This window comes from Enterovibrio qingdaonensis, assembly GCF_028683135.1.
Classification (GTDB): domain Bacteria; phylum Pseudomonadota; class Gammaproteobacteria; order Enterobacterales; family Vibrionaceae; genus Enterovibrio; species Enterovibrio qingdaonensis.
In genome coordinates this window covers 173,015-230,685 of the sequence record NZ_JAJUBB010000006.1, presented here as the reverse complement: position 1 = coordinate 230,685, position 57,671 = coordinate 173,015, and the positions used below count along the sequence as shown (strand labels likewise).

The 57,671-nt window shown below is 48.0% G+C and carries 47 protein-coding genes, 1 tRNA gene and 2 pseudogenes (2 of these 50 running past the window's edge); 24 read left to right on the top strand and 26 right to left on the bottom strand.

Going from position 1 to position 57,671, the window contains the following annotated elements; all coding sequences use genetic code 11:
- On the top strand, nt 1-601 hold the 3' portion of the coding sequence (gene tolC / locus LRP49_RS10875) for an outer membrane channel protein TolC (protein WP_274142160.1). It extends 722 nt beyond the left edge of the window; the window shows 601 of its 1,323 coding nt (coding positions 723-1,323); its start codon lies off the left edge, out of view; it ends in the stop codon at nt 599-601.
- Between the two features lie 79 nt (nt 602-680).
- On the opposite strand, the gene hldE is transcribed toward tolC, so the two are convergent.
- Nucleotides 681-2,114 carry a bifunctional D-glycero-beta-D-manno-heptose-7-phosphate kinase/D-glycero-beta-D-manno-heptose 1-phosphate adenylyltransferase HldE gene (hldE, locus tag LRP49_RS10870; protein WP_274142159.1) on the bottom strand — a complete coding sequence of 478 codons (1,434 nt, stop codon included), beginning with the start codon at nt 2,112-2,114 and terminating at the stop codon, nt 681-683.
- A 303-nt stretch (nt 2,115-2,417) separates the two neighbouring features.
- Here hldE and lpxL point away from each other — a divergent pair, with 303 nt between their 5' ends.
- A complete protein-coding gene (gene lpxL, locus LRP49_RS10865; RefSeq protein WP_274142158.1) occupies nt 2,418-3,347 on the top strand; it encodes an LpxL/LpxP family Kdo(2)-lipid IV(A) lauroyl/palmitoleoyl acyltransferase in 930 nt (309 codons plus the stop codon).
- A 59-nt stretch (nt 3,348-3,406) separates the two neighbouring features.
- Here lpxL and glnE read toward each other — a convergent pair whose 3' ends face one another.
- From glnE to LRP49_RS10850, 3 genes are all read right to left on the bottom strand, one after another.
- Nucleotides 3,407-6,298: a bifunctional [glutamate--ammonia ligase]-adenylyl-L-tyrosine phosphorylase/[glutamate--ammonia-ligase] adenylyltransferase gene (glnE, locus tag LRP49_RS10860; protein WP_274142157.1), complete on the bottom strand. Its 2,892-nt coding sequence runs from the start codon at nt 6,296-6,298 to the stop codon at nt 3,407-3,409.
- 92 nt (nt 6,299-6,390) lie between these two features.
- Complete coding sequence (locus tag LRP49_RS10855; protein WP_274142156.1) at nt 6,391-7,989, bottom strand: methyl-accepting chemotaxis protein; 1,599 nt, start codon at nt 7,987-7,989, stop codon at nt 6,391-6,393.
- A 450-nt stretch (nt 7,990-8,439) separates the two neighbouring features.
- Nucleotides 8,440-9,975 (bottom strand): CYTH and CHAD domain-containing protein, encoded by a 1,536-nt coding sequence (locus LRP49_RS10850; protein ID WP_274142155.1) that lies wholly within the window; start codon nt 9,973-9,975, stop codon nt 8,440-8,442.
- A gap of 181 nt (nt 9,976-10,156) precedes the next feature.
- Here LRP49_RS10850 and LRP49_RS10845 point away from each other — a divergent pair, with 181 nt between their 5' ends.
- The 3 genes from LRP49_RS10845 to LRP49_RS10835 all read left to right on the top strand — a co-directional run bounded on the left by LRP49_RS10845 (nt 10,157) and on the right by LRP49_RS10835 (nt 12,928).
- Nucleotides 10,157-10,837 (top strand): TIGR00153 family protein, encoded by a 681-nt coding sequence (locus tag LRP49_RS10845; RefSeq protein ID WP_274142154.1) that lies wholly within the window; start codon nt 10,157-10,159, stop codon nt 10,835-10,837.
- Nucleotides 10,838-10,895: 58 nt separating this feature from the next.
- Nucleotides 10,896-12,161, top strand: coding sequence for an inorganic phosphate transporter (locus tag LRP49_RS10840; protein ID WP_274142152.1), 1,266 nt, complete (start codon nt 10,896-10,898; stop codon nt 12,159-12,161).
- Between the two features lie 152 nt (nt 12,162-12,313).
- Nucleotides 12,314-12,928, top strand: coding sequence for a TIGR04211 family SH3 domain-containing protein (locus LRP49_RS10835; RefSeq protein ID WP_274142151.1), 615 nt, complete (start codon nt 12,314-12,316; stop codon nt 12,926-12,928).
- 86 nt (nt 12,929-13,014) lie between these two features.
- On the opposite strand, the gene LRP49_RS10830 is transcribed toward LRP49_RS10835, so the two are convergent.
- The gene (locus LRP49_RS10830; protein WP_274142150.1) at nt 13,015-15,306 is read right to left on the bottom strand and encodes an AAA family ATPase; all 2,292 of its coding nucleotides are present in this window, start codon (nt 15,304-15,306) and stop codon (nt 13,015-13,017) included.
- A gap of 205 nt (nt 15,307-15,511) precedes the next feature.
- Between LRP49_RS10830 and LRP49_RS10825 the strand changes: the two genes are divergently transcribed.
- Complete coding sequence (locus tag LRP49_RS10825; protein ID WP_274142148.1) at nt 15,512-16,753, top strand: multifunctional CCA addition/repair protein; 1,242 nt, start codon at nt 15,512-15,514, stop codon at nt 16,751-16,753.
- A gap of 70 nt (nt 16,754-16,823) precedes the next feature.
- Here the strand turns inward: LRP49_RS10825 and LRP49_RS10820 are convergent, their stop codons facing one another.
- The 3 genes from LRP49_RS10820 to folB are packed head-to-tail and all read right to left on the bottom strand — an operon-like array spanning nt 16,824 to nt 18,491.
- Nucleotides 16,824-17,627, bottom strand: a complete 804-nt coding sequence (locus LRP49_RS10820) for an undecaprenyl-diphosphate phosphatase (RefSeq protein ID WP_274142147.1) — start codon at nt 17,625-17,627, stop codon at nt 16,824-16,826.
- 22 nt (nt 17,628-17,649) lie between these two features.
- A complete protein-coding gene (gene folK, locus LRP49_RS10815) occupies nt 17,650-18,135 on the bottom strand; it encodes a 2-amino-4-hydroxy-6-hydroxymethyldihydropteridine diphosphokinase (RefSeq protein ID WP_274142146.1) in 486 nt (161 codons plus the stop codon).
- On the bottom strand, nt 18,132-18,491 hold the full coding sequence (gene folB, locus LRP49_RS10810) for a dihydroneopterin aldolase (protein WP_274142145.1): 360 nt from the start codon (nt 18,489-18,491) through the stop codon (nt 18,132-18,134). The genes folK and folB overlap by 4 nt, the downstream gene beginning before the upstream one ends.
- A gap of 179 nt (nt 18,492-18,670) precedes the next feature.
- Here folB and plsY point away from each other — a divergent pair, with 179 nt between their 5' ends.
- Complete coding sequence (gene plsY / locus LRP49_RS10805; RefSeq protein ID WP_274142144.1) at nt 18,671-19,321, top strand: glycerol-3-phosphate 1-O-acyltransferase PlsY; 651 nt, start codon at nt 18,671-18,673, stop codon at nt 19,319-19,321.
- A 120-nt stretch (nt 19,322-19,441) separates the two neighbouring features.
- Here plsY and tsaD read toward each other — a convergent pair whose 3' ends face one another.
- The gene (tsaD, locus tag LRP49_RS10800) at nt 19,442-20,461 is read right to left on the bottom strand and encodes a tRNA (adenosine(37)-N6)-threonylcarbamoyltransferase complex transferase subunit TsaD (RefSeq protein ID WP_274142143.1); all 1,020 of its coding nucleotides are present in this window, start codon (nt 20,459-20,461) and stop codon (nt 19,442-19,444) included.
- Between the two features lie 195 nt (nt 20,462-20,656).
- Between tsaD and rpsU the strand changes: the two genes are divergently transcribed.
- The 8 genes and pseudogenes from rpsU (at nt 20,657) to LRP49_RS10760 (ending at nt 28,168) form a co-directional block, all read left to right on the top strand.
- Nucleotides 20,657-20,872 carry a 30S ribosomal protein S21 gene (gene rpsU / locus LRP49_RS10795; protein ID WP_002537656.1) on the top strand — a complete coding sequence of 72 codons (216 nt, stop codon included), beginning with the start codon at nt 20,657-20,659 and terminating at the stop codon, nt 20,870-20,872.
- Nucleotides 20,873-20,896: 24 nt separating this feature from the next.
- Nucleotides 20,897-21,340, top strand: coding sequence for a GatB/YqeY domain-containing protein (locus LRP49_RS10790; RefSeq protein ID WP_274142142.1), 444 nt, complete (start codon nt 20,897-20,899; stop codon nt 21,338-21,340).
- A 123-nt stretch (nt 21,341-21,463) separates the two neighbouring features.
- Nucleotides 21,464-23,215: a DNA primase gene (gene dnaG / locus LRP49_RS10785; RefSeq protein WP_274142141.1), complete on the top strand. Its 1,752-nt coding sequence runs from the start codon at nt 21,464-21,466 to the stop codon at nt 23,213-23,215.
- A gap of 81 nt (nt 23,216-23,296) precedes the next feature.
- Nucleotides 23,297-25,150: pseudogene (gene rpoD / locus LRP49_RS10780) on the top strand (RNA polymerase sigma factor RpoD); the annotation flags it as partial.
- 142 nt (nt 25,151-25,292) lie between these two features.
- A tRNA-Ile gene (locus tag LRP49_RS10775) sits at nt 25,293-25,368 on the top strand.
- Between the two features lie 234 nt (nt 25,369-25,602).
- Nucleotides 25,603-26,082, top strand: coding sequence for an SLATT domain-containing protein (locus tag LRP49_RS10770; protein WP_274142139.1), 480 nt, complete (start codon nt 25,603-25,605; stop codon nt 26,080-26,082).
- A gap of 2 nt (nt 26,083-26,084) precedes the next feature.
- Complete coding sequence (locus tag LRP49_RS10765) at nt 26,085-27,185, top strand: nucleoid-associated protein (protein WP_274142138.1); 1,101 nt, start codon at nt 26,085-26,087, stop codon at nt 27,183-27,185.
- Entirely contained in the window at nt 27,182-28,168 is a 987-nt protein-coding gene (locus tag LRP49_RS10760) for a GTP pyrophosphokinase (protein WP_274142137.1), read from the top strand. Before LRP49_RS10765 ends, LRP49_RS10760 begins: the two co-directional genes overlap by 4 nt.
- Nucleotides 28,169-28,225: 57 nt before the next feature.
- On the opposite strand, the pseudogene LRP49_RS10755 reads toward LRP49_RS10760, so the two are convergent.
- The 3 genes and pseudogenes from LRP49_RS10755 to LRP49_RS10745 all read right to left on the bottom strand — a co-directional run.
- Nucleotides 28,226-29,200: pseudogene (locus LRP49_RS10755) on the bottom strand (replication endonuclease); the annotation flags it as partial.
- Nucleotides 29,201-29,689: 489 nt separating this feature from the next.
- Complete coding sequence (locus LRP49_RS10750; RefSeq protein WP_274142136.1) at nt 29,690-30,652, bottom strand: transposase; 963 nt, start codon at nt 30,650-30,652, stop codon at nt 29,690-29,692.
- 265 nt (nt 30,653-30,917) lie between these two features.
- Nucleotides 30,918-31,643 (bottom strand): hypothetical protein, encoded by a 726-nt coding sequence (locus LRP49_RS10745; RefSeq protein ID WP_274142135.1) that lies wholly within the window; start codon nt 31,641-31,643, stop codon nt 30,918-30,920.
- A 413-nt stretch (nt 31,644-32,056) separates the two neighbouring features.
- Between LRP49_RS10745 and LRP49_RS10740 the strand changes: the two genes are divergently transcribed.
- The 4 genes from LRP49_RS10740 to LRP49_RS10725 all read left to right on the top strand — a co-directional run bounded on the left by LRP49_RS10740 (nt 32,057) and on the right by LRP49_RS10725 (nt 34,097).
- On the top strand, nt 32,057-32,569 hold the full coding sequence (locus LRP49_RS10740; protein ID WP_274142134.1) for a DUF2589 domain-containing protein: 513 nt from the start codon (nt 32,057-32,059) through the stop codon (nt 32,567-32,569).
- 48 nt (nt 32,570-32,617) lie between these two features.
- On the top strand, nt 32,618-33,310 hold the full coding sequence (locus tag LRP49_RS10735; RefSeq protein ID WP_274142133.1) for a DUF2589 domain-containing protein: 693 nt from the start codon (nt 32,618-32,620) through the stop codon (nt 33,308-33,310).
- Nucleotides 33,311-33,427: 117 nt separating this feature from the next.
- Nucleotides 33,428-33,652, top strand: coding sequence for a hypothetical protein (locus LRP49_RS10730; protein WP_274142132.1), 225 nt, complete (start codon nt 33,428-33,430; stop codon nt 33,650-33,652).
- Nucleotide 33,653: 1 nt separating this feature from the next.
- Nucleotides 33,654-34,097 carry a hypothetical protein gene (locus LRP49_RS10725; RefSeq protein ID WP_274142131.1) on the top strand — a complete coding sequence of 148 codons (444 nt, stop codon included), beginning with the start codon at nt 33,654-33,656 and terminating at the stop codon, nt 34,095-34,097.
- 119 nt (nt 34,098-34,216) lie between these two features.
- On the opposite strand, the gene LRP49_RS10720 is transcribed toward LRP49_RS10725, so the two are convergent.
- The 3 genes from LRP49_RS10720 to LRP49_RS10710 all read right to left on the bottom strand — a co-directional run bounded on the left by LRP49_RS10720 (nt 34,217) and on the right by LRP49_RS10710 (nt 37,255).
- Nucleotides 34,217-35,395, bottom strand: a complete 1,179-nt coding sequence (locus LRP49_RS10720) for a hypothetical protein (protein ID WP_274142130.1) — start codon at nt 35,393-35,395, stop codon at nt 34,217-34,219.
- A 30-nt stretch (nt 35,396-35,425) separates the two neighbouring features.
- Entirely contained in the window at nt 35,426-36,328 is a 903-nt protein-coding gene (locus tag LRP49_RS10715; RefSeq protein ID WP_274142128.1) for a hypothetical protein, read from the bottom strand.
- 72 nt (nt 36,329-36,400) lie between these two features.
- Nucleotides 36,401-37,255: a hypothetical protein gene (locus tag LRP49_RS10710; protein WP_274142126.1), complete on the bottom strand. Its 855-nt coding sequence runs from the start codon at nt 37,253-37,255 to the stop codon at nt 36,401-36,403.
- Between the two features lie 371 nt (nt 37,256-37,626).
- Between LRP49_RS10710 and LRP49_RS10705 the strand changes: the two genes are divergently transcribed.
- A complete protein-coding gene (locus LRP49_RS10705; protein WP_274142124.1) occupies nt 37,627-38,547 on the top strand; it encodes a LysR family transcriptional regulator in 921 nt (306 codons plus the stop codon).
- Nucleotides 38,548-38,616: 69 nt separating this feature from the next.
- Here LRP49_RS10705 and LRP49_RS10700 read toward each other — a convergent pair whose 3' ends face one another.
- Nucleotides 38,617-38,919 (bottom strand): hypothetical protein, encoded by a 303-nt coding sequence (locus LRP49_RS10700; protein WP_274142122.1) that lies wholly within the window; start codon nt 38,917-38,919, stop codon nt 38,617-38,619.
- Between the two features lie 310 nt (nt 38,920-39,229).
- Between LRP49_RS10700 and LRP49_RS10695 the strand changes: the two genes are divergently transcribed.
- Both LRP49_RS10695 and LRP49_RS10690 read left to right on the top strand, forming a co-directional pair.
- Nucleotides 39,230-40,255 (top strand): DUF6929 family protein, encoded by a 1,026-nt coding sequence (locus tag LRP49_RS10695; RefSeq protein WP_274142120.1) that lies wholly within the window; start codon nt 39,230-39,232, stop codon nt 40,253-40,255.
- 238 nt (nt 40,256-40,493) lie between these two features.
- Nucleotides 40,494-40,847: a hypothetical protein gene (locus LRP49_RS10690; protein ID WP_274142119.1), complete on the top strand. Its 354-nt coding sequence runs from the start codon at nt 40,494-40,496 to the stop codon at nt 40,845-40,847.
- A gap of 36 nt (nt 40,848-40,883) precedes the next feature.
- Here LRP49_RS10690 and LRP49_RS10685 read toward each other — a convergent pair whose 3' ends face one another.
- Nucleotides 40,884-42,506, bottom strand: coding sequence for an acyl-CoA synthetase (locus LRP49_RS10685; protein ID WP_274142118.1), 1,623 nt, complete (start codon nt 42,504-42,506; stop codon nt 40,884-40,886).
- A gap of 9 nt (nt 42,507-42,515) precedes the next feature.
- Nucleotides 42,516-43,310, bottom strand: a complete 795-nt coding sequence (locus tag LRP49_RS10680) for an enoyl-CoA hydratase (protein ID WP_274142117.1) — start codon at nt 43,308-43,310, stop codon at nt 42,516-42,518.
- A gap of 755 nt (nt 43,311-44,065) precedes the next feature.
- Between LRP49_RS10680 and LRP49_RS10675 the strand changes: the two genes are divergently transcribed.
- The gene (locus LRP49_RS10675; protein ID WP_274142116.1) at nt 44,066-44,977 is read left to right on the top strand and encodes a GGDEF domain-containing protein; all 912 of its coding nucleotides are present in this window, start codon (nt 44,066-44,068) and stop codon (nt 44,975-44,977) included.
- On the opposite strand, the gene LRP49_RS10670 is transcribed toward LRP49_RS10675, so the two are convergent.
- A complete protein-coding gene (locus LRP49_RS10670; RefSeq protein WP_274142115.1) occupies nt 44,974-46,410 on the bottom strand; it encodes a transporter substrate-binding domain-containing diguanylate cyclase in 1,437 nt (478 codons plus the stop codon). The genes LRP49_RS10675 and LRP49_RS10670 overlap by 4 nt on opposite strands.
- A 636-nt stretch (nt 46,411-47,046) precedes the next feature.
- On the opposite strand from LRP49_RS10670, the gene pykF reads away from it, so the two are divergent.
- Nucleotides 47,047-48,459, top strand: a complete 1,413-nt coding sequence (gene pykF / locus LRP49_RS10665) for a pyruvate kinase PykF (RefSeq protein WP_274142114.1) — start codon at nt 47,047-47,049, stop codon at nt 48,457-48,459.
- Nucleotides 48,460-48,840: 381 nt separating this feature from the next.
- Here the strand turns inward: pykF and ilvN are convergent, their stop codons facing one another.
- From ilvN to LRP49_RS10630, 7 genes are all read right to left on the bottom strand, one after another.
- Entirely contained in the window at nt 48,841-49,338 is a 498-nt protein-coding gene (gene ilvN / locus LRP49_RS10660; RefSeq protein WP_274142113.1) for an acetolactate synthase small subunit, read from the bottom strand.
- Nucleotides 49,338-51,056, bottom strand: a complete 1,719-nt coding sequence (locus tag LRP49_RS10655) for an acetolactate synthase 3 large subunit (protein WP_274142112.1) — start codon at nt 51,054-51,056, stop codon at nt 49,338-49,340. Before LRP49_RS10655 ends, ilvN begins: the two co-directional genes overlap by 1 nt.
- Before the next feature lie 545 nt (nt 51,057-51,601).
- Nucleotides 51,602-53,398 (bottom strand): AMP-dependent synthetase/ligase, encoded by a 1,797-nt coding sequence (locus LRP49_RS10650; protein WP_274142111.1) that lies wholly within the window; start codon nt 53,396-53,398, stop codon nt 51,602-51,604.
- Between the two features lie 293 nt (nt 53,399-53,691).
- Nucleotides 53,692-54,639: a transcriptional regulator LeuO gene (gene leuO, locus LRP49_RS10645; RefSeq protein WP_274142110.1), complete on the bottom strand. Its 948-nt coding sequence runs from the start codon at nt 54,637-54,639 to the stop codon at nt 53,692-53,694.
- A 367-nt stretch (nt 54,640-55,006) separates the two neighbouring features.
- Nucleotides 55,007-56,134 (bottom strand): MJ1255/VC2487 family glycosyltransferase, encoded by a 1,128-nt coding sequence (locus LRP49_RS10640; protein ID WP_274142109.1) that lies wholly within the window; start codon nt 56,132-56,134, stop codon nt 55,007-55,009.
- 46 nt (nt 56,135-56,180) lie between these two features.
- Nucleotides 56,181-56,687, bottom strand: a complete 507-nt coding sequence (locus LRP49_RS10635; protein ID WP_274142108.1) for a phosphatase PAP2 family protein — start codon at nt 56,685-56,687, stop codon at nt 56,181-56,183.
- A gap of 109 nt (nt 56,688-56,796) precedes the next feature.
- Nucleotides 56,797-57,671, bottom strand: partial view of an efflux RND transporter permease subunit gene (locus LRP49_RS10630; protein WP_274142107.1) — the final stretch only. It continues 2,233 nt past the right edge of the window; the window shows 875 of its 3,108 coding nt (coding positions 2,234-3,108); its start codon lies off the right edge, out of view; it ends in the stop codon at nt 56,797-56,799.

Below are 57,671 nucleotides of genomic sequence, written 5' to 3'. Positions count from 1 at the left end.
AGCAGAACAAGAAAACTTGTCACTGCTGGCACAGCGTATCACGCGTGATGCGGCGAAAGAGCGCATCTCGCTAGCTGAAGCTGGCCACTTGCCATCACTGACGCTGAATGCAGGTTATGGCTACTCGGATCAGGACAACAAAACCCTGTCTCGTGACGCCAGCAACAACCAGTTTACCGCAGGCATTAACTTCTCAATGCCTCTGTACTCAGGCGGCAGTGTGGATGCAGGCGTAAAACAAGCGCAATTCAACTATGTGGCAGCGTCTGAGCAATTGGAAGGTACTTACCGCACTACCGTGAAAGACGTACGTGCGTTCTACAACAACATCAACGCGAGCATTGGTGCACTGAAAGCGTACGAGCAAACCGTGGTTTCTCAGCGTTCTGCACTGGAAGCAACCGAAGCTGGCTTTGAAGTAGGTACCCGTACCATTGTTGACGTACTGGATGCGACACGCAGCCTGTATGACGCGAACCGTAATCTGTCAGATGCACGTTACGACTACATCCTTAGCGTTCTGCAACTGCGTCAAGCTGTAGGTTCGCTAAGCGAGCAAGATCTGGTTGATATCAACAACGGTCTGGTTGAGCCTAAGTAATCACAGATACGTGACATTACTTTAGATAGAAAAAAGGCACCGAATGGTGCCTTTTTTATGTCTGTTCGCGAATGCGCTATCAGTTGTTGTGTCCGCTCAGGATCGAATTAATGATCTCTGTCGTTGAACAACCGTCTTCGAAGTTCAAAACCAGCACTTCACCGCCAGCCACAATCACTTCTTGACCACCAGCAATCTCTTCTGGCTTGTAGTCTCCGCCTTTCACCAGCAAGCTTGGCAGCACTTCACCGATCAAACGTTGTGGTGTTTCTTCGTTAAAAGGCACAACCCAATCCACGGCACCCAAACCTGCCAATACCGCCATACGGCGATCGGTTGGGTTCACAGGACGACCCGGGCCTTTCAGACCACGTACGGACTCATCAGTGTTTACTGCAACAATCAGGCGGTCACCTAGTTTCGCCGCTTCGTTTAGGTAAGCAACGTGGCCCGCATGCAGGATATCGAAACAACCGTTGGTCATGACGACTTTTTCGCCACGCGCTTTTGCCATTTGTACCGACGCTTTCAATTGCTCTTCGGTCACCACACCAAAGCCTGATTGGTGGCTACCGTGAACTGCTTCGGTCAATTCGATGGTCGACAAGGTCGAGGTACCCAGCTTACCAACAACCACACCAGCAGCCGCATTTGCCAGAGCACATGCGTCTTCGATTGGTTTACCCGCAGCAAGAGATGCAGCAAGCACGGAAATCACCGTATCGCCCGCACCCGTTACGTCATACACTTCTTTCGCCAATGTCGGCAGGTTCAGTGGCTCTTGGCCCGCACGCAGCAAGGTCATGCCATTTTCGCTTCGCGTCACCAGCATGGCATCAAACTCAAACTTCTCAATCAGAGCCAGACCACGTTCAACGATATCTTCTTCGGTATGGCATGCGCCAACTACCGCTTCAAACTCGCTCATGTTTGGTGTCAGTAGCGTAGCACCGCGGTAACGTTCAAAGTCAGTGCCTTTTGGATCCACCAGCGTTGCAACGCCTGCTTGGCGTGCCAGTTTGATCATTGGCTGAACGTTTACCAGCGCACCTTTCGCGTAATCAGACAAGATCATCGCTTTGGTGTTTGGCAGTGCTGCTTCAATGCGATCCAGCATCGGCTGGGGATCAACGTTGTGGAAGCCTTCTTCAAAGTCCAAACGGATCAATTGCTGATTGCGGCTCATGACGCGTAGCTTGGTGATGGTCGGAAAATCTGCCAGACCGACAAAATCACAATCCACTTTCAATGAACACAGCTTGTCATTCAGAACATTTGCTTGCTCATCCTGACCTACCAAACCGATAAGTCTTGCCTTACCGCCCAATGCTGCAATGTTCATTGCAACGTTAGCGGCACCGCCTGGACGCTCTTCTGTTTGATTGATTTGTACCACTGGAACCGGTGCTTCTGGTGAAATGCGACCTGTTGGGCCATACCAGTAGCGGTCAAGCATTACATCACCAACAACCAGAACATTCGCTAGCTGATAGTCAGGCAAAGTCAGTTTCATTGTATTCTCCAAGCGTAAGGGCCTTTTCACCCTTGCTGTGTCGTTTGCTTTTATCTGTTAAGCGTTCGGCAAGCGCGTGCAGCATTTGATCATCAGGTAGCTGCACTGCCTACAAAATAATGTTCGCGATATTACCATAAAGACTTTAAAGCGACAGCCGAACAGGTTGGCTCCTGAACCATTCCTGTCTAACAATTAACTTTAGGGGCCCTTGCTGGACTGAAATATGCACGGCGGATAGATTTCGGTATACAATGCCCACCTCGATTGACTTGCTTTATTGTTAGGAAATACCTCACTGTCATGAGTAAAAAATCTGACGTGCCAACGTTTAAATGGTCCTTCCTACATCCGAAGTATCTTCATACTTGGATTGGCGTTGGCTTAATGTTCCTATTAAGTTGGTTGCCGTATCGCACGCAACGCTTTTTAGGTAGAAAGTTGGGACTTCTCATTATGAAGTTCTTCAAAAGCCGCAAAAAAATTGCCAAGCGAAACCTCGAACTGTGCTTCCCAGAAATGACGGGAGCAGAACGTGAAACGCTGTTGCGCGAAAACTTCGAGCACATGGGTCTGGCGTTTTTTGAAACCTGTATGGCGTGGTTTTGGCCGGCATGGCGTGTGAAAAAACACGTGAAATATGTCGGTTTCGAGCAAATCGAAAAGCTTAAAGCCGAAGGCAGGGGCGTACTGGTTACCGCCGTTCACTCATTCAATCTAGAGTTAGGCTGCCGCGCATTCGGACTTCATACAACGGGTTATGGCGTTTATCGTCCTAATACCAACCCTGTTTATGATTGGTTCCAATATCGTGGGCGCGGTCGAGAGAACTCGCTGATCGAGCGACGTGACGTAAAACAAATGATCAAACGTCTGCGAAACGGGGATTTTGTCTGGTATGCACCGGATCATGACTACGGTCGTCACCGTTATGCATGGGCACCGTTCTTTGCGGTAGAGAAAGCTTGTACCACAACCGGTACTCACCTTCTTGCCAGCGCAAGCAAGTGTCTCGTCAGCTCCGCAACCTTCACGCGAGACCGAGACGGAACAGGCTACACGCTGACCTTTGATACGCCGATGGACGCTTTTCCGTATGATGATGCAGAAGCATCGGCTATCTACACCAACAAGTTTGTTGAGCGTTCAATCATGCGCGCACCTGAACAGTACATGTGGTTGCACCGTCGATTTAAAAGTCGCCCAGAAGGCGAGCCATCATTGTATGACTGATATAAAAAAGGCGCATCATGCGCCTTTTTTAATACCCCTTCGAAGCCTATCTTACCGACTTACTCTGGGCTCTTTTCATCGACCGTTTCATCATCGACTAGTGCTGTTGTCATCCACATTGCCCACGCGTCTTTCACGATTTCCCGCTCTGCAATGAATTTACCATCGTCCACTTCTACGGAGGCATCCAGCAAGTTTAGGCGGTGAATTTCGTCGCGCATCAGAACATAGGCATCACGCAGCGCAAGTGCCTGAGACGTATCGACAATACCCGCTTGTGCCATGTCTTCCAGAATGCGTGCATTGTCACTCCAGCGCGTCAGTGCAGGCTCTTCATGGCTGTTTGCCAACACCAAATATTGCGTGATGAATTCAATATCAGTGATGCCACCGGGATCTTGCTTGATATGAAATTTATCCGCCTGTTTGCTTCCCAAGTGCTCACGCATTTTTACGCGCATATCCGCCACATCTTTACGCAATGCATCGTTATCACGCACTTTGGCCAGCACAGACTTACGCACCTTAGCGAAACCTTTTTGTAAGGCAAGATCGCCATAGATCATTCGCGTACGCACCAGAGCCTGATGCTCCCATGTCCACGCTTCCTTGTTCTGATAATCTTCAAATGATTCAACCGTCGTAACAAGCATGCCTGACGCGCCCGATGGACGCAGTCGGGTATCTATCTCATACAAAACGCCCGATGCTGTGCGGGTCGAGAATAAATGCACGATACGCTGCGCAAGACGCAGATAGAATTGGCGGCCATCGATTTCTTTCGAGCCATCGGTATAAACATTTTCAGGGCAGTCATGCAAGAAAACCACATCGAGGTCTGAGCCATAGCCCAGCTCAATGCCACCCACCTTGCCGTAACCGACAACTGCAAACCCGCGACCATCACGACCAGCAAGATGCGTGGGCTGACCATACTTCGATACCATCTGGTACCACGCCTGATTCACCACCGCACCCACAATGGCTTCTGCCAGATACGTCAGGTGGTCACTGACTTTCATGACAGGCAAGATACCCGCGATATCTGCAGCCGCAATGCGAAGCAACTGCGTCTGTTTGTATTGCCTGATCATCTCCATTTGCTGCTCCATATCCTCTTCAGGGATACGGGCAAGAAACTCAAACAACTCATTACCGTATTCTTCAAACGGCGTCGGGTTATAAAGATGCTGAAGATCCAAAAGCTCATCGAGCAAGATTGGGTAGCTGGCAAGCTGATCCGCAACCATCGGGCTTGCACTGCACAAACGCACAAGCTGGACAATGGCAGCATGGTGCTCATCAAGCAGTTCCAAGTAGGTCGTCCGCGTGGCGATACGCATCAAAAGCTTAATGATTCTCGCCAACACAACTGTGCCGTCTTCTCGGCACAAAATATGGCTTAAAAGCACAGGCATCAGTCGATTGATCACCTCACGACCACGTGGGCCCAAGGTTCGCTTCGCCAGCTCTTCTTTGAATCGGAGCAATGCCATTGCATTGTCCGCCGCATCCGGTGCCGCCATGTCTGTCAGGATCTTTTCGACTAACTCGGGATCGCGTCCTCCATCCCAGATCACACGAAAATCAGGCGAGATCTGCTCATCCTCCCCTTCTTCTTCGTCACCGATCAAATCATCGAATATCGCGTGAACACCCGCCATGTGGTGACTGAGACTGGCCGTCAAAGCGTCCCAGTTCTCTTCGCCCATCGCCACCGCCAGGCGAGCTTGATCTCTTGGCGTATCAGGCAGTGTTTGCGTCTGCTTATCGTCAATCGCTTGCAGCAAGTTCTCAAGGCGGCGCAAGAAGCGGTATGACGCTTCCAAGGTATCCACGTCTGCTTCAGGTAACAGTGCCAATTCTCGAATCGCGCCTAGCGTGATAAACAAGCCACGCTTACGCAAAATCGGATCGCGTCCGCCACGTATAAGCTGGAAAGATTGCGCGATAAATTCGATTTCGCGAATGCCGCCAGCACCAATTTTAATGTTGTTATTCACGCCACGGCGACGCGCTTCACTGCGGATAAGGGCTTTCATACGACGCAGTGATTGAATCGCACTGAAGTCGATGTAGCGGCGAAAAACAAAGGGCCGAAGGAGTTGGCGCAAGGTCTGATAACAGGCAAATTGCTCCTTGCCCATCACCCTTGCTTTGATCATGGCGTAACGTTCCCAATCACGCCCCTGTTCTTGGTAATAATCTTCCAATGCAGCAAAGCTCATGACGAGCGGGCCGCTATCACCAAATGGACGTAATCGCATATCAACCCGATAGCAAAAACCATCAAAGGTTTGCTGGTCGAGTGCTTTGATCAGGCGTTGCCCTAACCGAGTAAAGAACTGCGCATTAGCAATGCTGCGGCGTGCACCTTGAGTCTCCCCATTTTCTGGGTAGGTAAAAATCAAATCGATGTCTGACGAGAAGTTCAGCTCACCACCACCGAGTTTCCCCATCCCCAAAATAAGCATCGGTTGCGGATTCCCCTCCGCATCATACGGCGTTCCCCACTCTTCGCAGCACTTAGCATACAACCAACCGTACGCTTCCATAATCATGGCTTCGGCGAGCTTGGAGATATGAGAAAGGCTCTCGTCTAAAGAAAGGGAGTTGTTAAAGTCATGCCACGCCAACCACGTCATTTCGCGGCGGCGGAAACGGCGCAGCTCACGCATCACACTGTTTTCATCTAGCTGAGCATCGAGAATCGCTTTCAGCTTTTTACGGTAGTGGGGCGCGCGGAGCTGGGGCAATTGACGTTCCAGCATCCAAGGTAATAAGGTTTCATCATGAATAAACGACTCGGCAATAAAGTCGCTCAATCCCAAGGTTCGTAACAAACGTTCCCTGTCCTCACCTTGCCAACTCTCTACGTTTTGAGGCTGCTTTTCTGACAGTTGTTCCAATCTGCGCGCAACGCACGCTTCCAATTCCGTTGGCAACACCATGTACTCCGTTCCCTATTACCTTTGCTTAGTGGATTAAAATAACATAAAAAAAGCCCACGCATGCGGTGGGCTTCTTGACTGAAGTGTCGCTGTTAAACTGCAAACTCTTTAATTTTCAGATCAAGCTCCGCAGCGTTGTTTTGCATGCTGCCAGATGTCTCAGCAAGCTCAGTGACCACCATGACCGAAGCCTGAACAATCTCGCGCACATTGGTGAGATTGGCATTCATCTCATCCGCCACAGACGCTTGTTGTTCAGCCGCCGAGGCAATGTGGAAGTTCATGTCGTTGATTTGATCAATCTGCTCGACAATCAGGTTCAGCTCATCACCAGCCTTGCTGACCGACTCGACACTTTCTACCGCTTCAATGACGCTTTGCTCCATTAAGCCAACCGCTTGCTGCGCAGAAGACTGAAGCTGGGTGATCATGTCCTGAATTTCCACTGTCGCTTTTTGGGTGTTTTGTGCCAGATTGCGGACTTCATCTGCAACCACAGCAAAACCCCGCCCCGCTTCACCTGCACGCGCAGCCTCAATGGCGGCATTCAATGCTAGCAAGTTGGTTTGCTCAGAGATCCCTTGGATCGTCACCACCACAGAACTTATCTTATCCACGCGCTCTTCAACTTGATTGACCACACCCGCCGAATCGCGAATATCCTGAGACAGTTTGTTGATCGTACCAATGGTGTTAGCCACGTACTGTTGACCCGCTATCGCTTGAGTACGAGAGCTTTCCGTCGCTTGCGAAGCCGCGCGCGCATGGCCTGCCACTTCTTGTACTGTCGATGACATCTCACTCATGGCTGACGCCAGATGGTCAATCTCGTCGAACTGCTCTTTCGCAGACTCGCGCGTTTCATCCATGCTGATCGTCATCACCTCAGCAATCTCTGAAAGCTCTTCCGAAGAACTGCGCTGCGCCTTGATCACACCCACCAACTGAACACGTGTTTTCTCAAGCTCAGAGGCGATTTCACCAAACTCATCACGGCAATCCATCAAAATTGGCACACTCAGGTTCTTGCCAGCCATATTGCGAATTCCATCAATCAAGCAATTGATCTGACGCAGCATCATGCTAGATGCCCCTAGCAGGATCACCATAAAGGCCGCGATCATAACCAACGTCTGCCAAATGACCTGCTTGAGATACGCTTGATAGTAATGGCTTGCTGCCGAATCCGGCTGTGATGCAATACTTACCCAATCCGTGCCAGCGACAGGCACCACAATACCGTGACGATCTTCTGACTGAAGGTGGTAGATAAACTCCCCTCGCTCGCTGCGAAGTTGGTCAGACAGCACCTTACCATTTTCCAATGGCAAGCTAAGTTCATCAAACGATGTGATACGCGGATGCCCCAACACATCACCACTGACTGTGTTAACGACAAACACATAGTCATCGTCTGCACTGGTGGCATTTTCTGCGTTAAGAACCTGCGATAGAAGAGCTTGGCCTTCTGGCTGCGCGAGTAATGTTAGGCTTAATTCAGCACTGCGAATCGCGAGACTGCGGCTGTTGGATTCAGTCACTTGGGTCACTGAATCACGGAAGGTATTGGCATCCCACAGTTGTTTCGCACTGAGCAGGAGGGTGCTAAACACCATCAGCAAAACAAGTTTCGGTACCAGTTTGATGTTGCAGATAGCCTTTTCCCAAGGCTTGAATATCATCTGTGACATTCTTGATAATCTCCATGATATTGGTACAACTCCCGCCTAAACGCCGGGTACGCAAGCAATAAAGATGTACATTTACGTATCGGCAAATCGACCCAAAATTTGAACAGGTACTCGCGAATAACGCCAAAAGTGAGAGTCAGATCGGATGTGCGGATGCGTTGTTATTTATCTTTCACGCGTCGAGGATAACTCCGTCATTCTCGACTATTAGAAATTGCCTTATTTATATCTCATTCGCTGTAAAAGAAATCGACGTTTGTATGGGTTTTATGCTGCTAGCATTGCGCCTTTTTTTAATAATTGTTATCACAATCACTAATCGATAAAAAAGTGTCGACGCAAATAGACAGTCGGAATGAGGAAGGTGAAGAGATAAGGGGAAGAGAAAAGAACGCAGTAAAACGAAGAGATAAAAAAAGCACCTTGCGGTGCTTTTTAGAATTCGGAACGTTATTCGTAGTAGATATCCCAGTAAGGATCGAGCCCCACCCCTATCTGACGACTTTGCATCATGGCATGGAGCAAAGACTCTTCCTTTCGACGCAGCCACTTTTCGATCTGCGCGCGATCTTCTTCATCGATATCTTCATCATCGACGAGGGCGCGAACTGGCTCAAGTAAGATAAAGTCTTCGATACCCTGCAGCAGATCTAACCAAGGAAGACGGAATGTTTCCCGCTCTTCAACATCATACAAGGATGCGACACAGCAACCCGAAAGCAGGTTTCGTGTTAGACGCGGCAATTGATCCAGATAACCGAAACGATCCAGCTCATTGCTCAACGCAAACACACTTAACAGTTCTTCCCACGATTGTGCCAGCGAACGGTTCGCAAAGGTACGAATTGGCTCTGCCAGTTTTTCACGGGATTTATCATCCAAGAATGGCTGCCAACCGCGCGTCAGGATCCAACGACTCAGATCAAGCAGCAGATTGCAGTAACGCGAAGAGTGCAGCAGTTCCAACACTTCACTGCGCTCTGGCAACGCGTCATAACGTGCTTCCAGTTTTTGACGAAGTAACTTCTGCGCATTGAGCTTACGCAAGAAATACCCTTTGTCTTCACAGAGACGTTCGATAGATCGAGACTCGTAGATCCAGCTCAGTTCACCTTCCAGCCACTGCAACTCTTGGCGCAGTAGCGCACTGGCGCGACGTGGGATCAACCCACCGTAGAGTGACAAGGCTTGGCGGATCAGTGCAACAGCATTACAAATTTCGAAAATGGCTTCCTGTTCAGGACGCTCAACGTAAATCTGCTCGTGGTAGTGCCAGTGCTCAAGCGCATGCTCCAACACCTTCACAAACGTCTGCTCTGCAGACAATTGACTAGCGATAGGGGCGATGCTTAACGCTTTAACCGCATCCCCCTGATAATCCGTCGACAAACGATAGCCTCGTGCAGCTTTGCTGAGGTTACCCAAACGCAGCCCACCATTTTCTGCCAGCTCACGTGCCAGCACAAACAGCGCATCGGTCTGTCCCGACTTCAGTTCTATTTCAACTTCGCAAATCGGGTCGTATCCACCGGCTTCAGTGGTCACTTCACCACTGTCAAACGCCAGCTCAACCTGACTACTATCCGGCATCGCAAGCAGCCATTGTTGACGTTCAAAATCTGTAGAGAACAAAGGATTAAGCTGAGTGCTTAATGCATCAACATCTAATCCTGCAGGCCATGCATCGGCCGGGATGAGTGAAAGATCAGGAACGGGAGAGTCAAGCTCGGCATTGTACTCAGGTCGCTGATGAAGACCTGCCACCACGCGCCCGGCTGTCTTCAATGTTTGAACATAAACGTCATCGTAACGTCTCACACGAAGACCGATATCATACTGACGTAAAAGAAAGTCCGAGGTGTCGTAGTAGATATTGCCCAACTGCTTTTGGCGTTGTTGCAATACTTTCAGATCAGTGATTTTGTCTCGAATTTGGCGTGAAAAATCTGAAGAGACAAAAAATTTTAACTCTATCTCAGTTTCCATAAAGGGGCCCATAATCAATAGCACGACAAGGATATGGGGAATTGCTTAGACGAGCAAGCGTCTTTCATTGATCTGAAACGGTATCATTGCAAATGTGATTGCGTTAACATTCGCCGCTTGTACACCATCGTGTAAAATTTAGCCTACTCTTCGGGGGACGGCTTTTCAGGTAGATACGGCTATGCCAGTAAATACAATTGTTGGGCTATTTGCAAAGAGCCCTCTAAAACCTTTGCAAAGACATGTGAGTCGCGTAAACGACTGTTGCGCGCTGTTGGTTCCCTTCTTCGAAGCTTGTGAAAAAGGGGATTGGGAGCGTGCGGAAGAATTGCGCCATGAGATCTCAACGCTAGAGAAAGAAGCGGATACGCTGAAACGCGAAATTCGCCTCAAACTCCCACGCGGTCTCTTCCTTCCAGTCGATCGCACTGACATGCTCGACCTCCTCACACAACAAGACAAACTTGCCAACCTGGCAAAAGACATTGCTGGCCGCGTCATTGGCCGCAAACTCCAAGTTCCCGCCCTCCTATACGTCGATTTCGTTGCCTATGTGCTGCGTTGCCTTGATGCTGCTGATCAAGCACGACGTGTCATCAGTGAATTGGATGAACTGTTAGAAACTGGCTTTAAAGGACGAGAAGTCACGCTGGTTGAAGAAATGATCCACCAGCTGGATACCATTGAAGACGATACTGATTCAATGCAAATCCAATTGCGTCAGAAACTCATGTCTATCGAAGACCAATACAGTCCGGTCGATGTGATGTTCCTGTACAAAATCCTGGAATGGGTCGGCGCAATCGCTGATCAGGCACAACGTGTTGGTTCTCGACTAGAACTAATGCTGTCTCGTTCTTAGTGTTTAAGCACGAATAATTAATGTGCTACGGCTCTAACAAAACAAACAAGGTAACACAATGGAAATCCTAGCGAATTACGGCACCATTATTATTCTGGTGGCGGCTGCTTTTGGTTTCATGATGGCTATTGGTATTGGCGCAAATGACGTTGCCAATGCGATGGGCACGTCCGTAGGGTCAAAAGCCCTGACCGTTAAACAAGCAATCATCATTGCGATGATTTTTGAATTTGCCGGTGCCTATTTGGCCGGCGGTGAAGTGACAGACACCATTCGAAAAGGTGTGATTGAAACGTCACTCTATGCCCATCAACCAGAAATTCTGGTCTACGGCATGATGTCAGCACTGCTGGCTGCGGGTTCATGGTTATTGTTGGCCTCTTTCATGGGTTGGCCGGTATCTACCACGCACTCCATCATCGGTGCGATCATCGGTTTTGCTTGTGTATCCGTCGGTACTGAAGCGGTTGACTGGAGCTCTGTTCAGGGCATCGTGGGTAGTTGGATTGTCACGCCTTTGATTTCAGGTATTTTCGCCTACGTTATCTTCGTGAGTGCCCAGCGACTCATCTTTGATACCGACAAGCCATTGGTTAACGCCAAACGTTTTGTCCCTGTTTACATGTTCCTAACTGCAATGATTATCGCGATGGTAACCATTAAGAAGGGCTTGAAACACGTGGGCCTACACCTGACAACAGGTGAAGCATTCATGGTATCTGTCGTTATTTCTGCTCTGGTTATGGCATTCGGTTATGTCTATATCAGCCGCAAGTACAAAGACGATACTGCCAGTGAAAACGGCTACCAAGGTGTTGAGCGTGTATTCAGCTTGCTGATGGTTGTCACCGCCTGTGCGATGGCATTTGCACACGGCTCTAACGACGTTGCGAATGCGATTGGTCCATTGTCAGCGATTGTTTCAACCGTTGAGCACATGGGTGCCGTTGCAGAGAAGAGCACCATTGCTTGGTGGATCTTGCCACTGGGTGGTATCGGTATCGTTGTTGGTCTGGCGACACTGGGTCACAAAGTAATGGCTACCGTTGGTACCGGTATTACCGAGCTAACACCTAGCCGTGGTTTTGCTGCGCAGTTGGCGACCGCTTCTACCGTTGTACTGGCATCAGGTACTGGCCTGCCAATCTCAACCACACAAACGCTTGTTGGTGCGGTTCTGGGTGTAGGTTTTGCTCGTGGTATCGGCGCACTTAACCTTGGTGTGGTGCGTAACATTGTGGCCTCTTGGGTGGTCACGCTACCTGCGGGTGCATTGCTAGCAGTCATCTTCTTCTACGTGATGAAAGCGGTATTCGGGGCGTAAGAAAGGCATTTCCGTCACGTTTTCGTGCAGTGATGTCAGCCTTTGGTCAAAAAAGGGAGGTTTTGCCTCCCTTTTGTTGTACCTGAACCCCAAAATTTTTTAGTATTTGTTACCTAAAAAAATATTCTCACGACCAACCAAAGGAATAATCCGTGAAGCGACTTTTTTCTGCCCTAGCTGTTTTGATGGTGCTTGCTGCACCTGCTGCGAATGCGCAGGACAATTACATCTCTGATGAGCTTTTCACTTACATGCATTCAGGTCCGGGCACCCAATTCCGCATTATTGGTAGTGTCGATGCGGGCGCAAAAGTGACAGTGGTAGATAGCAACAAGAATGCTGGATATACCCAAGTCCTTGATGAGCGCGGCCGCAAAGGTTGGGTTGAAACCAAATTCGTGACTAACCAGCCAGGTCTGAAAACGCGTGTACCAGCACTGGAAGAAGAGCTGAAACAAGTGAAGACTGCGCTGTCTAGCGCGCAAGGCGATGCCGAAGCACAAACCAAAGGTTTGATTGAGTCTTTGGATCAGCGCAATGCACAGGTAAAAGAGCTGGAATCACACACCAGTGAATTGAACCAGAAGCTGATCGACGCGCAAGCTGAGATCCGTGAGCTACGTGCACGTATCGACACTCAAAAAGATGACCTGCTGATGCGTTACTTCATGTACGGCGGCATGGTTGCCGGTGGCGGTCTGCTGTTTGGTCTGGTCCTGCCGCACCTTATTCCACGCCGTAAAAAGCGCAATAATGGTTGGGCGTAAGCGTTAAGCTTGCAATAAGAAAGCCGCGATAGCGGCTTTCTTTTTATCTGTTATCTCTTTTCTCTTACCTGTCATCTGGTAATCGACTACCAGGTTGTCAGCGCAGGGATGGCAATCAGTGCATTTTCAAACTGCACCACCACTTGCTGCGGTTCAATGCCCCGAAGCAGCACCCCATCCGCAACAAACTCCCCTTCTCGCGCATCCACGCCATTCACCTTCACCCAACGAGAGTTCTCGTTTGATGCATAGATGTGTGTTTGGAAGTCCAGCTTCGGTAATCGATTCAGCATGTCTGACGGAATATCGGCTATCGCTACCACATTCGCTACCACATTCGCTCCCGATTGCGCTCGCTCCATTTTTGCATCCAACGAACGAGACTTATCGGCATTCATGGCAGATTCGACTTTCATTGCCAGCTCTGGAGACAACACAGACAAGTCCAAATCGTCGAGTGTCAGTTCTTCCAATCCCTCAGAACGACTTTTCGCCTGCTCCGTATTTGGCGTTGCCCCTGCTGACAAAGTAACAACCTCTGCTGCTGGCTCTGGCCTTATAACGACATCTTCTGCGACGATATCTTCGGCAACATCGTCAAATATTACGGCAGGAAGTGGCTTCAATGCCAAGGTGAACATATCCGTGTCGGGCAAAGGTACAATGCTCCCTTGGCGAATCCGTGCACGCTCCGCCGCCGTCGCCTCAATGCTGTTTGCTAGCAATGGGCCGGGCATCTCTAACACGGAGTCCAACACCATAAAGGTAATTGGTCCTGGAATACCGTCCGCATCTAAGCCATTGGCACGTTGAAATTCACGTACCTTCGAACGTTGCGATGCTCCAAAGCGATTCGACACTGGATCCGTACTACCCAGCACCAGATTCAAACGCTGATCTAACCAACGTACTCGCTCACCGCGTTGGCCGGATTTGATGGCCGCACTGTTACCCAATGGTGGTCGCCATAGGATCAAGGCTTCACCACTCCAGTGCTGCTTCAAGAAGGTGTCACTCACCAATACACGCTGATCGCCAGACAGCAATTCAACTTGTCCGTTACCCTTCCCTGTCATCAAGGTAAACCAGCTCTTCCCTTCTGGGCCATTCATGGCCAAGACCGCCGGGCGGTTAATGGTAATCAATTGGTCATAGGGTAACTTGCTTTTGTAGCAAGCAAGATCACCACGCACTTGTGTCGAACAGCTTGCTGCAAGCACATCTGCATCAAAGCCCCAAAGCTTGTAAAGCGATTGCATGGCCGAGCCGGCACTGAGACTTGCATTGACTAAAGAGGAGAATGACACTGTCTCAGGCAACTGAGGGGCAGCAACAGTGAGAGTTGGTGCAGGCTGCGCTGTATCAGGTTCAACCGCAACCGTTGGCTGTGCAGGCGGTGCGATCACCTCTACCACTGTCTGAGGCTGAGGCGTGGGTGTTTGTACAATAAGCTCAGGCTCTTTGTCGCTCAATCCAATACGAATGGCGACAGCAAGCAGGGCTGCCCCCCCAATCGCACCAACGTAATAAGGCCAATAACGCCCGCCGCTGGCTTGAGGTTTTGCCATATCCTGCCACTCGAGTGCCTCTTTACACGCCTGAGTCGCAGTCTTTGACGACACGGTTTGCTTGGAAGCGCGATAAGCAAGCTTAAGCGACTGATCGCAGACAAGGTTGATCAAACGCGGAACACCGCCCGTTTCACGTGCAATCACTTTGATTGCGCCATCATCGAACAGCTTGTCTAATCTTCCCGCACAACTGAGTCGGTGCAGAATGTATTGGCGCACTTCTTCGGTGACCAAAGGCATCAAGTGGTAACGACCCGTAATACGCTGGGCTAACTGACGAAGTTGGGGCTGGCGTAGCAATTGTTGCAGCTCAGGCTGACCGATAAGGATAACTTTGAGCAGCTTTCGATTAGCCGTTTCGATATTCGTAAGCAGGCGTAACTGCTCCAGCACATCAGGCATAAGATGCTGCGCTTCATCCACAAGCAGTACCGTCTGAATGCCGCCGACATCATTGAAGTAAAGCCGCTCTGTTATCGCATCATTCAGCACTTTAAAGCCATCTTCTGGCTGGTACGAAATGCACAACTCATCACACAGCGTCTGCATTAACTCAAGTACGGAAAGGCTCGGGTTTAAAATCGTCGCCACTTGGCTACGGGTAGGCAGCCTTTCACGCAACGCTTTCATGGTCGTGGTTTTGCCTGTCCCGACTTCTCCGGTAAGAAGTGCCAGACCACCACCGTCTTCAATGCCTGATAATACGTGGCTCAATGCTTCTTTGTGCCGCTCACTCAAAAAGTAGAACTTGGGGTTTGGCACAATCGCAAACGGTGATTCTGTTAGCCTGAAGAAGTCTTGATACATGGGGAGTTCTCTAAGTCCTTAATCCCTGATCGCCGATCCGTCACCGTATCTTGGCGATAATTGCTTGTAAAGCTGTGACACCCACTTCGGGTGTAGGTTCGCACCATTGGGGCAGTGATGCTAAGCCCCTGATACCTGAATTCTGCATATTCTGAGTATTTGGGTATATCATACTTCCATTATCGTTCATCTATTGGATTGAATTGTGAATAGTTATCTTGTTGGCGGTGCAGTCAGGGACAAATTGCTCGGACTGGACGTAAAAGACAGAGACTGGGTCGTGGTCGGCGCGGATATCGATGGCATGCTAGCGGCGGGTTATCAGCAAGTGGGGTCAGATTTTCCGGTCTTCTTGCACCCGAAAACCCATGAAGAATATGCCCTTGCCCGCACCGAACGTAAGTCAGGTAAAGGCTACACAGGGTTTGTGTGCGACTTCACCCCAGATGTGACACTGGAAGAAGATCTGCAAAGACGGGATCTAACCGTCAATGCCATCGCTGAAGCCAAAGACGGTATTCTGATTGACCCTTACCACGGTCAAGCTGACCTCAAAAATCGCCTCCTTCGCCATGTGTCTCCCGCGTTTGTCGAAGACCCTTTGCGTGTGTTGCGGGTTGCCCGATTTGCTGCGCGCTTCGCCCATCTAGGATTTACGGTCGCACCAGAAACACTCACCCTAATGCGAGAGATTGCAGAAAGCGGCGAACTGGCTTCGCTCACTGCTGAGCGTGTCTGGAAAGAGTGGGAAAAATCGCTCACCTATCAACACCCTGAGGTGTTCCTTCAGGTGTTGAGAGACTGCGGCGCACTGGCAGTTGTACTGCCTGAGATTGACTGTCTGTTCGGTGTGCCGCAACCCGAGCAATGGCATCCGGAAATTGATACTGGCATTCACACCCTGATGGTCGCCAAGCAAGCAACAGCACTGACTGATGACCCTGTTATCCGTTTCGCCGCGCAAGTGCACGATTTAGGCAAAGGCCTCACGCCAGAATCAGAATGGCCGAGCCACAAGCTGCACACCAAGCTAGGGTTAAAGCCCATCAAAGCTCTGTGCGAGCGCATTCGTGTGCCGAATGCTTACCGTGATGCCGCGTTGTTGGTTTGTGCTGAGCACACCAACGTGCACAACGCAGGCGAACTAAAAGCTGCCACCTTTGTGAAGATGTTTGACCGCAATGATTGCTGGCGAAAGCCTGAAAAAGTGCCGCAACTGGCCCTTGCCAGTCAGGCTGACCACCAAGGGCGCACAGGGTTTGAAGCGCGTGAATACCCGCAGGCGCAGTGGCTTCTAGGGGCGTTTGATGCGGCAAACCGTGTCGATGTGAAACCCATTGTCGCAGAAGGCTTCAAAGGCCCTGCAATACGAGACGAGTTAACCAACCGACGTATTGAAGCAGTAAAAGCCTTTCTCGCTATCGAAAGGCCCCACAAACCTGAGTAAACAAATTCCAGACGAAAAAAAACGCTGCCCATTCGGCAGCGTTTTTTGTTTTGTCTGAGCGATTCACCGCTTAGCGCGTGGCAAGGAACGCCGCCAAACCGACACCCAGCAAAATGCGATAAATGACAAACGGCTTCATTCCCATGGTCGTGACAAGCTTCAGGAACCAGTGAATACAGATATATGCACTAATAAAAGAAACCACCACACCTGTCAGGATAGGTCCCCACATCACTGGTGCATCACTTTGTACCAGACCAAGGCCAAGGTAAGAACCTGCCAGCACAATGATAGGAATCGACATCAGGAATGAAAAGCGCGCAGCAGCCTCTCGGGTGTAACCCAAGTAAAGTGCCATGGTCATGGTCGCACCGGAACGAGACGTACCCGGGATCATTGCCAGTGCCTGTGCAATACCAATCCACAGTGCCATTTTTGGCGTGGTCTTGTATTCATCAATCTCGCACTTGGCGTTCACATCCACCCACCACAGCAACAGACCGAAGATGATACAGGTCGCCGCAATCACCCACGCCGAGCGCAGATAGATTTCGATGATGTCCTTCATGAACAGGCCGAAAATACAGGCAGGAATGGTTGCCAGCGCAATCATCCATGCCAAGGTAGCATCTGCAGATCGTTCGCCTTTGAAAATCGAGCGAAAGAATGCGCCAAGTAATTGCGTCACTTCCTTACGGAAATAGAGCACAACCGCTAACAAGGTGCCCACATGCACCGCCACATCAAATGCGAGTCCCTGATCTTGCCAACCGAGGATTTCAGACGGGAGGATGAGGTGTGCAGAGCTGGAAACAGGTAAAAATTCCGTTAATCCCTGAATCAAAGCCAGCGCAAAGGCTTCAAACATACTCATTGTTGTTATTCACTTATAAAGGTTAAAAAGAGAAGTCTGTGACGGGCCATAGAGGTTGTTCTTCACTGAACGCCTCCCAAGCCTGCTTGTAGGTTTGGGTGTCACCCGGAATACATTGCTCAGGGCAAAGCTCCGCCAACGGCCACAAAGTAAACGCGAATTTATACACGTCTTTACGTGGCAAGGTTGGTCCTTCCGACTGACTTAATTCACCGTAGGTCAGTAAATCGATATCCAAGGTACGGTCGCGAAACTTAATTGCATCACGCTCTCGTCCCCATCGAGATTCGATTTGGCGTAACGCATCCATGATGCCTTTCAAACTGAGGTCAGTATGAAGTTCTACCACCAAATTATAAAAATTTGGCCCTTCAAACCCAACCGGTTCAGCTTCAAAAATGCGTGAGATACGACAATTTTGATCAAGCTCTTTTAACGCCGCAATCCCTTCGCGGATGTGGTGTTCACGTTCGATATTCGACCCTACACTCACCAGAACTTGTGTCACCGTGTACCTCGCTCAATCACAACACCGACGGTACGTGCATGCGGCACGGCACCGGGCTTGCTCACTTTCACGCGTACCCATGGCACGGAAAACTGACTTTGGATCAACGTCGCAATGTCTTCTGCAACGCGCTCAACCAACAAGAATCGACCGTTTTCGACCAAATCGATGATTGCACCACTGACGGCGGAATAATCCAACGCGAACGCGACATCATCACTTGCGGCTGCAGGCTTGTTGTCATGCGCCATTTCGATATCAAACACTAGCTTTTGTTTGATCTGCTGCTCCCAGTCATACACACCGATGGTCGTGATCACTTCGAGCTGTTCAATAAATACTAAATCCATGTTCACTCAAAAAATTCAGAGGTCGGATACCCATTAAGCGCAAAAGCACGTAACATCGTTGAACTAACGCATTAATTTTGCGTTAAAGAAACAAAGTATCCCTTATAAATTGAAGACTTTGTGTCTGGTGCGCGAACTATAGCAAGTTCTCGTCGCCCTAGCGAATGTTCACATTGGATGACTAAATGACTGCACTTGGAATGCTGATGATTGTAATTGCCTACCTTCTGGGCTCGATCTCCAGTGCTGTCCTTATTTGTCGAATTTACGGCCTGCCCGATCCGCGAGAGCAAGGTTCAGGTAACCCGGGAGCCACTAACGTTTTTCGTCTCGGTGGACGACTGGCCGCTGCCTTAGTCCTGCTTTGCGATGTCCTTAAAGGCACCATTCCCGTGTGGGCCAGCTACTTGCTTGGCATTAACCCCTTCCTGCTTGGGCTTATCGGCATCGCCGCCTGTTTGGGGCATATTTACCCTATCTTCTTTCATTTCCGTGGCGGTAAAGGCGTCGCAACCGCACTCGGTGCCATTGCCCCTATCGGTTTAGACCTGATGGGAATGATGTTAGGCACGTGGCTGTTGGCATTGTTAGTCACAGGCTACTCGTCTGTCGGGGCCATTCTTGCCGCATTGTTTGCGCCGCTTTTTACTTGGTTTGTTAAGCCACAGTTCACTATGCCCGTCGCCATGCTGTCGTGTCTTATCATTTTCCGACATCAAGACAACATTAAAAGACTCATCAACGGCACTGAGCAAAAGATTTGGAACAAGAAGAAAAAGCGCGACGACCGAGAACAAAGAGAAAAAAGAGAAAAAAGAGAAGAGCAGGAAAGCTAACGCGGTATCGAAAAGCGTAATGCCCCCAGATGATCCCCGTAGCCGCATTGAAAAGATGGGTATCCAAAAACACAAAAAGAGGCGAAATCGCCTCTTTTCTCTTTCGTAAGACTGCTTACGTTATTCCGTGATAGGTTTTAACGTATCAATCGGCCAGCGTGGGAACGCTTTTACGCCCAAATCATTGTGCTCGCCATTCTTCAAACGCTGCATGCCTGCATAAGCAATCATGGCACCGTTATCCGTACAGAACTCAGTACGCGGGTAGTACACTTCTCCACCCATTGATTTGGCCAGCTCTTCCAACTTGGCACGTAAATGACGGTTAGCACTCACGCCACCAGCAATCACGATGCGCTTCATGTGGCTTTGCTTCAACGCACGCTTACACTTGATCACCAAGGTATCAACCACAGCATCTTCAAATGCACGGGCAATATCCGCACGAGTTTGGTCGTCATTACCGTTCGCTGCAATGGTGTTTGCCGTGAACGTCTTCAGGCCAGAAAAGCTCATATCCAACCCCGGTACCGTGGTCATTGGACGCGGGAAGGTAAAGCGGCTGCTGTCACCTTTTTCTGCCAATTTCGACAACAAGGGACCGCCCGGGTAATCCAAGCCCATCAACTTCGCTGTTTTATCAAACGCTTCGCCAGCGGCGTCATCAATGGACTCACCCAGAATTTTGTATTCACCAATGCCTTTTACTTCAACCAGCATGGTGTGACCGCCCGATACCAATACCGCGATAAACGGGAACGGTGGTGGGTTGTCTTCCAGCATTGGGGCCAGCAAGTGGCCTTCCATATGGTGAACCGCCACGGCAGGCAAGTTCCACGCATACGCCAAGCTGCGACCAATGGTTGCACCAACGAGCAGCGCACCGACCAGACCCGGGCCCGCCGTGTATGCCACGCCGTCTAAATCAGCCGGTGTCAGGTTCGCTTCTGCCAACGTCGCTTTGATCAGCGGGATGGTCTTTTTCACGTGATCGCGAGATGCCAGCTCTGGAACCACGCCACCGTAGTCAGCATGCAGCTTTACCTGGCTATATAGCTGATGAGCCAGTAGCCCTTTTTCATCATCATAAATCGCAACGCCGGTCTCGTCGCACGATGTTTCGATGCCCAGAATTCGCATAACACCTCAGCTCATTTCGTTACTATTCGTACTGTCTTTTCAAAAACAGGCGGCAATCTTACATGGGCACGATCAAATTCACCAGTTATGCTTTACAAGTACCCATGTATCGGATTAGAATTCCGCACCATTTTTAATCAAAGCTGGTCATTTTGTCACCAGCGTTAACTAGATAACCCCTGAGGTGAAAGGCACATGCCAGTAGTTAAAGTACGTGAAAACGAACCATTCGACGTAGCACTGCGTCGCTTCAAGCGCTCTTGTGAAAAAGCAGGTATCCTTTCTGAAGTTCGCCGTCGTGAGCACTTCGAAAAGCCGACTACCGTTCGCAAACGCGCTAAAGCAGCTGCAGTTAAACGCCACCTGAAAAAGCTGGCTCGCGAAAACGCACGTCGCGTTCGCCTGTACTAATTACGATTAATACAGGATTGTGATATGGAATTGATTGCTCGTATCAAGAGTGAACAAATTGCCGCGATGAAGGCCAAAGACAAACCTCGTCTTGGCACCATTCGTTTGATCATGGCTGCAATTAAACAGCAGGAAGTTGACGGTCAGAAAACTCTGAACGATGACGAAGTGCTGGCAGTGATGACCAAGATGGTGAAACAACGTCGCGATTCCGTTTCACAATATCAGTCAGCAGGCCGTGATGATCTGGCTGACGTGGAATTGGCTGAAATTTCCGTTTTGGAAGAGTTCATGCCACAGCCACTCAGCGATGAAGAAGTTGATGCTCTGGTTAAAGAAGCCATCGCAACTTCAGGCGCAAGCTCCATGCAAGACATGGGGAAAATCATGGCCATCCTGAAACCACAGGTTCAGGGTCGCGCTGACATGGGTAAAATTAGCCAACTCGTTAAAGCGAATCTGGCATAACTTTTATCCAACCTGCAAACAAGCCGTGCTATCCATTTTTGGAGTGCGCGGCTTGTTCGTATTCGCTTAGTAGCAAATACTGAGTAACATCTCACCCAATAATCACCGAATATTTATAGGTTTATGGCAGGAAAAATCCCACGCGCATTTATTGACGATCTTCTGGCCCGACTGGACATAGTTGAGCTGATCGACGCGAGGGTAAAACTGAAAAAGCAAGGCAAAAACTACGGTGCTTGCTGCCCTTTCCATAACGAAAAAACCCCGTCTTTCTCTGTCAGCCCAGACAAACAGTTCTATCACTGCTTTGGCTGTGGTGTTCACGGTAATGCCATCGACTTCGTCATGGAATTTGACCGTCTGGAATTTGTAGAAGCCATTGAAGAACTCGCCTCCCAACTAGGATTAGACGTTCCGCGTGAAAACGACGGCGGCGGCCCGAAAGGCCCTTACGCCCGAAGCGATCAAAAACGCGACCTCTACCAAATGATGGGCCAAATCGCCAAGTTCTATCAAAGCAGCCTTCGCAATACCGACGGACAACATGCCATCGACTACCTCAAAGGCCGTGGACTGTCAGGCGAAATCGTACAAAAATTCGGGATTGGTTACGTCGCTGACGAATGGGACCAAGTGCGCTCACGTTTCGGTCAAGACACTGCCAGCCAGCAAGCGCTGGTGTCTGCAGGCATGTTGATTGAAAACGACAACGGACGCCGCTACGACCGCTTCCGTGGTCGCGTCATGTTCCCCATTCGTGATCGTCGTGGTCGCGTGATTGGTTTTGGTGGCCGCGTGATCGGCGAAGGCACACCGAAATACCTCAACTCACCGGAAACCCCGATCTTCCACAAAGGCCGCGAGCTTTATGGCCTGTTTGAAGTGTTACAAGCGCACCGTGAACCCCAGCAACTTTTGGTTGTAGAAGGGTACATGGACGTGGTTGCTCTGGCACAGTTTGACGTTGACTATGCAGTCGCGTCGCTAGGTACATCGACCACCGCCGAACACATTCAAACCCTGTTCCGTCAAACGTCAAACGTCGTCTGTTGTTACGACGGTGACCGCGCAGGCCGAGAAGCCGCATGGCGCGCCATGGAACAAGCCCTGCCCCACCTAGTGGATGGCAGACAGCTTAAATTCATGTTCCTGCCTGATGGCGAAGACCCAGATTCCATCGTTCGACAAGAAGGCAAAGAAGGCTTCGAACAGCGCATGGGTAACGCCATGTCCCTGTCAGAGTTCTTGTTCGCCAATTTGATGGAACAAGTGGATACCAGCAGCCGTGAAGGCAAAGCCAAGCTCACCACGTTGGCTGTGCCACTCATCGACAAAGTACCGGGCGGCACCTTGCGCCAATACCTGCGTAATATGCTGGGACAAAAACTCGGTTTACCGGACGAAGCGCAGCTTTCAAAGCTCATCAGCGAGCATGGACAGGCGCAAAAACGTAAGCCGTTGCCGGAAATGAAACGCACACCGATGCGTGAAGTGATCACCCTGTTATTGCAGAACCCGAGCTATGTAAACTCGGTGCCACCGCTCGACGGACTGCAAGAAGTTGCCATTCCGGGCCTAAATTTGTTCACCACCATGCTTGAACTTTGCCGTTCTCGTCCCAATATTACGACAGGACAGCTGCTCGAACATTGGCGCGGCACAGAACAAGAGGCATTGTTAGCGAAACTCGCCAGTTGGGAACTCCCCATCACTGATGACAATGCATTAGATGTATTTTTAGACTCACTGGACAAAATATTGGCCCAGTGCGTTCAACAACAAATAGCCAAGTTGCAAGCTAAATCAAATACCGTCGGCTTATCAGTCGAAGAGAAGCGGGAATTACAGTTGTTAATCCTCAACCGGCCCGAATAGAAACTAGCCAGCACACTTGTGATTTGCTAAAATTGGCAGTTTGCGTTTCCGCATACTAAATTCTTCACTCAGACCCGAAGTTGGATATCGTCTATGGATCAAAATCCGCAGTCACAGCTAAAGTTGCTTGTCGCAAAAGGTAAGGAACAAGGCTATCTAACCTATGCAGAAGTAAATGACCACCTACCAGAAGACATTGTCGACTCTGATCAGATAGAAGATATCATTCAGATGATCAACGACATGGGTATTCAGGTAGTGGAAACTGCTCCTGATGCCGATGAGCTGATGATGTCTGAAACTGTAGCTGACGAAGATGCCGTCGAAGCTGCAGCGGCAGCACTGTCCAGCGTAGAATCCGAAATAGGTCGCACCACTGACCCAGTCCGCATGTACATGCGTGAGATGGGTACTGTAGAACTGCTTACTCGTGAAGGCGAAATCGACATCGCCAAACGCATCGAAGATGGTATCAACCAAGTACAGATCTCTGTAGCCGAATACCCTGGCTCAATTTCTTACCTGCTTGACCAATTCGACAAAGTTGAAGCGGAAGAGCTTCGTCTTACTGACATCATTTCTGGCTTTGTTGACCCAAGCCAAGACGACATCGCACCAACTGCGACTCATATCGGTTCAGAACTGACCGAAGAGCAGCTGGAAGACGAAGACGATGACGGCGATGATGACAGCGATGACGATGATGATTCAGAGGAAGATGTAGGCATCGACCCTGAGCTAGCACGTGAGAAATTCTCCGAGCTACGTCAGTCATACGAAGTTATGCAAGCTGCTATCAACAAGAACGGTCGCTTCCACGACGACACGCATTCAGCGATTGCTGAGCTGTCTGAAGTGTTCAAGCAATTCCGCCTTGTACCAAAACAGTTTGACCGTCTGGTTAACGAAATGCGTGGCACTATGGACCGCGTACGTACACAAGAGCGCATTGTTATGCGTCTGTGTGTTGACCAAGCGAAAATGCCGAAGAAAACCTTCGTTCAACTGTTTGCCGGCAACGAATCTTCAGACAACTGGCTGGATGCAGCACTGGCAACTGAAAAGCCATATGTTGACCGCCTGAAACAGTACGAAGAAGATCTGCGTCGTTGTATTCAGAAGCTGAAAATCATCGAAGATGAGACCGGCCTGAACGTAGAACGTATTAAAGACATCAGCCGTCGCATGTCTATCGGTGAAGCGAAAGCGCGCCGTGCGAAGAAAGAGATGGTTGAAGCGAACTTGCGTCTGGTTATTTCTATCGCGAAGAAATACACCAACCGTGGCCTGCAATTCTTGGATCTGATCCAAGAAGGTAACATCGGCCTAATGAAAGCGGTAGATAAGTTTGAATACCGCCGCGGTTACAAGTTCTCGACTTACGCAACATGGTGGATCCGTCAGGCAATCACCCGTTCAATCGCAGACCAGGCGCGTACGATTCGTATCCCTGTTCACATGATTGAAACCATCAACAAACTGAACCGTATCTCTCGTCAGATGCTTCAGGAGATGGGTCGTGAGCCGCTGCCAGAAGAACTGGCAGAGCGCATGCAAATGCCAGAAGACAAGATCCGCAAAGTGCTGAAGATCGCCAAAGAGCCAATCTCCATGGAAACCCCAATCGGTGACGATGAAGATTCACATCTGGGCGACTTTATCGAGGATACCACCCTCGAACTGCCAATGGATTCCGCAACCATGAACAACCTGCGCATGGCAACCAGCGAAGTACTTGCTGGCCTGACGCCACGTGAAGCGAAAGTTCTGCGTATGCGTTTCGGTATCGACATGAATACCGACCACACGCTGGAAGAAGTCGGCAAGCAGTTTGACGTAACGCGTGAGCGTATCCGTCAGATTGAAGCGAAAGCACTGCGTAAACTGCGTCACCCAAGCCGCTCAGAAGTTCTGCGCAGCTTCCTGGACGAATAATCCGGACGCAATTTAAGCGAAAAATGAGAAGGCGAGCACATGCTCGCCTTTTTCTTGTTTAAGTGCTTAAAAAGCATACCGAACATAGGCAGGTTGCGGCTAGACACCCCCGCCCCCATCCCCTATAATCATTCGCCTACACGGCCCCTTAGCTCAGTGGTTAGAGCAGTCGACTCATAATCGATTGGTCCCCAGTTCAAGTCTGGGAGGGGCCACCAAATTTAAAGGCCTGAGAGGTTAGTAACCACTCAGGCCTTTTGCTTTTCTGTTTCTGTGTAGCATATATGTAGCAGATTTCCAAAGTAGCTTTCAGGATGACATAGCTCTCACTCAGATTCACAACTCTTCAACTCACATCTACTAATTCATAATCCCATCACTTGAGAGATTCCAAACGCAAATCTGTACTGGCATAATCGAAAATGTCTAGAACTACTAACAAAGAGTGCAGTTTGGAAAATCAAGTTCAGAAGACGCCTCAGGTTTACTTGCTTGAGGAAGTTGAAAGCAGTATCGACACCCTTAAAAACAAAGTTGTCAGACAAAAGCGAAATACTAAATGTATCAATGCCCTTACTATATTTTTGGGTCTGGCTATAACCATAACGCTTGGTTTAACAATCGAGGGTTGGGAGGAGATACAGCGGAACATTGCATTGGCTCTAGGAGCGTTACTCACTGCTGTTAACGGGTGGGGAGCTATGTTTGACTACAAGAAGCTATGGTACCGGCAAAAATCCACCCTATTAGAACTGTATCAACTGAGAAACGAAATCAGGTTTGCTATGTCCCAGAACTGCGTATCTGAAAGCAAGTGGGAAAAACTGTTCGAACAGTACAAAAGCGTTTGGGAAGACAACGGAAGTGAGTGGCGAAATATCATTCGTTCAGGGCAGCAAACTTCAAGTTACAATAATACTAATGAGCAATAGACATGCAGCTTACACATCTGAAAATCGATAAAATCTGTATCCATCAGATTTTCCAACGCGAGCCAAATGGCGACAAAAAAACTCCAGAGAAGAGCTCTGACTTTGTAAAGTTTGACAATGCCGCGTTGGAGACGTTTAGACAACGAGTCATTGATGCGTTAGGCTCCCAATCCAAAGCTGTTGACATGATTATTGTCGACCAAGACACTACCGCCGCTCCAGCGTTATTCACATCACTCCCAAATGCAAGCGACCAAGATTACATTGATATTTCATATTCAATCGCAGACAAACTAGCTGACGCGCAAACTAGAAAAAGTCTGCAAGGAGGTATTGTTGTTGTATTCAATGGCACATTTGGATCCACAGACCCAACTAAAGTAAGAACTATCGTTGGCGTGATTAAAGCTGACATATACAGTGCTTATCAGAAGACCGTGAACTCAGCAACCAACGAAATATCTTTGACTTATGTGAAAGAAGCTCTTTTGACACCTTCAACAAAGTTGTTTAAAGCAGCTGCGTTCGCCGAAAAGAGCAGGGGAAACAAGTCAGGGGCTGATCTAAATTCAAACTGGCGAATAGCAATAGCAGATCATCAAATCAGTCAATCTGACGGCAAAGCAGCAGCGCAGTATTTCTATGAAGACTTCTTGGGGTGCGGCTATCCGGATTCAGCCGCCAGAACAACAAAAATGTTCTATGAGCAGACTAAAGCCTTCATAAGTAAACAAGATATTTCTAACGAAGAAAAACATGAGCTTTATAGCGCTTTGATTTGTTACTTAAAACTTGATAAATCCGGTGTCGTTGATGCAAACAAGTTTGCCCAAAGCTACTTTGATAGCAAAACAACTGATGATTATACGAGCTTTTTAGCGGATGCGGGATTACCTCAAACATCTTTCACTAAAGATACTCAATTCATTGAAACTAAACTGAAATTGCAGAAGGTTTCGTTTGGTCAAAGCATCAAACTGACCGCGCCAGCAGAAACATTCAAAAGCCGCGTTGTTATTGAGCCAATAGACACAGATGACGAAGGCAACGCTGTAAGTTGGACTAAAATCACAATTAAAGAAAAGATGGCCACAACAAGTTGAATCAAGTTGAGTTTTTAGAGAAATGGACAACTGAAAAGACCTCATATAAAAGGTGGGGGGATTTCGTCGTTTCTAAAATCTCAGAGGAGCTAACTAACAGCGGTTTTGATATCGGCAGTTTCATCAAACTGCCGCCAAAAGCTAGGATAAAGGACGACAACTCTCTTATCGATAAGGCGTTTTACCGACCAAACAAGAATTACTCAGATCCCTATCAGGAAATTGAAGACAAAGTCGGTTGTCGATTCGTTTTACTTCTGGTTGAACATGTAGAAGCTGTAGCTAAAATCATAAGGGAAACAAAACTTTGGGATGCTGTTGAGTGTCGGCACTTCAGTGAGGAGAGGGATAAGGATCCTCTCCTTTTTACTTATCAATCTGTTCACTATGTTGTTAGACCGAAACAGCCTATTGAGTTTCAAGGGACACAGATACCCTGTGGCATACCATGTGAAATCCAGATTCGTACACTCCTACAGCACGCTTACGCAGAACTAACTCACGACTCGATATACAAAGCGAACAAGGACATCAAGTCTGAGATCCACCGGACAGTAGCGAAAAGCATGGCGCTGATTGAAACTACAGATGGTTTCTTTTCAGAGGTCAGCAATAAGCTTACTGGGCCAATAGAAACTTTAGATATAGTCAACACTCTTGACTCGATGTATGAAGAATTCATGGGGCATAAGCCAATAACCTTCCAAAAGTCTTCAATGGAAGCGTTGGATGCTTTTGAAGAACTATTCGAATGTAACTTTGCTCAAAGAATGAGAAGAATTCTATCCAACGAAGAATATTGTTTGCCTGATCTAATAAAAGATAAAAGTAAGGATAACCCTTTCTTTCAGCAAAGTATTTCCATATTCACCTGCTGGCTTTTAATAGAGAGAAGAGCAACTCTGAAAAAAAACTGGCCTCTTGATAGAAAAATTATTGAAGAATTGGCATCAACGCTATCCGTGTCGTTAGACGATTACTAATTCCTTTTACCCAAAATACAGTTATTCACAGAACTCCAAGTAAAAGAGCATCTGTATTCAAGACAGATGCCACTCGTTGGTTCGGGTAATGATGGTTTTACCACCTGTTGAGATGCCCTTGAGTACCTTTAAAAACTCCTCTTCGCTATACATAGAGGTTTTCACAACGCCTGTTGCCGTATCAACGGCTAACTCATAATGCGGCGCGATAGCCTGTTCTGTGCGCTTACAGAACACCCCGCCCATTAAATCAGTGAACGTCTTCCAACAGCCTTTATCCGCTGCCGCATGAATTTCTGTTACTAGCTTGCTTTCGTCCATCATTGCCTTTAAACGGCGTAATTCGCGCCAAACTGTCACTGAACAGCCGCCAAGTTGCTGAAACTGGCGAATGCTCCAACACGCTGCCCACGCATCCACCCTCGCCGCTGCGCACTTTGGATCTTCACCGTACACACCCGCTTCAAGGTTCTCACCATCAATGTTTTTAGAGATGTATTTAGCGATATAGCCCGTTGCTGAGCCCTTGTTAGGGTCTATTTTCACTTCGGTGAAACGGTGGTTATCTGCGCCGTTTTCGTCGCCATCTTCGCGCATCGCGTACTCACGCATGATGTTTATCAAGGTGTCATAGTGGCGAGGCTCAACAAACAGCAATAAATGCCAATGCGGTGTGCCGTCATGTTGAGGCTCTACGACGCGAAAGCCATAGAAACGCACGTCTTCTCGCTGCAACTTGGCGCGAACCAGTTTCCAGTTCTCGTTTAGATAGGCTTGTGCTTCGGCTGGCGTGTAGCCTTGCCATTTAGGGTTATCGTCGCCTGTCGTCGCATAACTGCGGTGATACTTTGACGGGCAAGTAATGGTGAGGAAGGTGGCAACATGGCCTAGCTCGTTAGCGAGGTCTTCAAAGCCACGCGCACGAACCATCAACTCGGTTTTGCGGATTTTCGGGTCTGATACGCCCTTTTGTGAAAGCTCCAACAGGCTAAAACTTTGGCCGTGTTGGTTGGTCATGACGGTATTTGAAAGAGGTAACTACTGGGACAGACACCCTAAGAAATTCACAACTCAGCACCTTGAGGTAACTACTGGGACAGACACCCTAAGAAATTCACAACTCAGCACCTTAACCTCCACTGTAAAACCTCCAACTTTGGCGCAATTCAGCAGCAAATGCCTACCCGCGTCGGCCAATCAGCAAGCCTTTTGTCTTTTTAGATGTTTTACGAAAAGCCGAAAACTCAGAAGAGCATCTGATAGGTAAAAGGCTGTAGGTAAAGGGGGGGGGAATTAGCTGTCAGGTAACCTATGTCAAACTACTGGGACAGACACCCTAAGAAATTCACAACTCAGCACCTTAACCTCCACTGTAAATCCTCCAACTTTGGCGCAATTCAGCAGCAAATGCCTACCCGCGTCGGCCAATCAGCAAGCCTTTTGTCTTTTTAGATGTTTTACGAAAAGCCGAAAACTCAGAAGAGCATCTGATAGGTAAAAGGCTGTAGGTAAAGGGGGGAATTAGCTGTCAGGTAACCTAAGTCCTGACACCCTTTGGCGATTAAGGTGAGGCAAGGCAGCTTTAACTGCTGACTCAGAACCGACGACATTGCCGCGCTCTATTCGCGTACAGGTGTTTAACCAACAATCAGGCTCTAATCCAAGACGTGCGAGCAATGGCGGTAAGGTATTTTCAATATGGCCACGTTTATCGTCTCGTATCTGTCGCCCTGTCCACTCGACCAACTCTAAATAATCCATCAACCGAAAAGGAATTCCTTCAGGCATGTTTTCTCTTGGGTTGCCGGAAAAAGGAAACAAGTAAGGAGCCGTGGGCTCATCCTTATGCAAGGATTCTATACGGGCTTTTACTGATGTATGGGCAGACTGCTCGGGGGTAGGTGCTATCGCTGCACGAACAGGGTTTAAATCCACATAAGCCATCGCAGCAGCTAATGCTTTTTCATCCAGCAATGCTTGGCTCTTAAAGCGTCCTTCCCAAAAGTGTCCCGTGCATTTGTCTTCTCGATTCGCTTCGGTGGCAATGTGTTGGTTTAGCAATCGCATAAACCAACTGATGGACGTTAAACGTGCTCGCCAACTTTCGACGATTTCCAAACAACGTTCAGTTTCTGATGTGGAGAGCTTGTCGCCCTGCAGCCACCGTTGAACGAGCAAAGGGCCTTGATGAAATGCCAGCCAACGCTCTGCAATCTCTGACGGAGACAATAGTTTTGCCTGCTCTGTGTTGATGTGAAGCACTACATGATAGTGATTGCTCATGATGGCGTAGGCACACACATCTATGCAGAATGATTGTGCTAACGCCAATAACCGTTTCTCTATCCACCCTCTTCGGTGCTCGTAACTTTTTCCTCCGGCCTCATCAACACCGCAAAGAAATGAGCGACGAACACAACGCGATACGCAATGGTAGTAAGGTGTGGCATCAACACTGATAAGAGAGGCGCGGGATTTAGTCACGGATGTCGTATTCTTTTTGGCTATCAATACGATTCAACATACCAAGACCAGAGCCTCATTTCACATTCAATTCATTGGTATGAGACCACGTCGATGAGACGATGAAACTGACTGTTTTATGATTTCCTAAGAGTGTCTGTCCCTGTTTTCTTGTTGGTATGAGACCACGTCGATGAGACGATGAAACTGACTGCTTTATGATTTCCTAAGAGTGTCTGTCCCTGTTTTCTCTCTGTTTTCTCTTTTCTCTTTTTAGAGCGTTGGCCTAACCATCAATGTACTGCTCAACAATGCTTTTCCACATCACTTCGAAATCTTGGATAAACCCTTTAAAACTCGCACTTTCGGCTTGAATCCTCGCAGCGTCGATGGCTTCTTGAGTACTCCATACATTTGAACGCTGTTGCTCTCGCTCTGTCGCTTCTGATGCACCGTAAACATACCCCGTTCTAACGTCGATAAGTGCACCTGACGTTGTGGCTGAAACATACGCTTTGTGGTTGGGTAGTGTGCCTAAGGTGATCACCGATAAAGGCCCAAGCGACGTGCTTTCAACATGGAAGCTGGTATCAACAGAATAGACCAGCAACATATCGGCCTTTAGCCGTGCGGCGGAAAGTCTTAAATCTTTTATCGATTGCAGGTTTGATTGAATAAGCACCCGATTTAAAGGTGCAATTCCGGCAACCATGGGGAGTTTTATGAGGTTCTTAATGTCTTCTTCATCTTCAATGTCTCGAACAGTGACGACACTGAATTTGCCCCCACCATAGCTATCATTCGTTCTTGATGAGTAACCGGAGGCCTGGATCCGCACTACTGCAATGCCTGCAGGAAACTCGCTAGCAGGCTCCAACGACATCAGTGTTGCAATGTCATCGTCGCTCAACGCACCAATATCTACACCTCCAGCTGGCGTTGTATAGTTCACCGCGCACCCAGACATCAACAGGAGCAACCCGCCAAAAACAGCTGTAAGTTTTAGTTTCATCGCTAGAACAATCCTTATTCTTTTGGCTTTTACCATTTACTCACCAAGTCACTCTCTATTGTGAGCTAACCGCGCCTTCATACGCCGTATTACCATTGCGAAACGAGAGTGATACAAACCAGCGTTGCTAGAACCATGGCCACCAGCAAGGATACTGTGGGCAACGAACCAAAACTTCGCCGTCGGTATGTTCTTCTTCTCGTTCTTAGTGAATATCTCCTTTTGATGCGCACGCCAATTTATATCGGAAAAATATAAAATAATTTCTCCGCCACTTTTGATTACATGTTAATTCATTAATTTAGCCGATAACTTTCCCTTCTGTTATATCCACTATTCCAAATCCGATTTGTCTTCTTTCCTTTCTGAACCAAAACTAAACCCATCGAAATAAAACGCAAAGGGAACACGTCATGATTAATTTAGACGCTCTGGTTTCAGCCGTGCATTTGAGCGTGACCCAAGCCAATCAGGCTTTGCAGAACGAGAACCAGGAGCTGATCAGTCGTTTTTTTGATGAGGTTCCGAGCAGCAACTCTGGCATGCTTGGCGGTACGGAAACGCCCGATGGTACTGAACGGACTGCTTATCGCCCTAAGTACGTCACCATTGAATACCCGACCGACACATCTGATGGCATTAAGTCATTAGCCGTTGATGTTCCCTTACTTACTTTGGTTCCCGTCGCTAGCCCACGAGTCAGCGAAGTGAAATTTAAAACAAATTTAGAAGTAAACGTAAATGAAAGTAATGCACTTGAAGTTTCATTTACCGGAAATAATTCAAGCGGTTTATTTAAATCGGGGAAAAACCCAAATCATATGGCGGAATTGGAAATAACAATTAATGCCGACGAACCACCTGAAGGTCTCAGAAAATTAATTGAAGGTTATGACAGAGCACTAAGAGCGCAGATCCCTGGTTAATGGGTTCGGGCTTTATTATGCGATTTTTCATCAAGTAGGAGAAATACCATGCCAGACGTCAGCACTGGACCAGCACTGGTCTCAATGGCCCAACAATTCGCGGGACTACCCATGCGCGCATTGATCGGGGGCCCGTTAAACGCCGCAGCACAAGCCAACAGTATGATGGCGGTTACCCAAACCAAATTTATGTTGGATACCTGCTTCAATAAGAAATCAGACTCCGAAGACAAAGGGCAAGATACGCTCGAGCCTATCATGGTGACGATGCAAATTACCCGTGGGGTGATATCCGAAGGGGAAGCAAAAGAGGGTGAAGCACCCGACGTGAACATCACAAACGTTACCACTGAATTTGATGTCCCCCTTTTGACGATTGTTCCGCTCAACTCTCTAGGTGTCGATAACGTGCAGGTCGATTTCGAGATGGAAGTGAAGTCGAGTTATTCCGACGAATCATCTCAATCCACGTCCAGCAAAACCAGCGAGCAAGGCAGTTTTTCCGCCAAGCTGGGTGAAGGTTGGTGGTCGGTGGAAGTGAAAGGCAGTATCAGCCATGACAGCCAGTCAGCATCTGCACAAAAATCGACATACCAGAAAAGTAACAATGCCAAGTACACCGTCAGTGTCCATGCTGGGCAGCTTTCATTGCCGCAGGGTGTCACCACCATTATTCAGGCGTTTACCAACAGCATTACGCCAATCACGCTAGGGTCAGCAAAAGCCGCCGAAAATTCATAGTCAGTGGCCTCTTTTTCTAACGATATTTCGTTGCCTTATTGTTTTGCCCGGTTGTTTGACCGCCGGAGTTGTTTACTTAATTAACAGCCGGGCTTTTTTCTTATTGGGAGAGAAATAATGAAAAGCCAATTACCGTGTCCTGATTGCCAAACAAGCATCTCTTTTGACCTCAATATGTTGCTGTCAGGCACGTCCTTTTCATGTCCATGCTGCAATTTAAGGTTCAATTTGGCCCCTTGCAGTAAACCGCAGTTAACCAAAGCAGTAGAAGGTTTCGCAGAACTTCAGCACCTGAACCAGCAAGCTAACGCTGCAGCGTCAAACCAAGCGATGGGAGGGTGATATGAACCACTATCGTTTATCCACAAAATGCATTCTTGCTGCCCCCGTGTTGGCCATGCTTCTCACTGGGTGTACGAAGCAAGAAAGTGATACGCAAGAATTGGCACTCGGGGCGAATCCGCCATTGAAAACAGGTTTGGTGGTGCGAGCAGGGCAATGTTCAGCAACCGCTTTTAAGAACGGCAGTGGCGTTCATGTTGGTAGCGACGGCAATACCATTTCTGGGCTTAGCGTGAACTGTACAACCAACACCAGCAACAAAGCCGCGTACGCCAGTTACCTGACAGGGATTGGCGGCTACAGTCAGTACTGCGTCTCAACGATTGCTGGACTAAACAAGGCTGGCGCGAAGGTCGTCACTGACCCAATCCCAGGAAACCCGGAACATTGCCTGTTATCGGGCAAGGCAAGCAAGATTGCTGGCAAACTCACTAAATACCCTTAAGCCAATGCCCAAACTGAAAACATGGTCTAAATGGATAAAGCAAACGCGGTTTAATCTCTTGAGTTAAACCGCGTTTTTTCTGATTTCTTTACTGAAAAGTGCCGAAAATTAACGGGAAATCATTTCCTTTTTCCGCCCTCCCCTTCGCCTTCATATTCACTGTTGCCAGCAATAGCGGCCCAACACATCAAGACACTGTTGAAGCTACTGTAAAAACCGCAGCGTTTATAAATGATGCCCGACCAATTGCCGCGTACGGCATCTGGGATCGGCTCTCCTTGTGCGGTATGCGTCACCACGATAGGGTCTGAAACGTTACGGATAAAGGCATAGTCGACACCCGCTTTCTCTGCCTGATGCGCCACCACCGCATCGTCCATTTCAAGAAAGCAGTAGGGATCACTCGGCTCTTCACCTTCAATGAAATAGAAATCGGTAGTGAGAAGCGGTTGCCCTTTGGCGACCTTGATTTGCGCCTGTTTTAGGTTGGCAGGATTGAGCGGTGCGTTGATCAAATCCTCATAGGTATAAGTGGGTTGATCTGCGCTTTGATCGTTTTGAGGATCTTGATTGAGCTCAGAAATTGCATCGCTGATCGTGGTGGCATTCCACACGTGATCCATCGCCATCATCAATGACCCTTGCGTTGATGCGTACAACGACGTCGAAGGGAACCACCTTGTGCACGTGAAGGTTTGATGGTTGTAATCACAGCTTTCGTTTTCCGGTTTCGCTAGCAAAATACGGGCTTTGTTGGTGACAATCGCCGCCCCCAGCATATCACTCAGTGCTCCACCGCCCGCCGTTCCCGTCGACATGATGCGCTTGGCACCAACATGCTCAAGTAACACATCTATCATGGCCTCCAGCCCTGAAATCCATGGAGGATGCGCAAGGTGAACCTGAGATTTAACGAGCAATACCCGCTGCTGTTGTTGATCTGCGCCTTTGATGCCAACCAACTGAAAATAAAAGATAGGGGCATTTTCTGGCGACTCGCAATACGGCGAGATTTCCTGATTTTCAGCATAGCCAAACCAATTGTTTCGCCACTCAGTGTCGTCTGGGTAACGCTTATCAGCACTATTCAGCATAACGTGATCGAGGGCTGACCATTCAGCAGATGTCCAGGTCACCAAGATCATATCGGCTTTTGGCAGTTCGCCTGACACAATGGCAAGTGGCGCAGGTGCTGATTGGTTAATCGTCTGCCAATCAACGACCGGTAAAGGATGCGTGCTAGAAATAGTGGTCAGAATTTGAGGGGCATTTCTATCGATATCGGTATAACGAGACACAATTCTATCTCCTTATCATTGTTTGGCGGTTCAAAGCATCAAAATGAGTGTGCACTCTTTTAGCTGAACGGTATGGCACAGTGTCGTGTTCGCTGTTTGTTGACTAGATAGGGCCAATTGCCAGCCTTCACAATCACCGTCAAACCGGTTGAAAGTCATGGCACCGTTTGATTGATAGGTAAAGAAATACGGATTCTGGCTGACGTCATAAAAGGTTTGTACGTCAGACAGGCTCAACATTTCTTCTGGTGCGGGTTCGTTCAATACTGGGTGCGACCCCAGCGCAATGCTATCCATAAAATGGTCGATGTTGACCTTGTGGTACTTCTCGTTGGTCTTGATGAAGAAGTTTTCCGAGCCGAGACGAAAGAATGCAAATCGCGTCCACCCTTGTGCCCACGTTGCTGACCACACCGTTTGCGCATATAGCGCAGAATGGGCTGGCGCAACAATTTGCATCTTCACCACATCGCCCGTGTCTTTGTTATAGGCGACAAAGAACACATCGTTGCGATAATAAAGTGGTTGTACCGTGGTAAACCCTTTCCCCAAACGAATGGCGGTGATTGGAGTGATCGTCACCTTCTCCGCATCAAATTGATAAAACTGCACATACTCGGTATCTGGGTGATAGCTAAGTAACCAAGGCTGACCGCCAAAATAAAAACTATGTAAGTTGGCAACAGGGACCTTTGCGGAAATGACCGCCTCTTGCTTGAAGTAGCGTTCCGTTTCAACGTCATAGGTTTTGCAAACGATAAACGCGTCGGGCTCTTGCTGAGCGAAGATAGAAAATGAGGTGCTATTAACCTCAACACTGGTACTGGCCGTAATGGTCGGGCAGTCAGTGCCTATCTGTACATTCGGTAGTGTTTCCAATTGGAGAGTATTGTTAGGTAATACAGTGACTTCGATGAGCGTGTTAGTGTCCATGGTTCGCTCCTTTTAAGTGATTGGAATAGATGATTGATGGGCTATTGGGGTGAAATAGGCAGTCTGTAGTGGCTACGTAGAAAGGCGTACATCCAAAGCCTGACCAGCAGAAACGACGATGCCGTTATCGTCTTCACTGAATAACGGCGAGATATTTGTAGTGTCATGAAAGGCTTGCATCACAAGATGACACTTCATGTCAGAGAGGCACTGAATGATGTTTTCTGGCCAACGTAAAGCATCTGATGCGAACCATAAAACGCCGTAGTCTTGCTGCAATACTGTGATGATTTCAAACAGATTATTATTGCTTCCAATGCGCGCGTGACACACATTCAGAAGGTCTTTGGCATGCTGAATTGGGTCATCCAAGGCATGTTCTTCCGAAGCACAGTCTTTCGAAGCCTTGTCTTCAGAAACACAGTCTTCAGAAGCCTTGCCTTCAGAAACATTGTCCGGCCACGTCCATATAAGCACGCCAACATAGAGGCTATGCCAGTCAATGGCTTCGCCAGAAAAGTAATACGGGGTTTTCCATTCGAACTGAGAGACATCAGCGTAAGCGATGGGGAAATCAGAAAAACTTGCAGGGGTCGTGCTAGGGGTGAAATTAAAAACAGTCTGGTGAAGGGAAGAATATGCACGTCCAGCAACAGTGGCATGCGAAGCATCGTGATACGTTTGCTGCGAAGAGTAGCCGACTAAGGCAATTTCATCAGGCAGCTTCACAGTCTGGCAATCGCTCGGCTGCGATACGATGGTGGGGTAATACATACGAAGGCCCATCGGTGACATCAGCTGTGCCGTAATGGGGATAAATATCTGCCCCAGCTTTTCTAAAAAGCCATCGCTGTCATCCTGATATTGCTGACAACGATACCCTTGCCACACACGAATGCCATTTGGTGTGATGAGCTTTGTCTTCATATCCACTCCCCCAGGCTGTCTATTCCCTCAGCCCAGTTTCGATAAACTCAGATATTTCAACTTAGTATTACGAGCTTGCCTGATAGAAACCAAATCCAATTTGTTATACCCCTTATAACGGATTCAGTGGTGTGTTTTAAACAGTCATGGGCAATCAAGCATCTATTTCAATTATGTATTTGGAATGTGACATTATGTGTATGAATTTAATAGTACACTCAAGTCGATGAGGCTAATGGGTTAAATGTAATGCCGCGTTTAAATTCCCCCTCACCGTGAACTTTGTAAGCGCACTCTGATCTTTCGTTTGGTGTATGCCCCACAACCTGAAACCGGCAACTTCGGGCGGTTTGGGTATTAGGAAAAGAACCATGATGCATTTGGATCCCAAGTTGTTTCGCGCATTTAAAGCAGTCGCTGAATCCCGCAGCTTTAACGATGCCGCAGAAATGGCAGCAATGACACAAGCCAATATCAGCAAACATATTCGAAGCCTGGAAGAGCAGGTTGGGTATGAGTTGTTTATCCGTACCCCGAAATGCCCGGTGATGACAGATGCAGGCAAGAAGCTTCTTCAACACATTAAAAATCTTGAAGATCTCAACAGTGACTTCTCGCAGGAAGTAGAAACCGACTTCAATCAGATAGAAGGTGTTGTGGCATACGCAATGCCGCCATCGTGCTTGCTGTCACCCCACTTCCCGATGTTGCTTGAGCGGCGTTTGAATTATCCAAGGTTGGAAATTGATTTAACGCTGATCCACAACAGTCAGGTGTTCGATAACGTGTTGTCGAGTCAGGTGGATTTTGGGTTTGTGACCGAGAAAGTTGACCACCCCAGATTGGAGTATTTCAGTTTCTGTCAGGAAGAGTACGTGATGGTGGCCGCCCCGTCTTGTGACGTGTCAGAGATCAATGAAGACAACATCCTCGACTACAACTACATCGAATACCCCGGCATGGATGTGTACTTCAACTTCTGGCGTCGACACTTTTATCCAAACCTTCATTCTATCAGTGATCTCTCCGTCCACTTCGCGGGGCGCATCAATAGCATTGAAGGTGCAATTTTGATGGTATTGGGAGGGCTGGGTGTGTCGGTATTCCCCCGCCATTGTGTTCAGCAATACATTGATGAGAAAAAGCTGGAAGAGTGCAACGTCGCGTCGCCAATCACATCCCCGCTGGTTAACGATATCTATATCATCAAATTGAACACCTTCAACCAACCAAAGCGGGTTGATAAGGTCATTTCATGGTTTATGGATATATCAAAAGGCAGCCATAAGTAACCAACGTCAGTAAGTAGCTCAGCATCAGTTGGTCATCAAAATAGCGGAGCGAGCGAACAGAACAAACGCCTAAAAGTCATCTTCATCATCGAACTCAGGCAGTTCTATTCCTAGCTTACTGAAGGTGCAGCTAAACAGTGCTTCCGTGGCTTGTCCTAAGTTCATTCCTGGCTTTAACGTGCTTTTAGAGCAAGGCACCGCGACCTCTAAGCACTGTGCTTCTGAAACATTGAATTGCCCCCAAATCATCGAGTTTTGGCAAAATGGCTTGAGTTCTTCTTTGGTCAACGGTTTTAGCTCAAAGGCGTTTACTGTTGGTGCTAACGATAAAATGGAAGTGAATGCGAGCAATGCAGGGAGTGTCTTGTTCATTTGGTACGATGTCCTTAATGGGGTTTTGAGTCACTAATGCTTCGTGCATAAGCAGAAACAGCCAATAATTTTGACTATAGATACCCTCTCTCGAAATGCACTAAGCCCCCAGCATGTATTTCTCCTTTTTCTACAAAGTGATACTGGTTGGCTGAGCCCAAGCCAGTCCTGTTTGATGTAGAAAACCCGACCTACCCAATGAGCGTGTTAAACGAATTTGTTCTCTCAATCTATGTTTTCACGGCTTCCGCATGCACGCTCTGGGTGTACATTCGGTTCGTCGAAACATTTGATGAATGTAGGTATTAAGATGAAAACAAAGACCAGAAACTACGCTACCGCCGGTCTTCTCGCTTCGATTGCAATTTTCGTTAGTGGTTGTTCAGAAAAGCCCGCTCAACCAGAGCAATTTGATTTTGCTATTGCAGATTCAACCATTAACCAAAATCTGCCATCGGGCTCGGCCATGGTCGTAAACGACGACGACGATATCATTGTGTCAGGTGATGACTCGCCATGGCTGTTCAATGTAACGCCAGACTTTACCATTGATGACACCACGCTTATCGATACCTTCCCTGTTAATAAAGACAACCGCATTGACCACAAGATCAAACCCGATTTTGAAGCGATGACACTGCTTAATTACAATAATCAGCCATACTATTTCGTGGTTGGTTCGGGCAGTAAAAAAGAATTGCGCGAAAACGCTTATCTCATTCCTGCCAATGGTGGTGGCAATATTAAGCTGTCACTCTCAAACTTCTACGCAGATCTGCACAAAGCTGCGGGCTTTACGGACAACGAAAAGATCAACATTGAGGGCATTGCTAACTCTGCGGATGAAACTTATATCTTCAACCGGGGTAACGAAGGCAAAAATGCCGTCTTCATGATGAAGACTTCAGACATGTTGAATTATCTGCAAGGTAAAGCGACTACCATTCCTTCGCTGCATGTGGTTCGCGCGCAGCTGCCAAGTATTAATGGCGTTCAGGCGTGCTTCTCGGGTGCGGATTTCTGGCAAGATGGCAACAGCCTGATTTACACCGCTTCTGTTGAAGGTAACAACCAAAGCAGTGTTAATGACGGCGCAATCCAAGGTAGCTTTGTCGGGGTACTTCCGATCGACGCACTCAATAACCAAGCTAACATCGACCTAACACAATACAGCCAATTGATGCAAAGCGGCGGTCAACCCTTGATCACCAAGGCGGAGTCTATCGCCGTTGATCAACAAAATGCCGACCAAGTGTCAGGGTATGTGGTGAGTGACAACGACAATGGCACAAGCCAGTTCTTTACGTTCACCATTGACCAACCAGCGGCAAAATAAATTACTGAAACCCTACAATCCCTTGAGCACACTCAAGGGATTGTTTCGTCCATTTCGCCCCCCATTCTCCCTCTGTTGGGGGTACAAAGTGCCGCTACCCGACACTTATTCTTTATTTATTACAACAATTCACAGATCCCGTTCTGAGTACGTCATATTTCAAACAGTCGTTTTATGGCTATAGTGAAATTGTAAGTTAGGATGCATGTAGACTTACTTTTAGTGGGGTTAAACAGCAATGTTAGACAGACTCGATTATCTGCAAAAACTATTGCCCAGCGGGAATAGGAACCGTGTGGTGCCCGTGTATATGTTCACGACAGATGAGGGGTTACCCGTTATTCTGCGTGTGAACATGGGTAACGCTCGCAGCGATATTCCTGTTGCCTTAGTGGCGTTTGATTTAGACCCAGTCACGCCGACAATTCGGTGTGAAATCCAATACCCAACTGAGCATGTGAAGCACCATCTTTATGGCAAACTCACCGGAAAACGCTTTACGTTAGGTACGACGGAGATTGATGGCTGGTCAGCACTGGAGGCGTTACTAAAAGCTGATTTGGTCAGCCACGAGGCCGAACCTATTCCTTAGCAAACAGGTTCGACATCAACGGGGAAGCCAATACGCTTATGGTTTCACTTTGTTCCGCAGCTGAAACTTTTGTATTTTCCCTGTCGGTGTTCTGGGGATCGCGGTAAAGGCAACGTGTTTGGGGACTTTAAAGCCAGCCATATGTTGGCTGCACCACGCTTTTAGCTCATCCTCAGACACGTTTTGCCCATCGGCACATTCAACAAATGCATAGGGCACTTCCCCCCATTTTTCATCGGGGCAAGCGACCACGGCAGCCACTGCCACGGCGGTGTGTTTATACAACACGTCTTCAATTTCTATTGAGGAGATGTTCTCCCCGCCAGAGATGATGATGTCTTTCGAACGATCTTTAAGCTGAATGTACCCATCAGGGTGTTTCACGGCTAAGTCCCCCGAATGAAACCAGCCTCCTTCAAATGCCAACGCTGTCGCGTCGGGGTTTTTAAAATAGCCTTTCATCACCACATTGCCGCGAAACATCACTTCACCCAACGTCTTCCCGTCAGCAGGCACTGGCATCATGGTCGCGGGGGCGAACACATCCAAATTTTCCAACGGCAAGTACCTTACCCCTTGGCGGGCTTTCAAACGAGCTTGTTGATCGCCGGGTAAATCATCCCACTCTCGGTGCCATTCGTTGACCACCGCAGGCCCGTACACTTCAGCCAGCCCATATAAATGCGTTACCTCAAAGCCCGCTTGCTGCATATTGGCAAGGGTACGCTCTGGTGGCGGAGCCGCCGCGGTGAAAAACGCCACTTTATCAGGCAGCACCCTGTGGGTACCTGAAAGAATGATATCCATGACAATCGGCGCACCACAAAGATGGGTCACCTTATGCTCGTGAAGTGCCTGCCAAATCGGGACTTCTCGTACCTGCCTTAAGCAAACATGTGTGCCACAAATAGCAGACATCGTCCAAGGAAAACACCAGCCATTGCAATGAAACATGGGAAGTGTCCACAGGTATACGGAGTACTTCGGCATGTCCGCCGTAAACACATTACCCAATGCGAGCAGGTATGCGCCTCGGTGGTGGCATACGACCCCTTTGGGGTTTCCTGTGGTGCCCGAGGTGTAATTAATGGAGATGGCATCCCATTCATCGTCTGGCATTAACCAAGAAAAAGAGGGGTCGCCTTGCGCCACGAACGCCTCGTAGTCTGGGTACTGGGTAGCCGCGCCTTCTTCTGAACTGGTCGCCCATTCAGGATCGCGATACACAATGAGTGTCGGCGACACCGTTGCGATTTGGAGCGCGTCGAGAGCGACGGACAGAAACTCTTGATCGACGATCATCACCTTCGCTTCAGCATGATCCAGTTGGTACGCAATGGTTGCGGCTTCCAATCGCGTATTGATGGAATGAAGAACCGCACCTGCCATCGGCACACCATAGTGGCATTCGAGCATGGCAGGTGTGTTTGCCAAAAGCGCAGAGACGGTATCACCCCGCCCTAACCCTTGCTTGGCCAGTTGAGAGGCAAGTTGGCGGCTTCTGTTGTAAAACGCCTGATAGCTGATCTTTAATTCACCGTGAATGATTGCAGTCGCATTCGGGTAGTTCGCAGCAGTACGTGCCAAAAAACCTAACGGGGTCAGAGGCTGATAGTTTGCAGGGTTACGATCCAGTCCAGTGTTATACGGGTTTGCCATCCGCTCACCTCATTCGTTTCGCCAAACAGGAGGGCGCTTTTCAACAAACGCCGTAATACCTTCTTCCCCGTCTTTGGTCAGCATGTTGTCGACCATCACCTCGGCTGAATACGCATAGGCTTGTACGAGGTCCATGTCCTTTTGGCGATAAAACGCCGCCTTGCCGATCGCAAGCGTCATCGACGACTTCTCGGCAATTTTTGAGGCAATATCATGGGTTAACGTTTTAAGTGATTCACTGTCGGTCACGCGGTTTATCAGGCCAATTCGTTCGGCATCACACGCGGAGAACATGTCTCCGGTCAGTAGCATTTCCATCGCATGTTTGTTCGCGACATTTCGAGAGAGTGCGACCATGGGGGTCGAACAAAATAGACCAATATTGACCCCAGGTGTCGCGAAGCGTGAGGTGTCTGAGGCATAGGCTAAATCACAACTGGCAACAAGCTGGCACCCTGCCGCGGTAGCAATTCCATCAACTTCCGCAATCACTGGTTTTGAGCAAGTGACGATGTCCGTCATCATCGCGGCGCATTGCCCCATTAACGTTGAGAAAAAGGCGCGGCCTTTATCAGGTTGCTCTCTTGCCGCCGTAATTTCTTTCAGATCGTGTCCGGCACTAAATGCCGGGCCGTTCGCCCCGAGAACGATCACTTTCACCGCCGTAGAGACATCAGCTTGCTTGATGGCGTCATGCAAGGCAGCAATCATGGACATTGAGAGTGCATTTCTACGTTGAGGGTTATTGAGTGTTAGCCTTAACACGCCGTTATCACTCAATGCTTGTTCAATCGGTTCGCTCATCCTGACTCCTTGTTTGCAAGGGCCGGCTGCGCTCACATCGTGCATGCAACCTCGCCTCTTTCCTTGGTTTCTCTTCAAGTACAGGACAGGAATAATCGTTCTGGAAGGTGGCGCGAGATAATTATTGCGTTTGTCGCATGCGAAAGACGCAACCAATAAGGAGGGTATGAACACGTCAGTGTTCATTCAGTCACGCTTCGTGAAACGTGGCAATGTCAGTATTGATTTCATGACATTGTTTTTAAGGTTTTGACGTAAAGATATTGATTTCAAGACATTGCTTGATGCTCTTTCTTGATTCGTGTTAGCAGCCACAATCTGGCTAACTTAAGTCAGAGCACAATCAGGATTTTTCGCATTTTTAGCCAACCATACGTCCATTTTTATATCTCTAATGCCATGATGAAGAAGTCAAAAATGCGTGCTATTTGCCCTACAGCTTTTCTTTATCAAAACATTTAAGAGGCTTATCAATAAGAGTCATTATAACCCGCATTTATCACGTCCTATGAGAACGCACGCACGGGCCTTAGGTGTCTAAAGGTGTATAGTTTCATTCCTAAAAAATTACCTAATTTCAACGTCAAAGCTGGAAGTGGCACGCTATTTTTGTGCATCGCTACCTAAAATAATGTAAAAAGCATTGCTTCCGTAAGGTTTTCGCACTAAAAAGTTGGACGTAAATACACCGGTCGTGTGTACGCGATCGCAATAAGAATAATGATCCGTAATTGAACATCAGCAGCTGCCCAACAATGCCCAACTTTAAAGATATCCTCGATATCCACCCCAACCCCTGTGTTATACACATCAACTTTGTCCCCAAATATGCCAACAATGCCTTTGCCCGTTTCAGCGGGTTGGAAACGGCAGAAGATGTTCTGGGGCTAGAAAGTATTCGCGTCTTGTTTGAGGAGGCGCACTGGCCGGAAGCACAACGAAGATATGAGCGGGCAATTGAAACGGGTCAAGCAACGCCGCCTGAAGTCATTAATCATACTGACATAAAAGGCAATCCAATGATTGCTCAGATTACTGACAAAGTGGTCGATTGGTACGGCGAAAAAGCCATGTGTACGTTTATCAGTGTGGTGACAGACCAAATAAAAAGAGAACGAACACTGCGAGACATGGCCAACCGCGACGATCTCACCAATCTATTCAATCGACGCTATCTTACCAAGCAATTCGACAAATCTTCCCTATCTTCCTCCCCTGCACGCTTTCTTGCCATGGTCGACATTGACCACTTCAAACGCATCAATGACAGTTGGGGACACCCTGTCGGTGATCTGGTGCTAAGGCAAGTCGCCAAACTGATTGAGGGCTTTTCAGATCCAGGAGAATGCGCATCTCGACTGGGCGGAGAAGAATTTGCACTGCTGTTTTGGGCTGATAGTGAGCAGCAAGCGATTGAACGATTAGAAGGCCTGCGCAAAGAAATTGAAGCGTATGTGGTACGTGTGAGCCATACATCACGACAACCGCTTTCCATCAATTGCACCGTGTCGATTGGCGCAACACAGATTGATATTGAAGAGTCGTTCCTTACGGTCTCACTGCGTGCAGATGACTCTTTGTATAAAGCGAAAAACACGGGTCGTAATCGACTAGTTTTCAACGGTGTGATTGAAACCTTGGCAATTAAAGACGCCGCAAACGCTTAAAATGCTGGCTCATTGCTCATTCTGGCTGATACAGCAGAATAACGAGCAATGACCGCTTTATCTCGCCCGGCCCGTTTTGCTTGATACATCAGGCAGTCGGCATAGTGGACTAAAACGTCCAATTTCATCTCACCATAATGCTCATCAACCAGCAGTGCACCCATTGATGCTGTGACGTTTAAATTGATCTCTGGCTGAGAAGCCATCTGGATCAGATAGCTGCGTATGTAATCACAAGTCAGCTCAAGCTTTTCTTCACTGCAAGATGAAAGAAAAATACAGATTTCTTCACCGCCCAATCGCGATATAGCAATCGCTTCACGGATATTCGCTCGAAGCGAGTCCGAGATAGATATCAGCACTTCATCACCTTTTAGGTGACCATGTACATCGTTGATACGCTTAAAATGATCGATGTCGATCATCACTACCGATAGGCAGTTTTTCCGAATGATTTGCTCAACTTTCGGGCCACTATAAACCTTCTCCAGTCCCCGACGGTTCAACAAGCCCGTCAGTGAGTCTGTGTATGCAAACTCTTCCAACTTTAAATTTGCCAACTGCAGTGCTCGGGTTTTGCGTCGAACGGTTAATTTCAGTATGTACACATAGCTGATCAACATGCCGATAAAAAACGCCGATAAAACAGGAGCTAACCATGAAGGTAACGTGTCACGCGTGCTTGTGTTTAACCATTTCTGCTCAATACGCTGCAACTCAGAAGCTGGAATGTTTGCGATACCTGCTTTGATTTCGTGCAATAATTCGTGACTGCCTTCCGCAACGGCGACAGAGATATTCTTGGTGTACACCTTGTCAATTGGGACGAATTGATGAGGATTATCCTGCAGAGAAAAATAGTACGTCGCGACTTGAGTATCGACAATAATTCGCTTTACCGTTTTTTTCATAGCAGCTTCAATGAGCGCAGCATTGTTTTTAAACGGTACCGTGACAGCAAGCGGGAAGTTCTTTTTAATGTATTCCTCTTCATAGCCCCCTTTCACGACGCCGATTTCCATCCAAGGCAGAATACGATCTGTTTTTCGTCCCTCTTCATCATTTAATACATAAAGAGACGTGGATAACTCAAAAATCGCGGCTACGTAGTCTAGGTAGGTATCACGTTGCGAGGAATATACCAGCCCGCCGTGAACGATGCGTCCTCCCTCTTTCATTGCCAGAAGGGAGTCATTCCAATCAGTCAGTGCGAACTCAATCGGTGTGTTATTTACCTCACTATAAAGTCGCCAGAAATCCACGAGAAGCCCGCGAGGAACCCCTTTGTCGGCATAGGAAAACGGCTTCCAACTGTGAGAGTTAGTAATGGTGAGTGTTTGCGGGTCAGCATAGGATGGGATGGCGATAAATAGGATAAAAAATAACCAAAAAAATGAACGCCATCGTCTCGTTTGGTGCAGCCTGAATTCCATCTACCTCTGCCAATCCCTTCGCAAATAGGCAACCATTGTCTCAAAAACGGTTCGAGTTACCACCCATTCATCCGGTGAATATCAATAACCTAGATCTAGGTCTAGTTCTGCCTAGCCAAGTGAGAAGCATGAAAAAAAATTTTTCATTCCGTTATTAAATTTCAGTTTACTTTCATACCACAAATTGAACATTCGGCGACTTTATGTACAATTAACGCCGTAATTTCGCACTTTTACAGCTTTTAATGCAACCTGTGTCAGTTAGTGATTTGACCAACATTTTGTGGTAAATTTACGGCCCCGAGGCTGGGTCGAAATATCATCAGTTCAACCTGATTCATAAAATGTTAATAGGAATAAGGCATCTTCCATTGCCTGCGATCAAAATTCCATCACATTAAGAGTGTATACTGAGCCCGCTTCGTCATGGATGAGTTGTGTTGTGCAAATGGTGGAAGACATTTGGACAACACAATTGTTTTTGTCATGAACCAAATTAACGCTGTAAGAGCATAGTGCAATCCTGCCGCTCACCACGCAGTAACTTGTTGTTTTATTACAAACGGCAAGCACCTGAATCGTGACTACAGCGACGTTTATCCACTGGGTAAAAGTTCGACCGGAGAGAACCCTACAATGAAAAAGACCAAAATCGTTTGTACGATTGGCCCTAAAACTGAATCTGTTGAGATGCTGACTAAGCTGGCTGAAGCTGGCATGAACGTTATGCGTCTGAACTTCTCACACGGTGACTTCGCTGAGCACGGTACGCGTATTGCGAACTGGCGTGAAGTGATGTCTAACACCGGCAAACAACTGGCAATCTTGCTGGACACCAAAGGTCCTGAAATCCGCACCATTAAACTGGAAGGCGGTAACGATGTATCTCTGGTTGCTGGTCAAACGTTCACTTTCACTACTGACGCAACGGTTGTTGGTAATGTTGAGCGTGTAGCGGTTACTTACCCTGGCTTCGCACAAGACCTGAAAAAAGGCGCGACTATCCTGGTTGACGACGGTCTGATCGAGATGGAAGTTCTGGAAACCACAGACACTGACGTTATCTGTAAAGTTCTGAACAACGGTGACCTAGGCGAAAACAAAGGCGTTAACCTGCCAAACATTTCTGTAAACCTGCCAGCACTGTCTGAAAAAGACAAGAGCGACCTAGTATTCGGTTGTGAGCAAGGCGTTGATTTCGTTGCAGCATCTTTCATCCGTAAAGCATCTGACGTTAAAGAAATCCGCGAACTGCTGACTGCGAACGGCGGCGAAAACATCCAGATCATCTCTAAGATTGAAAACCAAGAAGGTGTAGATAACTTCGACGAGATCCTGGAACTGTCTGACGGTATCATGGTTGCTCGTGGTGACCTGGGCGTTGAAATCCCAGCAGAAGAAGTAATCTTCGCTCAGAAGATGATGATCGAGAAATGTAACCGTGCACGTAAAGTTGTAATCACTGCAACTCAAATGCTGGACTCAATGATCAAAAACCCACGTCCAACTCGCGCAGAAGCGGGCGACGTTGCTAACGCAATCATTGATGGTACTGACGCAGTAATGCTGTCTGGTGAAACTGCGAAGGGTAAATACCCAGTTGAAGCTGTGACCATCATGGCGCAAATCGCATCACGTACTGACGGCGTTCTGAAAGCTGAGCTGGGTTCACGTCTGGACAGCCCACGTCTACGCATCACTGAAGCAGTATGTAAAGGCGCAGTAGACACGTCTGAGAAGCTGAGTGCTCCTCTGATCGTTGTTGCTACTGAAGCGGGTAAGTCTGCGCGTTCAATCCGTAAGTACTTCCCAACTGCGAACATCCTGGCTGTTACAACTAACGAGAAAACTGCTGCTCAACTGTGTCTGAGCAAAGGTATTACTTCAGTTGTTGTTGATCAGTTCGAAAACACTGATGAGTTCTACCGTCGTGGTAAAGAAATCGCTCTAGAGTCAGGTCTGGCTGCTAAAGGCGACATCGTTGTTATGGTTTCTGGTGCACTGGTTGCTTCAGGTACTACTAACACTGCATCTGTACACGTTCTGTAATAGAACCGCGTACAGCATAAAAAAAGGAGCCTTTCGGCTCCTTTTTTGTATCTGCTCTATCCCAGTTTACAGCGTACTGGACAGCATTTGGCAATCCATTACCAGCGTGTCAATTCCGTTTTATGCGTGCGTAGCAATATCGCCATCGGTACCAGATAAATCCAGCTTACCTTCAACGACAACACCACGAGCGATAAGGTGGTTAACCTTACCAACGTTTTGTTGATTGTACGGAACACGATCAGCCTCTCGGTGATGAAAAGTTGTTCAAATTTTCGAAGCTCGACAGTCTACATTTTGAGCAATGAAAAGCAAGTTTGCCAACTATAAAAAAACCGACAGCATTTGCTGTCGGCTTTTTGTTGAGACAAGGCGTAATGCTTATTGACGCAACGCGCGCTCACCACGAGCAATACCAACCACACCACTTCGTGCGACTTCGATGATATCTGTCACTTCTTTCATAGTCGCGATAAACGCTTCAATCTTCTCACTCGTTCCTGTGAGTTGAACGGTATAAAGCGAATTTGTCACATCAACAATCTGTCCACGGAAAATATCCGCTGTACGTTTCACTTCCGCACGCGCAAAGCCTGTCGCTTTGACTTTGACCATCGCCAGTTCACGCTCGATATAGTCAGAATCCGTGACATTGCTAACTTTCAGAACATCGATAAGCTTATGCAGTTGTTTTTCTATCTGCTCGCGCTCTGATTCTTTCACGACGGTGGTGGTGATGTTTAAACGTGACAAGGTTGAATCGTCGGTCGGTGATACCGTCAAAGATTCGATGTTATAGCCACGCTGAGAAAACAATCCGACCACGCGAGACAATGCGCCCGGTTCATTCTCCATCAAAATCGATACAATACTGCGCATTATGTTCTCTCCGTCTTACTCAACCACATTTCATTCATTGCACCGCCGCGTACCTGCATTGGGTAGACGTGCTCGGTTTCATCAACACTGATGTCGAAAAAGACCAGTTTGTCTTTCATCGCCATACCACGCGCAAGCTCGCTTTCGAGTTTGGCCGGATCGCTGATGCGAATACCCACATGGCCGTACGCTTCGGCAATGGCGGCAAAATCAGGCACAGAGTCCATGTAGGAATGTGAGTGACGACCTTGATAGATCATGTCTTGCCACTGTTTCACCATGCCGAGGAAACGGTTGTTGAGGTTGATAATTTTGACGGGGATGTCGTATTGCAATGCGGTCGACAGTTCCTGAATGTTCATCTGGATACTGCCATCACCGGTCACACAAATTACTTCCGCTTGAGGTAGCGCGAATTTGACGCCCATGGCCGCTGGCAAGCCAAAGCCCATGGTACCGAGGCCACCGGAGTTAATCCAACGGCGGGGTTTATCAAACGGATAGTAAAGTGCCGCAAACATTTGGTGCTGACCTACGTCTGAGGCCACGTAAGCGTCACCGTTAGTGATCTTGTAGACGGCCTCAATCGCTTGTTGCGGCTTGATGCGCTCGTTATTGGTTTCGTACTTCAAGCACTGGCGTTCACGCCAGACATTGATGCTGTTCCACCACGTTTCTAACGCGTCAACATCATTGGTGCCGCCCATTTCAGTCAGCATACGTAACATGGTATTGAGCACCACGTCCGCCGAGCCAACAATGGGAATGTCGGCCGACACGGTTTTCGAAATACTGCTTGGATCAATGTCGATGTGCATGACCTTGGCGTTCGGACAGTATTTCTCAAGGTTGTTCGTGGTTCGGTCGTCAAAACGCACACCGATACCAAAAATAAGGTCGGCATTGTGCATCGCCATATTGGCTTCGTATGTGCCGTGCATACCGAGCATACCCAGTGCTTTATCGCCTGTGCTCGGATAGGCTCCCAGCCCCATCAGGGTGCTGATTACCGGAATATTGAGGGTGTCAGCCAGCGTTTTTATTTGCTCGCCGCACTCAGAGATGATCGCGCCACCACCGACATACAGGACAGGCTTTTTCGCTTCCAGCAAGGCTTTCAAGCCACGCTTAATTTGCCCTTTGTGACCGCTTGTCGTTGGGTTGTAAGAACGCATGGACATGCTTTCAGGGTATTCGTAAGGGAATTTGTTCGCTGGGTTTAGCATGTCTTTTGGTAAATCGACGACCACAGGACCAGGACGGCCAGTGGATGCTAAGAAAAACGCTTTTTTGATGATCTTAGGAATGTCTTCGGTGTTTTTCACCAGAAAGCTGTGTTTTACAACGGGGCGAGAAATACCCACCATGTCACATTCCTGGAAGGCATCGTTACCAATCAAGTTACTCATAACCTGACCGGACAGAACAACCAGAGGAACGGAGTCGTAATAAGCTGTCGCAATGCCTGTTATCGCATTCGTCGCGCCGGGGCCTGAAGTGACAAGCACCACACCCACTTCACCAGTGGCTCGTGCATAACCGTCAGCCATGTGCACTGCGGCTTGTTCGTGGCGAACGAGCACGTGCTCTATATCGCTTTTCTCGTGCAGTGCGTCGTAGATATCCAGTACTGAACCGCCTGGATAACCAAAGATATGTTTTACACCCTGATCGATCATCGAACGAACGACCATGTCGGCTCCTGACAACATTTCCACTATATGCCTCCATGTATGCATAGTATTAGGACTTATTTGTAGCCTAGTGATGGAAGTCGGCGTAACTGCCTGTTAGCTGACTTCCATGCCAGCTATGCTTTTGACCCCGGTCGTAACAAGGATCAAAGTAGCAATACTTAAACAGCCTCAAATCTGCGGTTATACACCAGCAACGTGAGGCTGTCTGAGTATCAACAACTTTAACGCTTTGCTAGCAAATGTGTCTATTGGTTAACCGAAAATCACACTAAAACTCTAATTGATTAGAAATACATCATCAAAGGCTCTGCCACGACCCACCAAATCAGAATCAAACCCTAAAAATGCGCCAGTTAACAAAATTTACTGTTCGTAATGAGGGGGAGATCTGGCACAGAAAACATCAAAATTTGCGGCTTTGAGACGAATTACAAAGATTCATAGAGAGAAGCGATGCACGCAGGAAACGCGGTAGCGGAGAAAAGTAGACTAAGACGTTAAAAAGTCAGTCATTGAGAAAAGAAAAAGCCCAGTAAGAATACTGGGCTTTTTGCAGTGTCATGTGTTTACTTGTGCTTCTTGTACATCGCTTCAATTTGCTTTTTGTAGCGCTCAAGGATCACTTTACGGCGAAGCTTCATGGTAGGCGTTAACTCACCTTGTGCCATCGAAAACTCTGTTGGTAGCAAGGTAAACTTTTTCACCTGCTCAAACTTAGCCAACTCTTTTTGCAATTCTTCGACGCGTTTTTCGAACATTTCGACCACTTCGCTGTGCTTAATCAGCTCCATACGATCGTGATATTTAATGTTCAGTTCCTTCGCCCACGTTTCCAGCGACTCAAAGCACGGAACAATCAGCGCGGAAACAAAGTGACGCGCATCAGCGACAACCGCAATCTGCTCGATGAAGTGGTCTTTACCCAGCTTGCCTTCAATCACCTGTGGCGCGATGTATTTACCACCCGAGGTTTTCATCAGCTCTTTAATACGGTCAGTAATGAACAGGTTACCTGCCGCATCTATATGACCCGCATCGCCCGTTTTCAAGAAGCCATCTTCTGTAAAGGTTTCTTCAGTTTCTTTAGGTTTGTTGTAGTAACCCTTCATCACCATTGGGCCACGAACCAAAATCTCGTTGTTTTTACCGATCTTCACTTCGGCCATTGGCATTGGCATGCCAATCGAATCTGGATCAAACGATCCCGCTTCCCAACAAGAGACTGTCGCTGTTGTTTCAGTCATGCCGTAACCCAGCTTAACGTTCACACCAATAGCGTGGAAGAAACGGCCAATTGCAGGCTCAAGTTTCGCACCGCCACACGGCATCATCTTGATGTTGCCGCCCAGCAGTTGACGCAGTTTGCTCAGCACCAACTTGTCTGCCATACGGTGAGCTGATTTCAGCCAAGGTGCAGGCTTCTTACCTTTACGGGTGATTTCACCCATCAGGTTGCCGATAGACACAGCAGCGCGGAACATGCCTTTTTTAATCGGACTTGAACCAGCGACTTTCTCATGCACTGCGCTGTAAATTTTCTCGTAGAAACGAGGCACAGCGGCCATAACCGTCGGCTTTATTTCCTGCAGCGCATCACGGATACCATTGGTATCAGACAGATAACAGTTCGTTGCACCGTGGTGCAGCACGTAGAAGGTCCAGCAACGCTCGAATACGTGTGACAGAGGCAGGAATGCCAGCGACACATCATGCTCACTGATGCCCAATACCATGTCATGACTTTCAACCTGTGCCGCCACGTTGGCATAATCCAACATCACGCCCTTTGGCTCACCTGTGGTGCCTGAGGTGTAAATCAGAGTCATCAGGTCGTCCATAGCCGCCTGAGAGATACGCGCGTGCAATTCAGGTTCAACGTTATCGTTACCCAGTTGCTCGAATGCAGCCCAACTCATACCTAGTTCATGGCCACCAAAATCAACCGCTTCACTAAAGCTGACGATCTTTTCCAGTGATGGCACTTTCGCGGCAATTGACATTGCCGCATCTGCTTGCGCCTGATCACCAACAAACAGAATGCGGACACCTGCATCATTCAGAATATAGGCTGCCTGATCAGGGGTGTTCGTTGGGTAGATAGGCACAGGTACACAGCGGACTTGTAGTGCAGCAATATCTGCAATCGTCCACTCTGCACAGTTGTTTGAAAAAATACCGATTTTGTCTTGTACTGCCAGTCCTGAAACCAGCATCGCACGTGAAATGCTATCAATGCGTTCACCGAAATCGTGCCAGCTTATGTCGCTCCAACCCTTGCCGGTTTGGAAACGCAGTGCAGTCTTGTCGCCCCGCGCTTTTACTTGCTCGCGAATACGGTTAACGATATGAAATTCCAGCGCCATTCAATTCTCTCTCAGCACATCTTGCCCCGGTAAATACCGCTTCTGGGCAAACAAATAATTAGCTAACACATGTAAGCTCAAACTTTCCCGCAGTGTAATGACTCAACAGTTAATTACAAGAGAAAGCCACCATACTTTGGTGAAAAACTAGACAGAAAAAATAACGAACACCGTTCATTTCAGAGTACACCTGTTCTCTCAACAACAAAAAAAGTTGTAACAGGCTGTATCTGAATTTTTGCGAGCCACAAAAAAGCCAGCTTGCGCTGGCTTCTCGTACATTATGGTGACAATTACACCAATGAATTACCACAAATTGACAACAGTTGATCACGCATCCACAGGTGACCTTTGTCTTTTTCCGCCGATGCATGCCAACTTAGATAACCACTAATACGGTTATTGTCGATGGGCAGCGGCAAGGTTTTTAGGTTGTCACGGTATTGACCACCTTCAACCATCCAACGGGGCGCAACGGCAATGAGTTCGGATTGACTGACCACGTACAGGATATTGCTTAGGCTTACACCCTGATAAGCTTCTCGGTAGCGCCCATCTCGGTATAAAACCTCGGCATATCCCTGCATTTCGCCATTACGTTTTAACACCGCATGTGCTTCGCTTTGCAGTTCTTTTGCCGTCAGCAGATCGCCAAGTCTAGGGTGGTTTTTATTTGCCACGACAACCAGCTCATCATTGAACATTTCTGTGCTGCAAAAGCCGCTTTCACCAAAGTGAAGGTAGTCGACAACAAAGTCCACTTCTTGGTAGCGAAGCTTGGTTGCGATATCACGGTTAAACTCAGTTTCAACCTGCACTTTTACATTTGGAGCCAACTGGCTAATGGTGTTGAGGATCTGTGGGGCAAAGCGCATGTCAGAAGGACTACAGATCGCAAGCCTGAAGGTACGTGAGCTGGTTTCAGGCAAAAAGACTGACGTAGGGAGTTCATTCTTAATCAATTGAATCGCTTGGCGAATTGGGCCAAACAACTGTCGTGCTCGCTGCGTTGGCTTAATGCCACGTCCATTGCGAACGAACAACTCGTCATTGAACATTACTTTCAAGCGAGACACAGCATTACTCACCGCAGGTTGCGACATTCCCAGGCTCTGAGCTGCACGTGTAATGTTTTGTTCTTGCATCACTGCGTCAAAAACAGTGATCAAATTAAGATCGACGCTACGTAGCGTCAAATCGGTGCGGTCGTCCAATTGTTGAACCGATTCTTTCTGTGTCATACCTAAACCTTGGCGGTTGCGTGATTCTATAAAACGTCATTTCGTTCCGCAGGTATGCATCTATGCCTCTAAAAAGTCGTTAAACAAAAGAGCAGAGGCATAAAGTCACATCCATACAGCCATGTGTACGTCAAACGTTCGTTCAAGTCGGCCCAGTGTAATCAAGTAAACTGAACACAAGGTAACCAGACTCTGAACTTAGTAACATGGCTATGTGACGTGACCCCAGTAAATTGTTATAAAAACTTGTCCACCAGTGGAGAGGAAAATCTAAATTCGGCTAAATTTAGTGCTTAAATTTCATAAATATAGCTCTAAAAATAGCCATTAACCAATCCATCAATAAAGCATTCACCCTATCAATGCATTAGGTTTTAATATTAACCTCAGACGATAATCGCATACTAAAAAGCGCGCGTTTTCGCCGCTGGCTAGGCCAAAAATCGGACATTAAATCTGTCACATGTTCAGGGTATGTCACCTGAGACCATAGCGCATCGCGCAATTGGTCCAGCGTTGATAAGTCCCCTTGCGCCACCCAATCAGCCAGAGCCGTTGCCACATCAGGGAAAATCACACGGTTACTTTCCCTCTGCGCTAGCCAGGTCGATATTGCCTTTTTATCGAGAGTATCCATGGTCGAGGCAAGTCCCATCATATCGAGTGTGGCTACATTACTCTGTTGTTCAAACTGACCACTCAAGGGTTTAAGGAGAAGTTTCTTTCCGAGAAACAGGGCTTCTGACGGCAGTTCAAATCCCCCATTAGCAATAACACCCGCACAGCTAAGTAGAGCACGATGAAATTCAGACTTACTCAATGGACGAATTTCTACATTGTCTCGCTGAGTTGGCGACGGGCAGTCTGGATGAAAGCAAACAAAGGGCTCTGAAAAATGCCGGAGTGTATCGACGACATCTTCCAATCGCTCAAACGGCAAATACGTCAAAATCGTTTTGCTACGCTCAGTCTTATCGCATTTTAAATCGATAATGGGTGGCAAGATTGGTTGATTGAAATGGTACCAGTGAAGGCCTACTTTCATTTCCGTGGGGGCGAAATGGCACATAATGAAGCGATCAACGAGCCCTTGTCCGTGCTTAGGCACATCACACAAGAACGCTGATTGGTGGCTAATTGATAGGGAAGGTACTCGCTGTCGCTTAGCAGCATGTGCGGTCACAGGTTCAAAATCGGAAATGACCAAGTCGAAGTGTCTGACATCCAGAGCCTTCACGTCTTTGATAAATTGCCATAGGTCGTTACTTTTTACCGTTTTGACCAGATCAACCTTACCAGCATGACTGATAAACGTAAGCCCTTTTCGGTACAGGTAATCACCAAAAATTTCCATATCGAAAAAGGCATTTTCCGGCCGGCCCGAAAAGAGAAACTGAACCTCTATATCATCATGGTCAGCAAACGCTTCAGCCATCGCCCTTGCTCGCGAAATATGACCATTTCCCGTCCCTTGCACACCATAGAGTATTTTCATTTTGGCTCTCACAAATGATCTTACGTATTTTGCAATGGCAAGCTGCTCAGAAGCTCAATGCCAACGCCGCACAACCTAACCCCAGTAGCGCACCGACGAAAACATCAGAAATAAAGTGCACACCTAACAGCACGCGAGACAGTCCAATGGCAGCTGCCCAGCTCCAGTAAATCTGGCTAAAATCGGGATAAAAATGGCTTAGCAATGACGCCATTAAGAATGCCGCCGCCGTATGCCCTGACGGCATGCTGTAGAGATCTGACGGTGTGATAAACGAGGGTAGGTGTTGAGGACGCGCACGACGAAACCGTCTTTTCAGTGACATATAAAGCGGCACTTCGATGGCAAAGGCCATTAAACCGCACGCGAGAAAAGCCAGCCCACGCGCGCCATCACTTATTGCCAAAATGACACCAATGGCCGCATAAAGATGTCCGTCTCCGCTTTTTGATACCCAACGAAAAATACGCGCAATATCGGCACTAAACCGATGCCCGAGGCAAAGCGACGAAAACGCCTGATCAACCCTTTGAATTGCAACGAGACTCCGCATTCACCCACTCCATTTGTCGATGATTCACCATCAGCTTAGGAGGGGGGAATGACAGAACCGTGACGCTTTGCCGAAGGATTGATGAAGTTTCGCCCCTCAACCTAGTGCGTTAAATCGTGAGTGCTTCATGCCGTTTTACCTTTCCAAAATCCGCCAAAATGGCGTAAGCCACAGGGATCATAAACAGCACCAACAAGGTAGATGTGAATATCCCAAAGACGATTGAAATAACGAGCGGCTTAACGACTTGCGCTTGCAAACTGGTTTCCAACAGCAAAGGCAAAAGCCCCGCAGCTGTGGTTAAGGAGGTAAGAAACACTGCTCGAAAACGCTCTTGGCTGGCTTGAACAACCGCACTATAGACATCCTCACCTTCATCGAGATGGTGACGAATATACTGCACCAGTAAGATGGAATCGTTCACCACCACGCCAGCAAGAGACACAAAACCCATCATGCTAGGCATACTTAACGGATGGCCAAGGAGCCAATGTCCCCAAATAACGCCGATGAATGCCAACGGAATGGCAATTAGTACAACAAAAGGTTCGAGATAACTGCGGAACTGATAGCTGAGAATCACAAAGACTCCAAAGAGCCCAAGTGCAAACGCGACACCCATCGATTGCCCTGTTTTGGCGGAGTCCTGACTTTGTCCTTCGAACAGCACCCGTAATCGTGGATATTCTTGTTGAAGCGTCGGTATCACCTCTTTTTTTAGTTGAAGCAGCACATCCCCAATGCTCACCTGACTTTGCACCACATCACCGAAAACACTTAACGTACGCAACCCATCAATTCGCTGAATACGAACAAAATTGCGCTGATAGTTCAGCTCCGCGACCGTGGACAGTGGCACCTGACTACCATCGGGCATCACAATGGGAAAATTCGCAAAACTCTGAAGGTTACCCGCATCTGTCTTGTCCAGCCTGACGTCGATTTCGATGCTCTCCGGCCCCACCTGAATTTCATCGGCAGTTT

Coding starts and splice junctions, on each gene's coding strand:
- LRP49_RS10710 (WP_274142126.1), bottom strand. CDS start 37,255: ATGAAGACAAAGCTCATCACACCAAATGGCATTCGTGTGTGGCAAGGG.
- LRP49_RS10745 (WP_274142135.1), bottom strand. CDS start 31,643: ATGAAACTAAAACTTACAGCTGTTTTTGGCGGGTTGCTCCTGTTGATG.
- LRP49_RS10670 (WP_274142115.1), bottom strand. CDS start 46,410: ATGGAATTCAGGCTGCACCAAACGAGACGATGGCGTTCATTTTTTTGG.
- LRP49_RS10765 (WP_274142138.1), top strand. CDS start 26,085: ATGCAGCTTACACATCTGAAAATCGATAAAATCTGTATCCATCAGATT.
- LRP49_RS10850 (WP_274142155.1), bottom strand. CDS start 9,975: ATGGAAACTGAGATAGAGTTAAAATTTTTTGTCTCTTCAGATTTTTCA.
- LRP49_RS10725 (WP_274142131.1), top strand. CDS start 33,654: ATGAACCACTATCGTTTATCCACAAAATGCATTCTTGCTGCCCCCGTG.
- LRP49_RS10680 (WP_274142117.1), bottom strand. CDS start 43,310: ATGAGCGAACCGATTGAACAAGCATTGAGTGATAACGGCGTGTTAAGG.
- LRP49_RS10855 (WP_274142156.1), bottom strand. CDS start 7,989: ATGTCACAGATGATATTCAAGCCTTGGGAAAAGGCTATCTGCAACATC.
- LRP49_RS10635 (WP_274142108.1), bottom strand. CDS start 56,687: ATGCGGAGTCTCGTTGCAATTCAAAGGGTTGATCAGGCGTTTTCGTCG.
- glnE (WP_274142157.1), bottom strand. CDS start 6,298: ATGGTGTTGCCAACGGAATTGGAAGCGTGCGTTGCGCGCAGATTGGAA.
- LRP49_RS10790 (WP_274142142.1), top strand. CDS start 20,897: ATGGAATTGATTGCTCGTATCAAGAGTGAACAAATTGCCGCGATGAAG.
- LRP49_RS10715 (WP_274142128.1), bottom strand. CDS start 36,328: ATGGACACTAACACGCTCATCGAAGTCACTGTATTACCTAACAATACT.
- hldE (WP_274142159.1), bottom strand. CDS start 2,114: ATGAAACTGACTTTGCCTGACTATCAGCTAGCGAATGTTCTGGTTGTT.
- ilvN (WP_274142113.1), bottom strand. CDS start 49,338: ATGCGCAGTATTGTATCGATTTTGATGGAGAATGAACCGGGCGCATTG.
- LRP49_RS10675 (WP_274142116.1), top strand. CDS start 44,066: ATGCCCAACTTTAAAGATATCCTCGATATCCACCCCAACCCCTGTGTT.
- rpsU (WP_002537656.1), top strand. CDS start 20,657: ATGCCAGTAGTTAAAGTACGTGAAAACGAACCATTCGACGTAGCACTG.
- LRP49_RS10730 (WP_274142132.1), top strand. CDS start 33,428: ATGAAAAGCCAATTACCGTGTCCTGATTGCCAAACAAGCATCTCTTTT.
- LRP49_RS10695 (WP_274142120.1), top strand. CDS start 39,230: ATGAAAACAAAGACCAGAAACTACGCTACCGCCGGTCTTCTCGCTTCG.
- LRP49_RS10820 (WP_274142147.1), bottom strand. CDS start 17,627: ATGAGTATGTTTGAAGCCTTTGCGCTGGCTTTGATTCAGGGATTAACG.
- LRP49_RS10830 (WP_274142150.1), bottom strand. CDS start 15,306: ATGTATCAAGACTTCTTCAGGCTAACAGAATCACCGTTTGCGATTGTG.
- LRP49_RS10740 (WP_274142134.1), top strand. CDS start 32,057: ATGATTAATTTAGACGCTCTGGTTTCAGCCGTGCATTTGAGCGTGACC.
- lpxL (WP_274142158.1), top strand. CDS start 2,418: ATGAGTAAAAAATCTGACGTGCCAACGTTTAAATGGTCCTTCCTACAT.
- plsY (WP_274142144.1), top strand. CDS start 18,671: ATGACTGCACTTGGAATGCTGATGATTGTAATTGCCTACCTTCTGGGC.
- LRP49_RS10690 (WP_274142119.1), top strand. CDS start 40,494: ATGTTAGACAGACTCGATTATCTGCAAAAACTATTGCCCAGCGGGAAT.
- LRP49_RS10650 (WP_274142111.1), bottom strand. CDS start 53,398: ATGGCGCTGGAATTTCATATCGTTAACCGTATTCGCGAGCAAGTAAAA.
- LRP49_RS10700 (WP_274142122.1), bottom strand. CDS start 38,919: ATGAACAAGACACTCCCTGCATTGCTCGCATTCACTTCCATTTTATCG.
- LRP49_RS10845 (WP_274142154.1), top strand. CDS start 10,157: ATGCCAGTAAATACAATTGTTGGGCTATTTGCAAAGAGCCCTCTAAAA.
- tsaD (WP_274142143.1), bottom strand. CDS start 20,461: ATGCGAATTCTGGGCATCGAAACATCGTGCGACGAGACCGGCGTTGCG.
- LRP49_RS10640 (WP_274142109.1), bottom strand. CDS start 56,134: ATGAAAATACTCTATGGTGTGCAAGGGACGGGAAATGGTCATATTTCG.
- LRP49_RS10735 (WP_274142133.1), top strand. CDS start 32,618: ATGCCAGACGTCAGCACTGGACCAGCACTGGTCTCAATGGCCCAACAA.
- LRP49_RS10705 (WP_274142124.1), top strand. CDS start 37,627: ATGATGCATTTGGATCCCAAGTTGTTTCGCGCATTTAAAGCAGTCGCT.
- dnaG (WP_274142141.1), top strand. CDS start 21,464: ATGGCAGGAAAAATCCCACGCGCATTTATTGACGATCTTCTGGCCCGA.
- LRP49_RS10685 (WP_274142118.1), bottom strand. CDS start 42,506: ATGGCAAACCCGTATAACACTGGACTGGATCGTAACCCTGCAAACTAT.
- LRP49_RS10840 (WP_274142152.1), top strand. CDS start 10,896: ATGGAAATCCTAGCGAATTACGGCACCATTATTATTCTGGTGGCGGCT.
- pykF (WP_274142114.1), top strand. CDS start 47,047: ATGAAAAAGACCAAAATCGTTTGTACGATTGGCCCTAAAACTGAATCT.
- leuO (WP_274142110.1), bottom strand. CDS start 54,639: ATGACACAGAAAGAATCGGTTCAACAATTGGACGACCGCACCGATTTG.